We start from the raw sequence: 57,276 nt of genomic DNA on the forward strand, positions 1-57,276 counted from the left end.
GGTTAGCGGCAGCATTGGGTGACGCGATACCCTATGGCCGTTTTTTCTTGGAGCGTTTCGCGCGTGGCTTTTTTACGACAGAAATCCCGTAGTCAGTGCTAAGTTTTTCGACAATGGCTTCGAAGAACGCGGCTTTCATGCGGGTATCCTCAAGTTCGGCTTCGAGTGCTTTTATCTTTTGTTCAGGGGTCAGTGTGGTGGGCTCAGTCATCAACTGTCCTCGCATTGATGTAGACGGTGTCCCTTGGGASCAATCCAGTTTTCCATGTTTGCGAAGCCAAACTAACACGGTGGAACAACCTKGAATACCGTACTTGTCTTGGGCCTGCTTATAGGTCAGCTCGCCTTTTTCAACTTGGTCGACAACGGCCAATTTAAAAGCGGGGAATAATCACGTTGAGTTCGTTTAATTGTTGAAGTCATTACACTCTCCAAAATGAGTTTGAAAAGTGTCAACGCTATTTAGGACGGGTCAAACTTAATCATAAAAGCAACTTTTAAAAGTTGGTTTTTTGAGAGCTGGTTCTCTGGTGTGATGGGTTTATTGTGGTCGAAAAATCCTATCACGTGGTGCCCCTAGTTCTAATGTTCTTACATCGAGTTCAAGTTAAGTAAATTTTATCAGGAGAATATGAGTAAAGAACATCTACTTGAGTTGCTTTCATGTTAAGAAATGTTAATTTTACAAACAGGGTTCACAAGTATTACTCTGGTTTATCTTTATGATTTTATAGGGTTTAAATTAGTTTATTATTTTTTGGAACAAAAAGTAATAACCCGAAAGATTCATTTTTGTCTAAAAAAACACCTTTCGTAAAAAATTTCATTATTAACGCTTCTTTACACTAGTTTTTAGTCGCCTGAAATGTTGACACAGGTCAACATTTTGTGAAATGATGCCAGCGGGTCTATGCCTGTAAGGGCGTAGGAAAGGGAAGAAAAAACTAAGAATCACAAGAGAAAGACGAACTTACAGAAATTTTTTCGGCAAGTATTTATCCCTTGTCGTTATGTTGCTGGTAAGTTAAACCTTTTTATTCACTTCAAATTGGTTGGGAACTATGTCCAAGGTAAGCAATAGAACAAAAATCGCTACTGCACTTGTTGGCGTGCTGGCATTAGCGAGCAGCAACTTAGTAGTTGCAGATCCTCTTACCGACGTGCAGAAAGCGGATAGTATGATCCATGCTGATGCTGCTGCGTCGCAAAAGAACGTTGATAAGTATTTCGATCAAGCACAAGACATGCTTTTTGAGTATGGTTCTGTCGCAGATGAACGCGAATCACTGAAATCATATAACGATTACGTTGCAAGCTTAGTCGCTGATCAACAAAAGACAATGGATTCAGTGCAAGGTGACATCAATGGTGTTGATAAACTTCGCCAAGGTGTTGTGCCATTAATGTTTAAAATGGTTGAGTCATTAGAACAGTTTGTTCAATTAGATTTACCTTTCAATTCTGAAATACGTACTAATCGTGTTAATGAACTGAAAAAACTTCTTAATACTGCCGAAGTAACACTAGCAGAAAAATACCGTCTAATTCTTGATGCTTATAGTATTGAGCGTGAATACGGTAGTGCTGTTGCCGTTAACCAAGGTAAGTTAAACCTCGATGGTAAAGAAGTGTTGGTTGACTTCTTTAACTTAGGTCGTGTTGCTCTTTATGCACAGAGTTTAGATCAAAAGACTGGCTGGATGTACAACCCAGAATCTAAGGGTTGGGATAAGTTAGATGACAGCTATTTGCGTGAACTGACTAAAGGTATCCGCATTGCCCGTAAACAAGGCGCTCTAGATCTATTCGCGTTACCAATTCCTGCTGCGGAGACTGCACAATAATGAAGAAGTTAATTACTACAGCTGTGTTGGCTGCAAGTTTCTCTTTAACTGCTGGTATGGCGAGCGCTGCTGATGCGCCTAAGTCAATTGACCAATTATTGCAACAAGTTAAAGTTGAACGCGCTGCAGAAGGTAAAGTCAACAGCAAGCGTGAGCAAGAGTTCCAAGCAGAGCGTGGCGATAAGGCCGCTTTACTGCAAAAAGAAAAAAATGCGTTAGCTGCTGAAAAGCAACGTGGTAAAGATTTGAACCAAGCGTTCTTAGACAACGAGCGTAAAATTGCTCAGTTAGAAGAAGATCTAAAAACGGCTCAAGGTGACTTGGGTGAAATGTTTGGTGTAGTTAAAGGTGAAGCCGGTGATTTCGCTGGTAAACTGGCAAGCTCTAACATCAGTGCTCAATTCCCAAATCGCGATAAATTTATCGCTGATTTAGGTGCCCGTAAGCAATTGCCAAAAATTGAAGAGTTAGAACAATTTTGGCAAGAGCAGCTATTTGAAATGGCGCAATCTGGCAAAGTGGTTAAGTTTGAAGGTTCTGTTACCGAAATTGATGGTAACGTGAAAACGACGACTATTCATCGTATTGGTGCTTATAACTTAACGGCTGACGGTAAATACGTTGTATATAACCCTGAATTAGGTTTAATTCAGCAGTTATCTCAACAACCTGAAGGCTATCAAGTTAGCGCTGTTGCTAAATGGGAAGAAACGGCCTCTGGTACAGCACCTTTCTATATTGACCCTGCACGTGGCGTACTGTTAAACATCTTTACGAACAAAGCTAGTATGGAAGATCGTATCGAGTCAGGCGGTACCATTGGTTATATTATTCTGATATTACTTGCTATTGGTTTATTAATTGCGGTTGAGCGTTTCATTGTGCTGGCAGCTATCGGTGCAAAAGTTAAACGCCAAGCTAAGAATGTTGATAACCCAGGTAACAATGCACTTGGTCGTATCTTGAAGGTTTACCATGAAAACAAAGATGTTGATGTTGAAACATTAGAGTTGAAGCTGGATGAAGCTATTCTGAAAGAAACGCCTGCATTAGAAGCTCGAATTTCAATTTTGAAAGTCATTGCAGCTATCGGCCCAATGTTAGGTCTGCTAGGTACAGTAACTGGTATGATTGCGACCTTCCAAAGTATCCAACTGTTCGGTACTGGCGATCCTAAATTGATGGCGGGTGGTATCTCTATGGCTCTGGTTACTACAGTACAAGGTCTGGTTGCGGCTCTGCCACTGATGTTACTACATGCAATACTCGTTGCGCGTAGTAAATCAATCACCCAAATTTTGGAAGAGCAAAGTGCGGGCATTATTGCAGCACATGCTGAGAAGAGGGCTAACTAATGATGCTATACCTGATGGACATATGGGATTCCGTCAGGGGCTTCATGGCCGCTGGAGGAAACGTCCTTTGGTTGGTTGCGTTTGTATTGTTCTTCATGTGGGTATTGATGCTTGAGCGTTATTGGTATCTTAATTGGATATCACCAAAGCAACATAAAGCTATCATATCTGCGTGGGATGCTAGAGAGGAAACAACCTCTTGGTACGCACACCGTATCCGTGAAGCTTGGCTGTCCCAAGCGAAGCAAGATTTGAATGCACGTATGCTGATGATTAAAACCTTAGTAGCTATTTGTCCTATGATAGGTTTGTTAGGTACCGTAACCGGTATGATTTCAGTGTTTGATGTGATGGCAGTTCAGGGGACGAGTAATGCTCGTTTAATGGCGGCTGGTATTTCAATGGCGACTATGCCCACGATGGCGGGGATGGTTGCAGCATTATCGGGAGTATTCTTTAGTACTCGTCTGGATGTAAAAATGAAAATCAGTTTAGAAAAGCTAAAAGACAGCATGCCGCACCACTAGAGAGAGATTGAACATGGCACGTAAAAAGCATTCCAGTGTAGACGAGGAAGCGCAAATTGATATGACACCGATGCTCGACATCGTGTTTATCATGTTGATCTTCTTCATTGTAACAACGTCATTTGTGAAACCTTCTGGTTTGGATTATAACAAACCAAAAGCTTCGCAAGCGACTTCAAAACCTTCGGCTAACATCTTTATCGGCGTCAGTAAAACAGGCGTGATCATGATGGAAAACCGTCAGGTTGATATCGAACGTGTAACGGCAAACGTTGAGCGCATGCTGGCTGAAGCTCCTGAAGCTGCGGTATTGATTCAGGCTGATAAAGACGCAATGCACGGCTTAGTTGTTAAAGTTCTAGACCAAGTCAAAGCGGCTGGTATAGATAAAATTTCGGTATCTGCGGGGAACGATTAATATGCTAAGAGCACTAGTATCGATCATTATTGGTGCTGCTGTGACTTTTGGTCTGTTCGCTTTTATGGCGTTCTTGGTCGGTGGCGGCGCACAGCGCGGCGAAACATCGGCCGAGACCCCTGTAATTGAAATCACTATGGATAGACAGGATTCAAAAGCACAGAATAAGCCAAGGGTAGTGCCTAAGCCGCCGCCACCGCCAGAACAGCCACAGAAGCCTGAGGCAACGCCGCCAGAATCTTCGAGCAATATTGACACAGCAATGTCGTTCAATATGGGTGGTGTAGAAGCTGGTGGTCCAAGTACCGGTTTTAAATTAGGCAATATGATGACTCGCGATGGTGATGCTACACCTATCGTTCGTATCGAACCTCAGTATCCAATTGCTGCGGCGCGTGATGGTAAAGAAGGTTGGGTACAACTTCGTTTTACCATTAACGAACTCGGTGGTATTGACGACGTTGAAGTTATTCAAGCAGAACCAAAACGCTTATTTGATAAAGAAGCTATTCGTGCACTCAAGAAGTGGAAGTACAAGCCTAAGATTGTTGATGGCAAGCCATTGAAACAACCTGGTATGACAGTACAACTAGACTTCACCTTAGATAAAGGAGGCAACCAATAATGCGTAATGTTAATAAAATCGCAGTTCTATTATTGCTTTCTGTTTGTGGAGGTTCATTAACTCTTTCATCTGCAGTCGCAGAAGAAAAGTGTGCTATCGACAAACGTCAATCTAAAGCCGTGGGCGAAGGTGCAGCGAAGAAAGTTCAGAAGTCATTTGAAGCTTATACCAATGGTCAGGTCGATGAAGCTATTGCTATTTTGCTAGAGGCAAATGCCAAGAACGACTTCGATAAAGCCTATGTTGCACGTATGTTGGGTAACTTTTATGCCGAGAAAGGCAAAATGGATACCGCGATCAAGTACCTAAAACAAGCTGTTGAAGCTGATATTTTAGGTGGTACAGATCATGCTGCAACTATGCGTCTTTATGCTGATTTGCTATTACAAGAGAAAAAGTTTAAGGAAGCGATTCCTTACTATTACAAGTGGATGGAATTTACTTGTAAATCCGATTCTCAAATGTATCGCCGTATTGGTATTGCGCATTCAGAACTTAAGCAGTGGGATAAAGTGATTGAAGTGGCCGACAAAGGTCTTTCATTAGCAGAAGCTCCCGACAAAGGTCTGTATCAAATGAAACTGACAGCTTACTTCAATCAGAAGAAGTATAAGAAAGCTGTTGGCGTGTTAGAAGTCATGGTGCCTTTATTCCCGGATGATGGCAGATTGTGGGTTCAATTAGCACAGTTTTATTTGATGGTTGAAGACTATGACAAGTCTCTTGCAACTTACGATTTGGCTTATAGAAATGGTTTCTTGGATAGCGCGGGCAACATTACGCGTTTAGCGCAGTTAATGGCACAAAAAGGTGCTCCTTATCAAGCCGCTAAAATTTATCAGAAACATATGAAATCAGGCATGATCGCTGAGGACGCTAAGTCTTTAGAGATTTTGGCGGGTTTCTATCAAAATGCGAAAGAGTTTAAGCAAGCTGCTGAGTATTACGGTAAAGCTGCAGCCATCAGCAATGATGGCAAGACTTACTTGAAACAAGGTCGCTTATTAAACTTGAATGAACAATATACAGCTGCGATCCCTGTGCTTGAAAAAGCCATATCAATGGGTATTGAGCATCCTGGTGAAGCAAACTTTGAATTAGCTTTGGCTCATTTAAGTTTGAAACAGTATAAGTCGGCTTATAACCGTGCAGTGTTAGCTGCTAATGATAAGAAGACACAGAAGAGTGCAAATAGCTATATCTCTTATATTAAAGAGAAAGCTCGTATGCATAATATCACGCTGTAATCAGTTCGCCATTTAGCGTTTGAATCGAAAGCCCCGCAAGGGGCTTTTTCTTTGGTATCAATAAACCTATTTACTGTAATCGGATTAAAGCTTGGGATTGATCATGATTTTTTTCAAGCTGTTGTGAAAGTTGGCTGACATTACTGAAGAGTGACTCTATTTTACTTTCCTGTGTAGGTAGGCAAATACAGGCAGCCAGTTTATAGTCGATTGTCAGTTTATGATGTTTACCAAAATCTTGGTTAAAGTCAGATATTTGCTGTTCTATTCGCTTTAACACTACTTCCGTTCCCACCTCATCTATATTGAACAAACCCAACGCAAAGTGATTGTGATCTAGCCTAGCAATCATATCTGTTGCTCTTAATAGCGCTTCTTGCACTTGTTTAGTAAAGAATTCGAGTAAATGGGGTTGTTTGACGGTTTCATGAATGTGAGGGCACAGATACAATAGTGCCAAGCTTTGGTGGTCTCTCATGTGACGATGCCATTCTCGGTTGAATACTTCCATGAAATAGGTTTGGTTATAGACTCCAGTTTCAGGATCCCTGAAACCTGAGTTGCGGAACGAGTAGATCATAGATTAACTCCGATAGCAGACCTTGAACTAAGTATAGAAACAGTTCTGCAATAGCGGGCCAAAAAGGAGAAATATTAAAATGAAATTGGGTTTATTGGCAGGTTCGATAGCGTTAATCTTCACCCTTCAAGGTTGTTCTAAACCTGAAGTCACTGCAGTTCAAGAAAATAGCTCGGCTAATATGACAGCTGTGCAGGGCGAAACTCAAACGGCAGAGCAGCGTTACTTAGCGCTTGTGGATGCTTATTTTAAAGATTACCTAAAGCTTGAGCCCATCTACGCTACTTTTGTCGGCGTTAATGACTATAACGCCGATTTCGGCGGAGATTTAACTGAGGATTACCTTAAGGCTCGTCATGATCTTAACACTCACTATTTAGCTCAGGTGCGTGCGATAGATCCAAAGCAACTGCCTGCGGATCTACAGTTGAGTTATGACCTGTTCGTCTATGACCGTGATATGGCGTTAGTGGACGAAACTTTCCCTTCACGCTTTATGCCGATAAGCCAGTTCTATAGCACTGTCATTACTATGGTGCAGCTGGGAAGTGGCGAAAGTGCACAACCTTTTAAGACTGTCCAAGATTATCGTAATTGGGAACAGAGAGTCGATGGTTTCATCAAGTGGGTCGCACTTGCTGAAAATCGTATGAATCAAGGTATTGAAAGTAAAGTGGTACTACCTCGAGTGTTGGTAGAGCGCATTATTCCTCAGTTAGATGCTATGTTAACGACGGATGCGACTCAGAGTATTTTTTACTCGCCAATCCAGCATTTCCCCGAGAGTTTTTCAGAGCAAGATAAAGCGGAATTGACCACCCGTTATCAAGCCATGATAGCCGAACGTATCGTGCCAGCGTTAACGAACTTACGCGATTATTTTAAGCAAACCTATTTACCTAAATCGCGGGCGACTGATGGTTGGTCAGGTTTGCCTAACGGTAAAGCTTGGTATCAGCATCTGGCGAACTCACATACGACCACCACTATGTCTGTGGATGAAATTCATCAAATTGGTTTAAGTGAAGTGGCGCGAATTTTATCTGAGATGGATAAGGTGCGTGAGCAGGTCGGTTTTAAGGGCGATTTGAAGGCGTTTTTTGCGTCTTTATCTTCAGAGCCGCAGTATTTCTATAGCGATCGCCAAGGTTTGATTGATGGTTATATGGTGTTGAAAGATAAAATCAATCATGTCTTACCTAACTACTTTAATGTGATGCCAAAGGCTGATTACGTGGTTAAGCCGGTTGAAAGTTTTAGAGAACAATCAGCAGCGGGAGCCTCTTATGAAGCGCCAGCGGTGGATGGCAGCCGTCCAGGGGTGTTTTATATCAACACTTATAACCTCAAAGCACAGCCTAAGTGGGGGATGACGACTTTATCTTTGCACGAGGCCGCTCCTGGGCATCACTTCCAAATCGCGATCAAACAAGAGCTGACCGGTGTGCCTGAGTTCCAGCGTTTTAGCGGTTATACCGCTTTCGAGGAAGGTTGGGCACTTTATGCTGAATACTTAGGTATTGAGATGGGGCTATTTACCGATCCTTACCAGTATTTTGGTAAGCTTTCCGATGAAATGCTGCGTGCTATGCGCTTAGTGGTTGATACTGGCCTTCATTCTAAAGGTTGGAGTCGTGAACAGGCGATTCAGTACATGAAAGACAACTCGCCTATGGCTGAGAGTGACATAGTCGCTGAAGTGGAGCGCTATATGGCGATCCCTGGTCAAGCTTTGTCTTACAAGGTCGGTCAGTTGAAGATTTTGGCACTGCGTGCCCGCGCAGAAAAAGCCTTGGGTGATAAATTTGATCTTAAAGCGTTCCACGATCAAATCCTCACCTCAGGTTCATTACCCATGGCGGTCATGGAAAACAAGATCGATCGTTGGATTGCGTCGAAACAAGCTTAGCCGTGTAAGATGCCGTTAATTGACTTTGTTGTCAGTGACGGCATTTTAAGACTTTTTTATTCAACAGAAAGTTTTTATACTGTTGATTCCAAACCTGTTAAAACGAATGTTTTAGTGGGAACTCAATGATATTTGGGGCAAATGTCTCATGATCCTTACAGGAGTTTTACTATGGTCCAGGCAACAGCAAGACATTTGTTAGTCAGCAGTGAAGAGCAGTGTCAAGCGCTGAAACAGCAAATAATGGAAGGCGCAGATTTTGCTCAAATTGCTCGTGCACACTCTTCTTGCCCATCAGGTGCCCAAGGCGGCGAATTGGGGTCATTTGGTCCTGGTATGATGGTCAGAGAGTTTGATGAAGTGGTTTTTAGTGCACCATTAAATGAAGTACAAGGACCCGTGAAAACGCAATTTGGCTTTCATTTACTTGAAGTGACCAGCCGCGCGTAAGTTTTGCCGCTTATCTAATACAGCTTGTTTGATACGGCAGCGTTTGCTGCCGTTTTGTTTTATATGCTCATCACGGAGTCACTATGCTGGAACTCTACACTGATAGATTGAAACTCAGGAGCTTACAAGATAGTGATTGGGAACATTTTTATGCACTGCATAACGATCCTGAGATTAATCGTTTTGTACGCGTTCCAGAGTCGCAAGAGGTGATCCGCAGTAAGTTTCAGCAGCGTTCTGATACTTGGTTCTACGGTTCTGGCGATTGGCTGACCTTAGTGATTGAGACCGTTGATACTGGGCAGTTTATCGGTTTAACGGGCCTTTATTGTCAAAGTTTCGAGGAACAGCGTGCCGAAGTGGGTTATTTACTGGCAGCCGAGGGGCACGGTAAAGGTTATGCGACTGAGAGCTTAATGGCGGTCATTGATTGGGCCTGTTTAAGTTTTAATGTACATAAATTTGTTGGGCATTGTGCTAAAGATAATCACGCATCGGCACGAGTACTCGAAAAGTGTGGTTTTCGGCTTGAAGGTTTACTCAGGCAGCAATTCAAAATAGGTGAAAACTGGCTCGATGAATCAGCCTTTGGCCTACTCGCCGATGAAAGACGTCTCTAGCCAAATTATCTTCAGCGAATTTTGTACTGTGCTGGTATAATGCCGCAGGTTTATTTTTAGAAGGCGTGTATTAAGTGGCGCAAATTAATCAATTGGCTTTGCATTCTGGCGAAGATTTCATTGAATTGTACAAAGTATTAAAAGTGCAAGGCATGAGCAATGCGGGTGGTGAAGCCAAACATTTTATCGACGAAGGTCAAGTCACTGTGAACGGTGAAGTTGAAACTCGTAAACGTAAAAAAATTATTGCGGGCGACATCGTCAGCTTTAATGGTGAATCAGTTCAAATCATTGCGGCAGAATAAGCCTGAAACAGTGGAGCAAGAAATGCAATTTCCAGATGATGACAATGGTAAAATGCTGGCCGCAATGGCTGAAGCGGGAATCGATTTAACTAAAGAGTTAGATGTTGATTTCTTTTTGGTTTTTGATGACCAACGCGATGCTGAAACTGCGTTAGAAGAATTAACAAATTCTGACTTGGAAGGCGAGCTTGAGCTGAATCTGAATGATGAGCTTGGTAAGTGGGAAATCATTGTTTGTCTCAATATGGTGCCTGAGTACGATACATTGGTTGAACAAGAAGTCATGCTAAATGATTTTGCTGCCGAATTCGGCGGCATGACCGACGGTTGGGGCGTAATGCAACATCAAGACGGTGACGATGAGTTTATGGACGATGATGACCATGTTCACGGTGAGCATTGCAATCACTAATTCTGATGCGCTTTAAGCCTTGAATCTAATAAACCACCTTTTGGGTGGTTTTTTATTGGTGTTTTTCTGCGCTCAGTTAGTGATCTCAATAGCCTCGTTTGGCATTTATAGCGTTATTGTGCCTCGCTTGAACTGAGATACGTTTAATGCAGATTAATGACGATAGGGCGCAAAAATCTCTAATAACCAGTCGATAAAAGCTTGAGCTTTTAACGGCAGGCTTGGGGATTTTGGGGTGAGTAAATAATATCGATAGGGACTGGTGAAGGGGGCGTCGAAGGGGATGACTAAGCTGCCGTTTGCCAGTTGTTCTTCGATGAAGAATCGCGGAATAAGTGCTGCGCCCATGCCACTCGCAGCCGCTTGACTCAACATATAAAAATGCTCGACACCAAAGGTTTGTGCTTGGGTGAGTGTTAAACCCACCTTTTCCGCCCAATACTCCCAAAGTTCGGGTCTTGTGGTGTGTTTCAGTAACGTGACGTGATTAATGTCCTCGATATTTTGCAGTTTAGGCGCTAACGAAGGCGCGCAAACTAAGCATAAATCCTCATCCATCAGCTTGATATAATTCGCGCCCTTAGGGATAACAGTGCTACTACGGATCGCAATATCATAACGACCTTGGCTAAAATCCACGGCAAAGTCGCCAATGGATAAGTCGACATACAAGTGTGGATGGCGGGATTTAAACTGCTCCATTCTTGGAATCAGCCAATTGATGGTTAAGCTTGGCAGCACATTGATGGCTAAGGTTTGCGGCTTAGTGGGCTGACGGCGCAAGTCACTGGTAGCACTAGATAATGTTTGCAGAGCGGCTTGAACATGGGGTAAATAGCGTTTGGCTTCATCGGTTAAACCAACTTTTTTGTGTAAACGTACAAAGAGCGCAAAACCTAAATAATCCTCCAATACTCTGATTTGTTTGCTGACTGCGCCATGGGTGACATGCAACTCCTTGCTGGCTAATGTCATGCTCTGTAAACGTGCTGCGGCTTCGAAGGCACGGAGAGAATTGAGGGGTGGTAGTTCGGCAAACATTTTATTTCCTACTGCTGGAAAATCAGAACAGGACTCGGGATTTTGTGTGAGTTTATCTCACGCTGTGGCGACAATAACTCCTTTGCGTTTATTTGGCAAACGCAGTCTAATGTTCGGCAATCACTCTCTTTTTTATCAGAAGAATAATAAATCATCATGGAATTTGAACTGACTCTACAAATCGCAGCGATACTTTTTGCCGTCGCTATGGTGGCTGGTTTTATTGACTCAATCGCTGGTGGCGGAGGCTTGCTGACCATTCCTGCACTTATGTGGGCAGGCTTGCCGCCTGCGGTTGCCTTAGGGACAAATAAGCTGCAGGCCTGTGGCGGCAGTTTTTTTGCGAGTTTGTACTTTGTCCGTAAAGGGCTGGTTGATCTTAAATCCGTTAAGTTAGCCTTGATTTGTGCATTTATCGGTGCGGCATTGGGTACGATTCTAGTTCAACTCGTCGATACTGAAGTGCTGGAGTTGATGTTACCTTTTTTGATTTTGGCTATTGGTTGTTACTTTTTATTTTCGAAAAAGATTTCTGAAGATGATAAACATCAAGTGCTGACTCCTACCGCATTTGCCTTTACTGCAGCATTGGGCGTGGGATTATACGATGGCTTTTTTGGCCCTGGAACTGGGAGCTTTTTTGCGCTGGCCTTTGTATCGTTAGCGGGGTTTGGTTTGGCGAAGGCAACTGCCCACGCAAAACTACTTAATTTCTCCACTAACATTGCTTCGCTGATCTTCTTTGCCTTGGGCGGAAAAGTGATTTGGTTATTAGGATTAGTCATGCTGGCAGGGCAAGCGATTGGCGCAACCTTGGGTTCTCGTCTCGTGGTCACTAAAGGTACAAAGATTATCAAGCCATTGGTGGTGACTATGTCCCTTGCTATGAGTTTTAAACTTTTGGCGAGCCAATATAATTTATTTTCGTAAACTATTTGATATTTAGCATTCTATAAAACTCACTCATCAATAGAAGCTCTTTAAGCTGCGCATGAGTGTATCTTAGTGGCGTCCATCTTGGCTCAAAAGTTAAGCCGAGGTGGATATCATCCAAAAGATCCGCCAAATGACGACTTAAAACGTCTCATCCTACTTTGAGTTAGGTGTACTCTTTCAAGTTTTTTGAATAGTATTACCTGTCATTTTTAATACACTTTTTAGGCTTCTTATTGTTTTGGTGTGTATTTTAAATATTGTGTACATATTTAATCCGATTGATTTAAGTGCAGTGTCTATCTTGCCAGTCTTATTTTGCATCGACGGGCGGCATGTGCGCTCGGGTTTAGCGCCACCACTTCTTTAAAAGAGCGATTATGAAATTTATCCACACCTCGGACTGGCACATAGGTCGTCAATTACACAATCAATCACTACTGGATGATCAAGCCTTTGTGCTCGAGCAAATTATTGCTCTAGCGGATGAACACAAGGTGGATGCCGTGATTGTGGCGGGGGATATTTATGACAGATCGATTCCGCCTGCGAATGCGGTCGCGCTGTTAGATGATGTGCTTAACCGCTTAGTACATGATTTAGGCCTGCAAGTCATTATGATTGCAGGTAATCACGATGGTCACGAGCGCTTAGGTTTTGCAGCAAAACAAATGGCGGCAAGTGGGTTACATATTATTGGGCCTTTGAGTGCTGACATTCATCCCATTACTTTATCGAGTTCAAGTGGTGATGTGGTGTTTTATCCCTTGCCCTATGCCGAACCTGCCACAGTGCGCCAAGTTTTTGAGTGTGAGGCGGCAAGCCATGAGGCCGCAATGACGCTATTGCTTGAACAAGTTCGCCAGCACGATAGCCAAGGTTTGCCGAAAGTGGTGATAAGCCATTGTTTTTTGGATGGTGGTAGCGAGTCAGAATCTGAGCGGCCACTGAGCATTGGTGGCGCCGATAAAATATCGCCAACGCTATTTACTGAGTTTGATTATGTCGCCCTTGGGCATTTGCACGGACCGCAATACAAAGGTGCAGAGCATGTGCGCTACTCAGGATCGATTTTGAAGTATTCCTTTAGTGAACAACATCAACATAAGTCGGTGACCTTAGTCGAACTTAGCGCGCAAACGCCGATTAAAATTAGTTTATTGCCATTAACGTCGATACGCGATGTCCGTATCTTAGAAGGGGAGTTAGCCACATTACTCGCCCAAGGTAAAACGGATATCAAGCGTGAGGACTACCTTATGGTCAGACTCCTTGATAAACATGCCATTTTAGATGCTATGGGAAAATTGAGAGCCGTTTACCCTAATGTGCTGCATTTAGAGCGGACTGGTCTGATGGCGGGGCAGCAACAAGTCACCTTGAGCCGAGATCATATCAAAAAAGGCGAGATGGACATGTTCCGTGACTTTTTCTCTCAAGTGTCCGGCGAGTCATTAACACAAGCACAGCAAGCTGTGATGGATGAACTCCTGACTAAGCTACACAATGAGGAGCGCCAAGCATGAGACCGCTTAGCCTTTCCATGTCAGCCTTTGGGCCCTTTGCATCGACTCAACAACTTGATTTTACGGCCTTAGGGACTAATCCGTTATTTTTGATTAATGGACCCACTGGTGCGGGTAAGACGACCTTGCTCGATGGTATTTGCTTTGCCCTCTATGGTAAAACCACAGGTAATGAGCGTGAAGGCAGCCAGATGCGCTGCGATATGGCCGATGATAGTCTGCTAACAGAAGTCACTTTTAGTTTTCAGTTGGGTAATAGCAGTTATCGTATTCGCCGTGTGCCAGAGCAAGACAGGGTTAAAAAAAGCGGTGACGGCTCAACGGTGCAGAAGCCCGAAGCTCAGTTATATAAGATAGACGCCGCGGGTAATGAAAGTTTGCTTGTAGCGAGCAAAGTCTCTGAGGCAACTGCTGAGATTGAAGCCTTAACTGGCCTCGATGTGGAGCAGTTTCGCCAAGTGATGGTGTTGCCGCAGGGAAAATTTCGCGAATTGTTAATGGCAGACTCTAAAGCCAGAGAACTGATATTTAGTCAGCTATTTCAAACGCATATATACCGACGTATTGAAGATTCCTTAAAAAGTAAGGCTGCAGATATCCGCGCCTTAGTGAAAGATCAACGCAGTCGCCGTGATGGCATTTTACAAAGTGCGGGTTTGGCATCCGATGACGAGCTTAGCTGTGAATTAGCCAAGCTCACTCCAGAACTTGAAACTGCCCAAAGTGCGAAAGAACAAGCATTACAGCAGCAACAATGGGTGATAAAAACCAGCGATGCCGCCCAGCATTTATTGGCCGAATTTGCGCAGTTTGATGCCTTAACTCAAACGGTTGCTGCGCTTGATGCACAGCAAGAAAACATGGCTGCGCAAACCTATAAACTGAATTTGGCTAAACAGGCGCAGCACTTGGCACCCATGCTTGAGGTGTTTGTGGCCCGTGAGCAGGAAGCCAAGGCGGCAAGTCTTGCCCTTGAACATGCGAAAACAGCATTAATCAATGCTAAAAAAGCCTTCGATAACGCAGAGCTTAAGGCTGCTGATTTGCCCGTGTTGGAAGCGTCGTTACTTGAACAGGAACAGGTTAAACAGCAACTGAATGCCTTAGGGCCGCAGCTCAGGGAATTGGATAGGCTTAATAAAACCCTTGAACAAGAGCAAACGCAGCTCATTAGCGCGAAAACACAACTTCAGAACAGCAAAAATGAGTTAACCACTTTAGTCCAAAAACGCCGTGAATTAGAGTCCGCTCTGCCGCAACTACAGGCCAACAGCGAAACTCGCCTCTCATTGCAACAAGCGCACCAGCAGCAACAGCAATTATTGTCGACTTATCAGCAATGGCAACAAGTGGTGGCAAGGATATCGTCGACACAGGCAAAACTTGTTGAGGCTAAAGTCAAAGGGCAACAACTCAGTGCTCAGTATCAGCAAGCACAGGTTGCATATAAAGCTTTATTGTTGACTTGGCATCAAGGACAGGCCGCTATTTTAGCGCGGCAATTACAGCAAGATGAACCTTGCCCCGTTTGTGGCAGCCAAACACATCCACAGCCAGCACAAAGCCAAGAGCCACTCCCAAGTGATGAAGCGCTGCAATTAGCACTTGAGGCTGAAACGAATGCTCAAGAAATCCTGAGCAAAGCCAGAGCGGAATATCGTGGGCTACAAACGCAGTTAGAAACCTTGCAACAGCAAGTACAAGATCTCGCGGTCCAATTGGGCACTGCGGTTGATATTTCTTTAGACGAACATACACATACCTTGTCGCAATACGCTTTCTCACTCACTCAAGCGGAGCAAGCCCATCAGCAGTTACAGCTGTTACAGCAAGAGATTGCATTGTTGCACGCACAGGAAACGCATCTACAACAAAAGTTAGAGCAAGGACAAACACACGACAGCGCACTGCAATCTAAAGTGGATATATTGCAGGGGCAGTTAGCGCAAATGCAGCAAAGTGTTCCATCTGCACTTGCAACGCTTGAGGCCTTAACCGCAGCAATCGCGCAAAATCAGCAAAGTATCAGCCAAATTAAGCAACAGATTGCTAGTGTTAGGGATCTCCAACAACAGACTGGCCAATCTTTTGTTGCGGCTAAAGCGGCACTTAATGGTGCTGAAAATGCTGCTGAGGCGGCATTAGCCCAGCAAACGCGTGCACAGCAGCAACTCAATCAGCAATTAGTCGCAGCAGGTTTTGCCGATCAACAGGCCTTATTTGAGTCCATGCTGGATGAAGAACAACAGCGTGCATTAGCCAGCGAAATTGAGGCTTACCAGCAGCGCAGTGCTTTGACCAAGGCACAGTGCGAGCAGTTAGCGCTTAAGCTTAAGGATAAAGTACTACCCGATAGCATTAAGCTGGCTGCTGAGCTTGAGTTCGCGCAGCAAGCATTACACGCTGCCGAGCAGGCATGGCAGTTGCTTCACACTCGCACAGTATTACTGATGCAAACCCAAACCCAGCTGAGTATTGCCGATGCAAAAGCTAAGGTTTTGGAAGATGAATATGCGGTTATTGGCACCCTTGCAGATGTCGCTAATGGAAATACAGGTAATAAGATCAGTCTGCAACGGTTTGTGTTAAGCGTACTGCTTGACGATGTGTTGTTAGAGGCAAGCCACAGGCTACACCTAATGAGCAAAGGGCGTTATCGTTTACTACGTAAGGAAGATAGGGCAAAGGGTAACAAAGCTTCTGGGCTCGAATTGGAAGTAGAAGATGCTTATACCTCCAAAGTGCGTCCTGTGGCCACCTTAAGCGGTGGTGAAAGTTTTATGGCAGCATTATCTATGGCGCTAGGCCTATCTGATGTAGTGCAAGCCTATGCAGGTGGTATTAAACTCGATACTTTATTTATCGATGAAGGCTTTGGCAGTTTAGATCAAGATTCTTTAGAACTGGCCATTCGGACCCTGATGGATTTGCAATCCTCTGGCCGCATGATAGGGGTGATCTCGCACGTGTCGGAAATGAAAGAGCAGATAAATACCCGCATCGACATCAATAAAACCTCACATGGGAGCGAAATGACGATAGTTTTGCCTTAGTTGCTCATTCTCACAGAGTACGATAAATAACAAATTGTTTTATAAGTGTTATTTATTGTATCTCCTGCGTGTTTAACATTCGGATAATACACACAAAGTGAGTTGGAAATGCCAACTAGCGCATGTTTTTCATTAATGGTGCAACAAAAGAGTGAAATAGCGTTTGTCATAATCGGTTTTTTGATATAAGTTGGAAAAAAATCGGGCTTCCCTCAAAGGGACTGGTCAAAAATAGAACGCAAAGTTAACGAAAGGTGAAAAGCGTTGCAAACAGGCAAACCCAACTTTATCAACTTATCGCAAACCCGTTTGCAGAACTTATCATCGACCCAAAAGAACATTCTATTAATGGGTAGTTTGTTGATGGGTGCTGCGATGTTGATGCCGAATAATAACCATGTTACGCCAACTGCTCAGCGTATCCCTGTTGTTCTCGATATTGAAAATATTCTCCCTCAAGTTTCTGAACCTGAAGTCCTAGATCAAGCTGCACTCATTAATAATGCTCCCCAGTTTGAGCGAATTATCGTTTCCGGTGATACCTTAAGTGGGTTATTTTCCAAGGCGGGTGTTGATCAGCAGACTATGTATAAGGTTTTAGAAGCTGATTTAAACATTTTGGCACTTGATACCTTGTTACCTGGTAACAGAATGCAATTTTGGCTTGATAGTGAAGGTCAGTTACAAAAATTAGAACTTTATTTTAACGCTGCCCGCCAAGTGGTTTTTACGCGTTATGAAGACGGTAGTTTTAATGTTGAAGAAGTGAACGTTGAAGGTGTTTGGCAAAATCGAATTTTGACTGGCGATATTAAAGGTTCTTTCTACGTTTCAGCCCAAAAAATGGGCTTAGCCGCTGCAGATATTCAGCGAATTGAAGATTTACTCAAAGAAAAATTGAATTTTGCCCGTGATTTACGAGCTGGTGACAAATTCTCAGTTTTGGTAAATGATCAATATGTTGAAGGTGAACCGACGGGAAGTAGCCAAATTTTAGGCGTCAGTATTAAAAGTGGTCGTTCTGAAATTAGTGCATATCAATATTCTGATGGTAGTTATTATGATGCTAAAGGCCAGAGTTTAGTTCGGGCATTCCAACGTTATCCGTTAGCTAAGCAACCGCGTATGAGTTCACGTTTTAACAGCCATCGCAAACACCCAATCACAGGGCGTATTTCTCCCCATAATGGAACAGATTTTTCCGTGCCAATCGGGACTAAAGTTATTGCACCTGGTGATGGAATTGTCAGTTTAGTGACGGACCATCAGTTTGCCGGTAAGTATATTGTGATTGAACATGGTGGTAAGTACCGTACCCGTTACCTACATTTGTCTAAGGCGTTAGTGCGTAAAGGTCAACGTGTAACTCGCGGTCAAGTGATTGCTTTATCTGGTAATACAGGTCGTTCGACTGGTCCACATTTGCATTATGAATTCCATATCAATGGTAAACCTGTTGATCCGTTGAAAGCCGATATTCCTATGTCGAGCAAGTTAGCAAATCAAGATTTACGCACATTCACTAATATGGTGAAGAGTCGTGAAGCTATAATGAACTTAGGTTAGCTAAACCTAAGCTAATAGAATTTATAGTATCAAAGTTTGAATAAACAATAGCACTGACTTTCTAGAAGAGTTTATCAATGCCGATGAAATGAAAATTTCATCGGCATTTTTGTTTCCAAAATGCTTATTGTGGTAGGCATTTTTTTGCTATCACGAGTACTGTTCGAGTTGTATGAAAGCTTAAAATTTATTCGATTCTAAGTCGTGGCGATAAAACATAAGGGGATAAAATAGATAGGATCTTCAGTTAGAAGTGGTATAGCGAGTCATTCAAAAGGTTGCGAAGAGGAAAATTGTGCGGCTGAAGAGCTTATAACGTTTTTTATTAAGGACTGAACAGAGAACCCAATATGCAGTGCTAAATCGTGCCTATCAGCTTGCGTGGCGCCTTTGCATCACTTTTAATGCGCACTTGCACAATTTACCTTTTAATGCGGGACAGCCACCACAGGGTGATTTTTTAAAGGGACGTAATGCAAAGCTGTGTTCCGTGGGTAAAGGAGAAAGTCGAGTAATAATAGTCGATGAAAATGTCGCATCATTTGCGGCAATAAACTTAGCTTTCGCGAGTTTTAATTGTTTTTTGAGTGTTGACTTATTGCTATGGGCAAATTCTTGCTGAGCAATATGCTTAGAGAGTAATTGGGTGAGGTGCTTTCGTTGAGCCTTTTTATTCGTCAAAGATTTATCAGTCAGGGTGTTCAGACGAGATAAGGATGGAATCACTTTTCCTGAACTTGAAACAGATTTCGCCTGTGTTTTGAGTAACTTTTTAGCTTGTTTTTTACACCATTTGCTCAAAAGTTTATCGATATTCTGTTTCGTCATTGTCATTACTGAGTTCTCCTGCGTGAGATACTTCAGTATTCTAAATGAAAACTATTATCAGTCAAGTTTTGGGCGAAAAATATACGAAGGTTAGGTGTCGACTTTATCTGTAGAATAAGGGGATATGTTAGCGTCGATGCAAGTCAATAATAAGCGCAAATCAAATTCAAACTGGTGATAATCCGGCTCCATGTGGGTACACAAATTATAGAAAGCTTTGTTGTGATCTTTTTCTTTTAAATGGGCTAATTCATGTACTACGACCATACGCAACAAAGGTTCTGGCACACGCTTTAAACGCGAAGAAATGCGAATTTCGTTCTTCGCTTTGATTTTATTGCCTTGAACTCGTGCTACGTAAGAATGCAAGCCAAGTGCATGATGGCTAATATTAATTTTGTCATCAAATATCACTTTTGAGAGCGGGGAGGACTGGCGTAAAAATTGATTTTTAATCGTCTGAGTATAGTCGTACAGCGCTTTATCGCTACGAACGCTATGTATGACAGGATGACGTTTCAGCAATAGCTTGGGTAATGTGCCAGCATCGAGATGTTGCTGTACCTGCTGTTGAATATCAAGGCTGTAACCGTTTAAGTACTTTAATGGATTCATAGAGGATTTAGCTCCGAATGACTTCGGAGCCTGAGTTCATCACATTACTTATACTTTGCCAAAAATTCGGCGATTTTGATGGGCATAAGCGGCTTCGAAGGCTAACTGCTGTACTTTTTTAAGATCTAAACTATCGAAATCAACTTGGGGTGGATTGCGCTTGTTTTGCTCTTTGATAGTGACAGGAGACAATAGACTGACGGGTAATTCCCCTAATTGAATGGCTGCTTCAAGTTTAAAGCTTGTCGCTGAACCCGCGAGTTTACCTTTTTGCTCACGTTCTATGATGACAACTTCATCAACGCGATAATCTTGCATAAGCTTATGAAAAGCGAAGTGAAACTCACGAATAGCTTCTGTGGTAGCAGATTGGGAAACGGTGAAAGACACCTTACGGCATTCTGGCACATTGAAGGTTTCACCTTCATAGCTCAATAAACTGATAATGGCTTCGCCACCTTTTAATTCAACACCACAAACTCTCATGTTACACCTTCAAAATATCGATAATAGCGCTATTGTAGCTGGAAATGACCTGAGGATCAGCGTTTACCATGCGCTTTGATTCGCTTGGCGACAGACTGATAATTTTAGTATGTCAATTTCCAGTATTAGATCATGCCTATGTGGTTTGTATCAGAGATAATATCTGATGTTAAATCCATCGGCATTTATGCATAAATTAGTTTTAAACTTCTTCAGTATCATTGTCTTGCAGTAATTGCGCCGCAGCAGGTTTTCTACGCATAGGAGCATCGCCGACATCCACGCCCGTGATGAAACGCTTATCCCGCGACGGTGCTGGTGTGGTTGCTTTGGTTCTTTTGCTCTTACCTTTAGCAAGCTCCGCTTTAGCAACACGTTTTACTGGCGTCTGTTTAGCTTTGCTTTTTAGACCACTAAATTTAGCTTCGAGGCCTGGAATTGTGCTGATCTCAAAGGTTTTTCTGAGGAAGACTTGGACTTTCTTAAAGTTGTCCCAATCTTTTGGCCCGACGAGCGATATCGCATCACCTTTTGCGCCTGCACGACCAGTACGGCCGATACGATGCACGTATTCTTCGGCAAATTTAGGCATGTCGAAGTTAACGACCAAGGACACATTGAGCAAATCCAGACCACGAGAGGCGACATCGGTTGTCACTAGTACTTGTTGTTGGCCACGGGCAAATTGGTCCATGATTTGGTTGCGTGCGGCTTGCTTTAAATCACCGCTGAGTGCTGCGGTTGCAAAACCTTGCGCGGTTAATTTAGCAGCTAAGCGCTCTGTATCTGGGCGCGTCGCAGTAAAGATGATCACTTGTTTATGGGTTTCATCTTTGAGCAAACGGGCTAATAACGCTTCTTTATGGTCTAAGTGGTCACATAAAAAGATACGTTGATGAATATCGTTATGCTCAGAGTGAGCTGCGCCAATCGCCACATGCGCTGGATTTTTTAGTAATGTTGCTGCGATATCATTGATTTCATCGTGATCTAACGTGGCCGAAAACATCAGCGTTTGACGACGTTTATGATCGGCTGCATCGTTGATGGCTTTTAACTGCGGGGCAAAGCCTAAATCCAACATGCGGTCGGCTTCATCGAGGACTAATAACTCTAAGCCATTGAGAAAAAGATGCTTCTGTTCTAAATGATCGGCGATACGGCCTGGAGTCGCGACAATAAAATGCGGTTCTTTCGCTAAGGCTTTGGCTTGGTCATTAAAGTTTTCACCGCCCAGTACGCTGATGGCCTTGTATTGGGTGTTGGCGACAAGTAGGCGAAGCTGACTATAAACCTGATGTGCTAGTTCGCGAGTCGGTAATAAAATCAAGACTCTAGGATCACGTTTCGACAGTGAGCGGGTAGAAATGACTCTTTGCAATGCGGGTAACAAAAACGCTAAGGTTTTACCTGAGCCCGTTTTTGATGACGCCATTAAATCTTTACCTGCCAATGCGATAGGCAGTGCTTGTTCCTGGATGGCGGTGGGTTCTGTGATCCCCATATGTTTTATGCTTTGAAGCAGACGCTGGTCCAGAGAAAAATCGGTAAATTGCAAAGGTATATCCCCTAAATCTTAGTAAGGGCAGATTATAGCCTTAATCGCCCTTGCTCAGCTATCCACATCGGTGATTATCTCTGCTTCATGCACGGATTGATGTAGAAAGTGTGCCATTTATGCTCTGTTGATTGTATTTATTTACATTGGTATTACAACCTCTTAATTGTGTCGTTTTTACCGATTGACAGTGGATATGGCAGGATTTTACGTTATCGTGTACTGCATTGAGTTACAGGAGAAATGATTTATGGCTAACGGAACAACCCCTTCGGTAGGTATTGCCTTGGGTAGTGGGGCGGCGAAAGGTTGGGCACATATAGGTGTATTGAATGGTTTAGCTGCCATGGGTATTAAGCCCGATAAAGTGGCTGGATGTTCGGTAGGGGCTTTAGTGGGGGCCGCTTACGCCCATGATCATTTACCCGAGTTAGAAAAATGGGTGCGCGGTTTTTCTAGTTGGGACGTGCTTGGCTTGATGGATATTCGATGGCGTAAGGGCGGGCTTATCGGCGGAGACAAGGTGTTCGATGTGCTGCATGCACGTATAGGAGATGTGAATATTGAGAATCTCAATCGTCCCTTTGCAGCCGTCGCGACTGACTTATACTCTGGTCAGGAAATTTGGTTTACTGAAGGGGATTTACGGCAAGCGGTACGGGCCTCTTGCTCCATGCCGGGGATTTTAGCCCCGGTCAGACAAGGAGAACGCTGGTTAGTCGATGGTGCTGTAGTGAATCCTGTTCCTGTTTCGGTCAGCCGCGCCATGGGCGTTGATGTGGTGATTGCAGTGGATTTATATGGCTATCATTCTGGGCGTATCCAAGTGTTACCCGTGAATATGACCAGCCAAAGGACTGTCCAAGCTGAAATGGATATGCCAGCGCGACAAGAAACGGGCTTTATGGATTTATTTGCCCGTGGCCGAGATTATGTCAGTAACCTAACCGATAAGTTTTCGCTCGGCACTAAATCGAATCCGGGGATGATTGCTGTGATGTCGCAATCTATGGGTATTTTAGAGCAAAGACATAAGCGGGCGCGGTTGATGGGCGATCCACCAGATATTTGTATTGTGCCAGAGGTGGGAAATATCGGCACTATGGAGTTTCACCGTGCTGATGAGGCGATTGCCGCCGGCGAAGCGGCGGTGGAGAAAGTCGCCCACTTGATTGAAGCTGCGCTCTGGAAAGGCTGATGATGCAAAATGTAGAGTCAAAAGCTTTCATATAGATAGCGTTTGATTGCAAGATAAACAAAAGTCGGTATCACTTTCGCGATACCGACTATTTGCTATCTCATATTGAGATGTTTATACCGCTTTGTTGGTGACTTAGGCTAGTTTTACCAACATTTTACCGCGATTCTTACCTTCAAATAGACCGATAAAAGCATCAGGTGCTTGTTCAAGCCCTTGATAAATTGTTTGTTCTGCTTTGACTTTGCCTTCCGCTAACCATTGAGCCATTTTTGCGGTGAACTCAGGATAATGCGCCCAATGTTCGGATACGATAAAACCTTCTAACTTGAGTTTTCGCATTACAATTAGGGCTAAGTTGTCAGGGCCAGGTGTTGGAGTTGTGTTGTTATATTGCGAAATCATACCACAAACAGCGATACGTCCATGATCTTTCATATTGCTTAGTGCTGCGGCTAAATGCTCGCCACCGACGTTCTCAAAATACACGTCAATTCCTTCTGGGGCGGCTTTTGTCAACGCTTGGGTGAGATTGCCACAAGTTTTGTAATTGATGACCGCATCAACACCATAACTTTTTAATAATTCAGCTTTTTCATCTGAACCGACAGAGGCTATTACACGAGCACCTATTAGTTTACCAATTTGGCAGGCTACGCTACCTACTGCGCCAGAGGCTGCGGAAACGAACAGTGTCTCACCCGCTTTTAAATCTGTAATGCGAGTCAGTCCTGTCCAAGCTGTCATGCCTGGCATTCCGAGTACGCCGAGGAAATGTGAATTATCAAGCGTAGTTAGTGGTAAAGCGGTCAGTCCTGCGGTATCTGTGACTGCGTGTTCACGCCAACCTAGCATGCTGCTGACTTTAGTACCAACCGGGAACTCGGTGTTTTTTGACGCGATAACTTCACCAATCGCACCGCCTTCTAAGACTTGATTTAAGGCGAAGGGCGGAACATAACTCTTGCGATCAACCATGCGCCCGCGCATGTAAGGGTCAACCGACATCCATAGATTTTTAATCAGCACTTGTCCATCAGCGAGTGGTGCTAACGCTTTATTTACTAAAGTAAAGTTCTGTGCTGTAGGCATGCCTTCTGGGCGACTAGCTAGATGGATCTCACGGGTTTCAGTCATACTCTTCATAAAAACTCACCTTTTGTTTGTGCGCAAACTAATGATGTTAACTCTACGTGGCTTTAAGATTGAATGCAAATAGTTTGCGCGCAAACTAGATGGGGTGGGACAGATCGGATAAGATAGCGTTATGTTTAAATGATAGGCGCTTAAACGTGCAAAATTGCTTACCTCAACCTGAGTTAGACGCTACAAAACAGACTCATAGCCAAGCTTCTAGCGATCCACTCTGTTTATCCGATAATGTTTGTTTCGCGTTATATTCTGCGAGCAATGCATTAGTGCGTGCTTATCGGCCTCTACTCGAGGCATACGAGTTAACTTTCCCTCAATATTTAGTGATGCAAACCCTGTGGCGTCAAAATGGCTGTAGCCAAACCCAGCTATCAATGGCGACTAAACTCGATATGGGAACCCTAACGCCAATCGTCAAGCGGTTAGAGTTGAAGGGGTTGATTACGCGATTAGCCTGCGTTGAAGATGAGCGGAAAAAGCTGATCACTCTGACAAGTCAAGGAGAGGGTATCAGGCACGAAGCTCTTGCCTTGAAGCAAACCTTGCTTGATAAAGTGCAGATGGACGCTGAGGCACTCGATTTACTAAGGCGGCAATGTCTTGCCTTGATCGAAGATATACAGTCCTAGATATAAGTTGGTTTATGCATAGTGATGCTATTAACTCAGGATCTGCACAGATTAATACTTGATTGGCTTAGTTTTTGCTTTAAAACCGTCATTGAGTCTTAGACGCCGAATTTTTGACGATGAATTCTATTTTAAATGCCTTTAATCTTAATCGCAGCAGTGCCAGTATCGCCGATGCCTATGGTGCCAATAGCCAAAAGACGAGCACGGCTAAAACCGATACTACGATAGAAACAAATAAAACGCAGACGGATGCTACCAAACCCGATAACGGTAAAACCGATGAGATAGCGCTGTCGCCAAGGGCGCAACGCGCACAGAAAATTCAATCGATGGCGAAGGATTTTTTTGCCGATGGTCAATTTGGCGTCGCCGATATTCCCGCATTGGTGTCGCGCTTACAAAAAGATGGCATTTTATCGGATGTGCAACTCGAGCGTTTATCGAAAAACGGTATTACAGTGCCGAGCACAACGACGCCGACTAAACAATCGTTGCAAGATTTTTTAGATGATGAAATCAAATCATTAGCTAAAAAATCACCCAATAATCCTCTTATCAATACCTTAGTTGATGCTAAGAGCGTCTTAACCAATATGGATGATGCTCAGTCGCCGGTGCTAGCCCAGAAGGCCACGAAAGTCCTTAGCCAATTGACGGATTATTTGAATTCCGAACCTCCGCTTACGGATGCTCAAAAGCAGCAGTGGCAGGGGCTAAAATCTATGATGCAACTCGCTTCATCTATGGGGGCGCATCAATCTGCATCGGGCCAACTCAGTAGTTATCTTGCGCTTGCTAAACGTTAATTCACATCCATAGTGCGTGATAAACACAAATTGTCACGCATTCAACTAGCTGGGTTTAATCAGCAGGTCAAGGCGCAATTTTCAGATAATTGGGCCTAGCTGCAGTTCTTGTTTGTTCTTTTATTTCATCCTAAAAACTATGATCTGGATCATGGACTCCTTACCGTCATTGTAGCCTAATGCTCTACATATTGTGTTTTATGCTTTTAAAATCACTAGATGTAGTGTTAATTTTTAGGCGAGATGGAGAGGAACTGAACAATGCCAGTCGTAATTAAGCGTGATGGTTGCCGCACACCTTTTGATGAAACAAGGATAAGGGATGCAGTGAATGCCGCTGCAAACTCAGTTGGAATAGAGGATGGCGACTATGCAGCGACAGTGGCAGCGTGTATCAGTCAGAGCGTCGCGCCATTAGCTGAAGTCGATATCCACCATCTACAAGATGCGGTTGAGAATTTACTGATGGAAGGGCCGTACAAGTCCCTGGCGCGGGTGTATATCGAATACCGTCACGACAGAGATGTGTGCCGTGAAGCGACCAGTAAACTCAACCTCGAAATCCGTGGTTTAGTTGAGCAAAGCAATGCGGCTTTACTCAATGAAAATGCTAATAAAGATTCAAAAGTCATTCCTACTCAGCGGGATTTACTCGCGGGCATAGTCGCCAAACATTACGCCAAGAGTCATATTTTGCCAAAGGATGTGGTCGCTGCCCATGAAGCGGGCGAGATCCATTACCACGACCTAGATTACTCTCCGTTTTTCCCGATGTTTAACTGCATGTTGATTGATTTAGCTGGCATGTTGACCCACGGCTTTAAAATGGGTAATGCCGAAATTGAAACCCCTAAGTCTATTTCAACAGCGACAGCGGTGACCGCGCAGATTATTGCCCAAGTGGCGAGTCATATCTATGGCGGAACTACTATCAACCGTATCGATGAAGTGTTAGCGCCATTTGTCGCTAAGAGCTACGACAAGCATTACCAAATTGCCCTGAATTGGAAGATTACCGACGCCAAAGCCTTTGCCACGGCGCAAACTGAAAAAGAATGTCACGATGCATTCCAGTCTTTGGAATATGAGGTCAATACTTTACACACCGCCAATGGCCAAACACCGTTCGTGACCTTTGGGTTTGGTTTAGGTACGTCGTGGGAATCACGCTTAATTCAGCAATCTATGCTCAAAGTGCGGATGGCGGGATTGGGTAAAAATCGCAAGACGGCAGTATTCCCTAAGCTAGTGTTTGCGATTCGCGATGGTATTAATCATAAAGCGGGCGATTGCAATTACGATGTAAAACAGATGGCGCTCAAATGCGCGACAATGCGCATGTATCCCGACATTCTCAACTACGAGCAAGTCGAGAAAGTGACCGGTTCATTTAAAACCCCAATGGGCTGCCGTAGCTTTTTAGGCACCTATGAAGAAAATGGCGAGCTTGTGCATGAAGGGCGCAATAATTTGGGAGTGGTCAGTTTAAACCTGCCGCGGATTGCCTTAGAAGCCAATGGCGATGAAGCTGAATTTTATCGCATTTTAGATGACAGATTAGTATTAGCTCGTAAAGCACTGGATACCCGTATTGAGCGACTGAACGGTGTTAAAGCCCGCGTGGCACCTATCCTCTATATGGAAGGCGCCTGTGGTGTACGCTTGCGCGCTGATGATGATGTGGCGCAAATCTTTAAAAATGGCCGTGCGTCGATTTCACTCGGTTACATTGGACTGCATGAAACCATGAATGCACTCTATGGCCCCCAAACCCATGTATTTGATGATACACAATTGAGGGAAAAAGCCGTCGCTATTGTAGCCTATCTTAAAGCGGCCACGGATGCGTGGAAGGCCGAAACAGGTTATGGCTTTAGTCTGTATAGCACGCCAAGTGAGAGTCTCTGCAGCCGTTTTTGTAAACTGGATGCGAAGCAATTTGGGCTAGTCACAGGGGTGACGGACAAGGGCTATTACACTAATAGTTTCCACCTCGATGTGGAAAAAAGTGTTAACCCTTACGATAAAATTGATTTTGAACAGCCATATCCCGCTATCGCGAACGGCGGCTTTATTTGTTATGGCGAATATCCCAATATGCAGCATAACCTCGAAGCGCTGGAAAACGTCTGGGATTATAGCTACAGCCGCGTGCCTTACTATGGCACTAACACGCCAATTGATGAATGCTACGACTGTGGCTTTACCGGTGAATTTAGTTGTACCAGTAAAGGGTTCACTTGCCCTAAGTGTGGCAATCATGAGCCTAGTCGGGTTTCTGTGACGCGCCGTGTGTGCGGTTACTTAGGCAGTCCTGATGCGCGGCCCTTTAATTATGGCAAGCAAGAAGAAGTAAAACGCAGGATCAAACACTTGTAACACTATTACCTTATTCTGCCTGTTAGACTTATTCCGTGGCATCAAATAGTGCCACGGGATGAGTGTCAGTGTTAAAAGATGAAATGCACTATGAGTGACCATCAATGAATTACCATCAATATTTCCCTATCGATGTGGTCAATGGCCCAGGTACCCGTGCGACCTTGTTTGTCTCTGGCTGTGAGCACCAGTGCCGCGGTTGTTACAACCAAAGCACGTGGGATCCCCGTTCTGGGCATGTGTTTGATAGGACGATGGAAGATAGGATTATTGCCGATCTCAATGATCAGCGGATTGTGCGCCGTGGTTTATCGCTTTCGGGCGGAGATCCTTTATTGCCTGTCAATCTCAGTGCCATTTTGACGCTCGTCAAACGAGTCAAGGCTGAGTGTAAGGGGAAGGATATTTGGCTGTGGACAGGTTATGTGCTCGATGAGTTGAGTGATGAACAGCGCGCCGTGTTGGCTTATATTGATGTGCTGGTGGACGGAAAATTTGAACAAAGTCTTGCCGATCCGAGTCTTGTCTTTCGCGGTAGCAGCAATCAGATCATTCGTTTGTTATAAAAGCGGTAACGAGGATCTGTAACTTGCTGCTATAATCTCAGGCCTTGACACAGACGCTAGCATAATCAGGCTAAGATTTTACTGTGGCTAACTTAGGTAATTTAAGGTAACAGAATGAATTTAAAGCAAGAACTGCAGCAGCTTAACGATAAATTAGATAAATTTCGTCGTAAACTTGCTGCGGCTGAACAAAGAGGCGATGACGTCATTATTGCCCAGTTCAAACGCGAAATCGCTGCGGTCACTAAGCAAATCGGCAGTGTGAAAGGGCAACAAACCCGCTTATTGAATAAGCAAGGGTCAGATATTAAAGGTTTGCCTTTCCATCGTGCTTTGACAAAAGCGGAACAAGCAGACATGGGCAAACTGAAAAAGTCTGTCAAAGGGCTTGTGGTAATCCACCCTATGACGGCTATCGGCCGTGAAATGGGGCTAACGGAAGTTACTGGATACGCTCCCGCAAAATTTTAATGTGGGATAGGATGTCACTGGCACGGGATCGAGTGTCGATCACGTGTTTGTGCTCCTTGTATTTAATGCACTGCTTCGTTTTAATCCATTCCTTCGTGCTGCCCATCGAAAAGACATTCATGTTTGGTTTAGTTGATTAAAACACTAAAGTATTTCTGGATTGTTCGAAAACACTTTAGAATGGTGCGCTTAGTTGGCTAAGTGCCTAATCCTCGTTTTGTTTCTAGGGATCTTATTCGTCTCATGGAATGAGAGTTGTCGTTAAGGTTAAGTATGTCGATAAAATATGTCGCGACGTCAAAGTTACCCACTCCTTGGGGCGTGTTTGCCATGCATGGTTTTGAAGATACCGAATCAGGTAAAGAGCATGTTGCGCTCACATTCGGTACGCTCAGTGCGGATGAACCTGTGTTGGGCCGTATTCATTCCGAGTGTTTAACCGGCGATGCTTTATTTAGCTTGCGTTGTGACTGTGGTTTTCAGTTACAAGCTGCCATGCAAAATATTGCGGAAACGGGCAGTGGCTTTATCCTCTATTTACGCCAAGAAGGCCGTGGCATTGGTTTGCTGAATAAAATTCGCGCCTATGAGCTGCAAGATAAAGGCGCCAACACGGTTGAAGCCAACGAGCAACTCGGTTTCGAAGCGGATATGCGTAAATACGACATGATCAAGCCTATGCTGGAACAGATAGGGGTGAAGCATGTGCGTTTGATGACCAATAATCCGCGTAAAGTGAAAGCGATGAAGGAGTTTGGCATCGAAGTGGTTGAGCGCGTACCGCTGCAAGTTGGTAAAAATCGTTATAACGAAGCGTACTTAAAAACTAAATCCACTGAGCTTGGACACATGATGTCTGAATATCATTTTATGGATGAAAATAAGTAGTTTTGTCATCATGATGAGTCGACCGATTGAGTTAAAAATGAGGAAGGTTTAAGTCAATTGAGCCATTGTTTCAGTCGGTTGCTATTAAGCTTGTCGCTAATGTGCTTGGCATTACTGAGCGTTATTCCTACCACCTTTGCCGATAGTGTCTCTGCTACAAATACATTTATATCTGCATCTCAAGCGGATTATTCCGACTTTTCTATCAATCATGCACCTAATAATGCTAATGGTAGTAATCCGATAGAAACTAGCACTAATCCAAATTCTGTTTACGCCTTTGGTAGTTATCTTGGCACTGGCGTTTACCGCGCTGCAAACCAAAATGCCACCGTCGTTAGTATTCCGTTAACTTTTGATTTGAAGAAAGATAGCGGTAGCCAAACTTGGTTACGGTTACCTATCTCCTTTGGCTTTTTTGATTATTTAGCCAAAGATATCACTGAAGGCGAGTTACCGTCGTCGATAGGCACTATGACAGTTACCCCAGGTTTTGAGCATCATTGGCAGGCGAGCGAAAATACTCGAATGGAAGGGTATTTAGATATCGGTTTTGGCACTAACTTCGATAAAAACGATAACGTTGCTATTATCGCCTCAGGGATCAGTAGCTTGTATGACTTTACCTTAGCAGGGCAGGATGCTGTGTGGGTATCGAGATTACGCTTTGCTGGGTACAGTGAGCACTATGGTAAGTTTTCGGATCAATTTGCAGTACTACAAACAGGTGTTGATTTAGGGTTAGCACCACGCTGGCAATGGTGGGATCTGCAGGTGCAACCAAGGATCTTTGCCGTGGGTTATTGGTATTTCAATGAACTCAGATTTATCAGCGAGATAGAGCAAGATACTATTGTTTCTGGCAGCTATGAGGCAGGCTTCTCCCTTGCCTTTTCTAAGCCGTTAGGCGGTGAATTATTGAGTGTTGATCGCATCGGATTTAGTTATCGTCGTGGCGATGGGCTCAATGTTTGGCGTTTAATGTTTAGCTTTCCTATCTAGGTTATCATCCATTACGGGCTGTATTACAAAGACTATTGGTAAGTTATCTTGTCTAAGCTGACTTTTGCGCGTCGCGCATCTTCTTATCAGTCAAGGTTGCTATTTGACTACTTAGCTGCATTATCTGTTCTTGGATTAACTTACGTTGTTGCTCCGCAACCTCAGAGTCATCTCCTTTAAGTTTGGCCAGCATTTTTTGTAGTGCTTTGATCTGCTCTTTTATTTTCTGGATCTGTTGGTCGATTAACGTCATGGGCTCTTCTGACGCATCATTTTCTATTCCATCTTTTTTGGCTGCAGCATTGTCTCTTAAAGGGGCACCTACATCTGCGGACAATGCGGCGCGGCCGGCTGAAGAAATGGAGACTGTGTCTTGAGTATCCTGCGCATCTGCTGTCGATTCATTAGTCGCCGTTTTTGTTGTGGCAGGAGTTGCTGCGATATATGCGCTCGATACCGGAGTGAAAGTTGAGCCGATTGTGGCACTGTTTATTCCATTAATGCTCATTCCATACTCCATTAGATGCAAACTGTGTTGATACTCAAATCGCTATCGGCCATTAATTGGAAAACTGAAGCTAATTTTTGGCTTATTTGGCAAAAAGCGCGATAGAGCTGATGATAATACAGCCCTTAAGTGAGGGCTGTTCACGTTTTATGGCTGCAGAGGGCGAAGATTAACTGTTACCCCAAATATGGCTATTTACTTTGTCATCTGTGTTAGGTTTATCGCTTTTAGCTGACTTGTCAGGGGGAGTTTGATTGGTTTTCTTCGTCGCAATTTTTGCCGCAGGCTTCTTAGCCGTTTGACTAGAGTCTACTTTGGGTGGCGGCAAGGGTAATTTATTGGCTCTTAAATAAAGATATTCGACTTTATCCCGCGCCCACTCTGTTTTTCTCAAAAAACGTAAACTGGATTTGATGCTGGGATCGTGGGTAAAACAACGGATATTAATTCTTTCACCTAATTCTTCCCAGCCGTATTTCTCGACTAAATAAGTGATGATCGTTTCCAGTTTAATGCCGTGGAGCGGGTTATTCGATTGATTCATATTATGCATGTTGCAATGTGCTATGGCGGGAGTATAGCAGTTTTGTATGCCTGATACAGTGTGGAATGGTATCGAGTCAAGCTTGAATTCCTTGCTAGCTCAAACCTGTGATAGCTGTTATTGGTGGAGCAGTATGATCAAAACAGGCGCAATAAAGCGCCTGTTTTAGTTTGGTCATTTGGACTGTTTGACTAGTCTTTGACTGTCTCTTTAAGCTCAGTTTCAACCGGTAAATCAATTTCGCCTTTACCTTTGGTTTTCACAATCAAGAGTGCTGTAATCACTAAGGTTGTGACTATGCCCGCTATGGTTGATACCGTCATAGGTAAACCGGCACCTAAGGTTGACGAGTTCAGTAGGAAGGTGATAACCACAGTGGTCATAAACATCGCTGGAATTGTCGCAATCCAATGTAGTTTGTTATGTCGTAGCAGGTAAGCCGAAGCCGTCCACAGCATTAATACTGCAGTGGCTTGGTTTGCTACACCGAAGTAGCGCCAAATCACACCAAAGTCCACTTGGGTCAATATGCCGCCGATAACAAACAGTGGGAGAGCTAACACTAAGCGCTTTGGTAGTGAGATTTGTGGCATATTGAAAAATTCAGCCAGAATCAAACGCGCAGAGCGGAAAGCCGTATCGCCTGAGGTAATCGGCAGAATAATCACCCCTAGGATAGCCATAAAGCCACCGATAGCGCCTAACAGACCGGTAGATGCCTCATAGACGACGTTGGCAGGGTTACCTGACATACCCGCACTCAACCCTTCTACTCCGCCAAAGTAAGACAACGCGATGGCACACCAAAGCAATGCGATTATGCCTTCGCCAATCATGGCGCCAAAGAAGACGAAGCGACCATTTGTCTCGTTTTCAACGCAGCGGGCCATTAACGGTGATTGAGTAGCATGGAAACCCGATACTGCGCCACAGGCAATAGTGATGAATAGTGCAGGCCAAAGTGGCATGTCGTTCGGATTTAAGTTTTGGAAGAAATCGCCCGCTTGTACGTTAGGCAGTAAGGTATGCTCGCTTGATAGCATAATTGCGAAAGCTAAACCAAACGACATGAAGAACAATAAAGCGCCAAAGAAGGGGTACAGACGACCGATAATTTTATCGACAGGTACCACAGTTGCAATCAGGTAATAGACGAAGATTATACCAACGAAGATACTGACATCCCAACCAGTAAGCTTGCCAAGTAAGCCTGCAGGCGCAGAGATAAAGACCACACCGACAAGCAGTAACAGCACAATAGCAAACACGTTCATGAAGTGTTTGGCGCTCTTACCTAAATACTTACCCGCAAGGTTTGGCACGGATTGACCGCCATTGCGCACTGACAACATACCGGAGAAGTAGTCATGTACTGCACCTGCAAAGATACAGCCAACCACAATCCACAACATGGCTGCAGGACCATAGAGTGCACCTAAGATAGGACCAAAAATTGGGCCTACGCCTGCAATGTTTAATAATTGAATTAGATAGACTTTGCCTTTAGACATAGGTACAAAGTCGACGCCATCAGTTTGACTGAAAGCGGGTGTTTGACGATTAGCGTTAATGCCGAAGACTTTCTCGACAAAGGCGCCGTAGATAAAGTAGCCGCCGATCAGTAGACCGACACAGAGTAGGAACCACATCATTTTTGTTATCTCCCCATTTGAGTTCTGGCGAGTGTAAACAAGTTGTTGATATAAAACTTTGTAATCTCAATGAGTGGTCGAAAATGCAGTGTGAGCGGCAATAGGCGAGCTTAAGTGGTTACCATTTTATGTTAACTGTGAGTGTTGTTGGCCATCTTATGGCTAAAAATACGTCGCTAAGATGACTTTTGGATTGTGTTTATTGAAAGCCAAATAGCTGTTTAAGGCTTTTAAGATAGCGGCGTGATACGGGTACTTTATCGCCTAAATGAGTGGTGACTTCAGCCCCTGTATCTAACAGCTCAATTTCAGCAATCGCCTTAGGTGAAATCAAATACTGCCGATGGCAGCGCACCAGTGGGGTTTTTTCTTCGAACACTTTCAAGGTCAACTGGGTATGGACTTTGCCTTTCGTGCTGGCCACATGGATGCCGCTTAAGTCACTGAACACATATTCCACATCTTGGATTGCAATGACTTTGAGTTTATTGCCGCTGTAGCAGGGAATATGTTCAAGACTCTTTGGGGTAATGGAGTCCATAGCCTGAGGCGTTAGATTTTTACGCACGCGAGTGAGGGTTTTACTGAGTCTGTCGGCATCTATGGGTTTGAGTAAATAATCGAAGGCATGATTGTCGAAGGCTTTGACGGCAAACTCGTCGTAGGCGGTGACAAACACGATTTTCGGCATGTCATCGGGGTCGAGCATTGCAATAAGTTCCATGCCCGAAATGCGTGGCATTTGGATATCAAGAAAGATTAACTGAGGTTTTTCTTTGGTTATGCTCTGTAATGCCTCAATAGCATTGGCGCATTGACCGACGATTTGGATGTCGTGTTCTTGCCCCAAAAGGTCAGCTAATTCTTCACGAGCAAACAGCTCATCATCGACAATTAAACAAGTGATCACGTGCGGGTATCCATATTTGATGTTTCAGGGCTTTCTATGGGCAATCTTATGGTGACACGAGTCAATTGATCGGGCTCGCACTCCACTGTCACGCCGTATTGTTCGCCAAAAATATTTTGAATTCGCTTATGCACTAAGTTCATCCCTAGGCCTTCTGATCCCTCAATGGGCTGATACAACCCGGCATTGTCTGTGACTTCTAGCTCCAGCACATCATTTTCGAGCTTGCCAGTCACTTTAATCTGCCCTTGCTCAATCATGTGCGAAGTGCCGTGCTTTACGGCATTCTCAATAATTGGCTGCAGGGTAAAGGCGGGGACTTTACAGTGGTAGAGTGATTCAGGTATCGCGATACTGACTTGTAATTTATCAATAAAACGCGCTTTTTCAATGGTGAGATAGGACGCTATGTGATCTAGCTCATCCCCAAGCGTCACTAAGCCTGTCGTTCGCTTTAAATTGATCCGTAAAAATTGCGATAACTGCTGCAGTAGCTGTTTAGACATATCAGGATCACGTTTGATAATCGCGCTAATGGTATTCAGTGCATTAAATAAAAAGTGCGGATTGACCTGAGCCTGCAGCAATTTAAGTTCGGCTTGAGTCAGTAGATTTTGCTGTTGCTCAAACCGGCCATAAAGAATTTGGTTTGATAATAGGCGGGCAATACCTTCACCTAAAGTACGGTTGATATTCAAAAAAAGTTTATTCTTAGGCTCATAGAGTTTAATCGTGCCAATGACTTCAGTATCACTGCGCAGCGGGATCACTAGACTTGACCCTAGACGGCAATGAGAAGAAATAGAGCATGCATAGGGCGTTTCAACGCCATCGGCGAACATGACCTTATTTTGATTGATGGCTTCTAAGGTGATTTTGGACGAAATCGGTGTACCAGGGAGATGGTGATCGGCGCCTATGCCAATAAAGGCTAACAGTTTTTCCCTGTCCGTGATGGCCACTGCACCCACATTGGTTTCTTCGATGACGATTTGGGCGACATGACTACTGCTTTCTTCGTTAAATCCTTTGGATAGTAATCCGACACTGCGTTCGGCAATTTTTAATGCCTTAGTCGAAAAGCTCGATGAGAGTTTATCAAACATGGTTTTTTGGTCACGGATCATGCTCATAAAGAGTGCCGCTCCCACGGAATTGACTAATAACATGGGCGGCGCGATTTGACGTACTAATTCCCATGCATCATCGAAGGGGCGTGCAACCAAAAGTATGATGCTCATTTGCATCATTTCAGCATAAAAAGTCACTAGGCAAACGAGTAATGGATTGTAGATGAGCTCACTTTTATCTGCGCGTCTTAAGTAGAAGCTTATCATCCCTGCGGATAAGCCTTCTAAGGTGGTGGAGATGGCGCAGGCTATATCAGTAAAACCGCCCATACTGTAGCGGTGTAGCCCACCAGTCAGCCCCACCAGAAAACCAGTAACCGGTCCTCCTAATAATCCGCCTAAAACTGCGCCCATAGCACGAGTGTTGGCAATCGCTCCCGAGGTTTGCTCACCAAAATAAGTGGCCATGATGCAGAAACTCGAAAAAATCAGATACATAAAAATCTTATGTGGCAGACGAGGAGACGTTTCAGCAAACAGTTTAAACAGCGGTGTTTTACTGACTAAGTAAACGATCACTAAGTACAGCGACATCTGTTGGGTCAGTAATAGGATCAAAGACATAATGGCTCACATTATCGTCACAGATGTCGGCGCAGTCGTCCCCATTTGAAAGTTTGTGCGCGAGATCAGGGTTCGAATTTAACCGTTAGGATATAAAGAACAATAATATTGCATCTTTAGGAGGACATATGTCCAATTCTGTTCACGGTCATGATGTTATGGCGCTGATGGTAGCTCAAGGGGCCGCTATTATAAAGCCTGAATTAATTTCCATGATGGAGCAAAAGTTTGGCTCGGCGGTTCGATACCATACTTGTAGTGCAACTGATTTGAGTGCCGAAGCATTAATTGAGTTACTCATAGGTAAAGGTAAGTTTTACGAAACGTCCCAAGGTATTCAACTTGTAGCTGGGCGAAAGTGTGAGCATTAATACCAATCGTATTAAATATCTGTTCATTCAGCGGAAATTTAATGCGCTTTAGACAAGGCGAAGGCTTGAAGGCATAGTGGTGCTCTGTCGAAAGTATTAAACGGAGTATAAAGCGCGATGCCATTAACATCAGCCGCCCTTCGGGAGCCACAGGCATTCCACTCCGGTGTTGCATTACTTAAAAGTGAATGATCATTTCTGCGTCAATGCGCCTTGGATTGAGATGCCAGTGAGGCTCTGAACTGACTAACTATTTAATATGATTGGTATAATACACAGTGACAATAGCGTGTACTCATTTTATTTCGTTGATTAGTTTTAGTCACATAGACGTGTAATCGTTTTGTTGAAGCTCAGGTTTCATCGTGGCGCTTATTTGCAATTTGCTCCTGCTGTGCGGGGGTGAGTTGGGTAAATTCATTGATCAAAATACGCAGTAATCGAGATTTTGCAATATTGGTGGATTTCGATAGGGCGTCAAGCTGGGAAATGCTGTTTTCAGTGAGGGTAAAGGTCGCGTGGCGATAAATCTTAGTCGATTTTTTATCTAAGCCCTTAACTATGGTGTGTGTTGTGGGCGCAGCTAATAAACTCGCCTTACCTAAGGCGTAGTTATTGGCATCTTCAATGAAATCATCGACAGAAACCGGCTTGATGATTTGCTTAGGTTTCTTACGTTTAAGATCAGTTAAGCTCATAGCTATTTTCTGGTGGCATTGCGAATAACTCATCCGCTATGGCGCGGATCTCATCGGCTGCTTTCCCATCGGGTTCTATTTCGACGACTGAAGAGCCTCTTTCTTCACTGTCATCATAAATATTTCGGCAAAATGTAACTGAATTTAGCACTCTTAGTCCAAAGGATTGCACCACATCTTTGGCTTCTAAAATGCGTTTAAACTGTGTAGGAAGCGCTGGACATTGGGTTAGCACTATAGTCGCGATCATTTTAGGATTCACCATCTTACACGTACTTAGCATGTCTTCCATGTGGGGTAATGTTTTGAGATCGCGTCTTTTGGGTCTGAGGGGGATCACAACATAAGTCGCTACCGACATAGCTGCGCGCATGGCTAAGTTATCTTGGCCACCACAATCTACAATTACGTAGTCAAAACGCTCATTGAGGCTGAGTAAATCATTACGAATCTTGCCGTAAAGTTGGATGCAATTAATACTTGGGAGGCTTGGATCATTATTTCTTGCTTGGATCCAATCTGAAGTCGTGCGTTGGGGATCACAATCGACCATGAGGACGTTTGCCTGAAATTTTTGCTTAATATAAACGGCAAGATTTTGAGCGAGACAACTTTTTCCGCTACCACCTTTTTCACCACCTACCAGCAAGATCATACTGACGCCCCTTAATGAATTGTTCAATTCATTGAGTGTAGAACAGAGCCATTAAAGCTGCGAAATTTAAGTTAAATTAAAGCAGTTGCATAGCAATATGGTAGCTTTGGTCATGGCATCTCGCGCAACGGCAGACTTGTCCTTTAACTGTATTTTGTTGGGATGAATTGGGATTAAAGGTCACTTCGATGAGTTCGCCCAGTGCAAACGGATTTTTATAATCGAATAAAATGCCGCGTCTTGCTAAGTCGATACACACACCTTCATCTGTTTGCTTCATGCCTTGAGTGTCGATCCAATTCAAGACCACGCGCTCTGCTTCCATGTCGACTCGCAGCGATGTGCGTTTTTCTTCAAAACCACTAGTATGGTCACCCATAACTCAATTGCCCCGTAAATTATTGATCTCAGTAAAACTAGCATAATTGCTTTTTGGCAGAATACCAATGTGAAAGCTAGGTCTTTGATAATAGTTTTAAAACGAGAAAAGCAGGTGCCATTGATTTAGGTTTCAATAGCACCAACTCAGGTATTTGATTAATTGTCGTATTCTTGATTTTTTGGATAAGGCATTTTTAATTGGCCCCAACGAATCACAATCACGGTTGCTGCTAAAATTAGCGTCGATAATGATATTGCTGCGATACGCCAGTCTTCCATGCTCTTCATATCTAAGATTAGGTAACGGGCCAAGGCGACAATCGCAATATAAAGCGGCATACGTACTGGTAACTTACCGGATTCATAGTAGTTAGCCACCATGGCTAACACTTCTAAGAAAATAAATAACAAGAGTAAATCGGCCAGTGCGACCATACGTACAGAGATGATATGCACAATTTCTTGGCCTATTGCGACAACGGTGGCAATGGCAATAATAAATAGGACTAAGTGTTCAACGGCTTTAAGGCTTTTAGAACCATATTGATGATAAAAAGGCATGGATATTCCCTACTTGATGTTTTTATAAATAGTAACAGCAAAAATCTGTTTTTAGGGAAAAGCTAGGCGCCGCTGTGTGATTTAATTCACAGATATGTACGATCTTAAATTCGGCGCAAAGTGGAGTTAACGTGCTTGTATGTAGAAGGTGATTTATATGATGAACAAAAGGGAAGCGAGAGCGAATGTGTTAATCCGCTTATGCTGTTACCTCGACTAAATCGTTGTACCAACATAAGCGGTTTGAATATAAAAGATTATTTATTCTTGCGTTTCTGCCACTTAAACATAATTGAATATTTCCACAGATTATTAATCAGCAAATAACCGACAGCGGAAAAAACCACTCCTAGCACTAGACACCCGAGTAAGAATGCCGGACCTATGGTCGCAAGCGATGCTTCAATCCATTGCCAACTTGCTTCGAAGGCAAAATCTTGCGGAGCATGGCCGAGTATTTTAGCACCGAGTAAATACGCCCCATAAAACATCACTGGCATAGTTAAGGGATTGGTTATCCATACTAATGCAACTGAAACAGGAATATTAACGTTAAATAGAATGGCAAAAGCCGCTGCAACAACCATCTGAAATGGCATTGGGATCCAAGCGACAAATAACCCTACGGCAAATGCGCCTGGGGCGGATTTTCGATTAAGTGCCCATAGATTGGGATTGTGTAACAAGCGTCCGAACATGCGTAAGTGTTTATGCTCACGCAAGGTTTCAGGCTTAGGCATAAATCTTTTAATTAATTTTTTTGGCATATGCTGAAATTGCTGTCTTAACTTAATTCACTATGAATCGATTCATGTTTGGCTTTAGTGCCATCTTATTATCAGCGATGTTATGGCCTTCGCTGCCGCCAGTCAGTTACATACCCTACTTTGTTGTTGGGGCGTTAATCTTACACCGAAAAATCCCTGTCTGTGCAGGTGGGCTCTTTGCGGTAGCATGGCTAACTGGTTTTTGCTTAGGATTATCTAGGCAGGATTTGCCAGTGTTACAACAACCTATACAGGTAAGGGGCGAAATCATATCACTAGTTAGTCGAAACAGCGACTGGCTAAGTTTGGATATATCGCTCATTAAACCAAATTTAATCTTAGGGCCAAACGCAAAATTGCGACTCACGTGGAAAGATCCGCCAGAAGTCGATGTGGGTCAGGTTTGGCTGTTTACGTTGACACCTAAGAGCATTGCTAGCGTGCTAAATCAAGGCGGCTACAACGAACAAAAACAATTAATCAGTCAACATGTTGTCGGTAAAGGACGAGTGATTGAGGCGCAGTTACTTGCGGTTTCGCCTTCATTGCGTAATGACCTCATAAGCGCATTGACACCTGAATTAGCCTCTTTACCTCAAGGTGACATTTTACTTGCCTTGCTTTTGGGGGATAAGCATTTGATCTCACAAGCTCGTTGGCAAGCACTAAGGCAGACTGGCACTGGCCATTTAGTGGCGATTTCCGGTTTGCACCTCTCCGTTGTCGCGGCATGGGTATACGCTTGCCTTTTGTTTGGATTGAGTCGTTTTGTGTCACATCAGAGTCGACGTAATATGACTTTTGCGTTAGTCGCGGCAGGTATAGGCGCAGCATTTTATGCCTATCTTGCAGGTTTTGGTGTATCGACTCAGCGTGCACTCGTGATGATTTTACTGTTAATGCTACTGAGTTTATTAAAGCGATTTTCTACTGCGTGGGAGCGCTTGCTGTTTGCATTGTTTGTCGTATTGTTACTCGACCCGCTTGCTTGTTTAAGTGCGGGATTTTGGCTGTCGTTTTGTGCTTTAGGGGTGATTTTATATACCTTAGTCATCCAGCCCAAAGAGTTTACGGCTGTGTCGACTCGAAGGACGCGTGTAGGCGCGGGGCTTTTACAATTTTGGGCCATCCAGTGGCGCTTGAGCCTTGGGCTTGGATTACTGCAAGGAGCACTCTTTGGTGGTGTGAGTTTACACAGCTTGTGGATGAATATCCTAGCTGTGCCATGGTTTAGTTTTGTTGTTATCCCATTAGCTATGGCGGGATTTATATGCTGGTGGGTTGGTACTGCGTTTGGGTTCTCTTGGTTAGGACTGCTTCGCCTAAGTGATTGGAGTTTATCACCCTATGCGCAGTTGCTAGACATAAGCCAGCAATTGCCAGCCCATTGGTTAGCGCTTTCAGATACGATATTAGCCTTGGGGTTATCTGCGTTCATCGGTGGTGTGTTATGGCGCTATGTGCCTAAAAATAAAAATTATTCTTCTTGGTTAAGCCTGCTGAGTTTACTGTTTATTCCCGCTTTGCTTTTCTGTATTACGCTGTGGTCACCCGTTCAAAATAATCGATGGGCTATGCATTTACTGGATGTAGGCCAAGGTTTAGCTGTGGTTATTGAAAAGAATGGTAGAGGGCTGGTTTACGACACTGGTGCCGCCTTTGGTGATGACTTCAGTTATGCGGAGCGGGTGATATTGCCTTTCCTAAAAGCCAAAGGCATTCAAGAGATTGATTATATTGTTATCAGCCATAGCGATAACGATCATGCAGGTGGTGCCCCTGTTTTGATTGAGGCTTACCCTAAGGCTTTAGTGATCACAGACGTGGCAGGCTTTAGCGGCCAAGATTGCCGCCCAAGGCAGATTCAATGGCAAGGGCTGAGCTTGAATTTGCTTTCTCCGCCTCAAGCGTTAGCGGGTAATAATGGTTCCTGTGTTATACGCATTGATGATGACAGGCAGAGTCTACTGCTTACGGGTGATATCGAAAAGCAAATCGAAACTTCGCTATTAAGTCGTGCCCTAAGTGGTGAGTATGAGTTACAAAGTGAAGTGCTCGTTGCGCCCCACCACGGCAGTAAAACCTCGTCAACTGAAGCCTTTATTGATGCTGTTGCCCCCAAGTTAGTCTTGTTTCCTGCTGGTTTTGCTAATCGCTGGGGATTTCCAAAATCCACAGTGGTTGAACGGTATCAGCAACGGGAGATTATGGGCCTAACTACAGGTATAGAAGGGCAGATTAGTGTGATTTTTCAGCAGTCTGAGCGAGAGGTTAAGACCTATCGTGGTGATTTAGCGCCATTTTGGTACAACTCTCTGTTTAGATTTGGTGACTTGATTAATCCAGAGTAGAATGCCTACTTTGCCATAATTTAGTGTTATCAATGACAACATCTCCTAAAGACGAAATGTGGACAGTTTTCAAACGATTACTGGGCTATATAAAACAGATGAAAGGCATGTTTATGCTTTCAGTTGCGGGATTAATTATTTATGGTCTCGTCGATGCCGCCTTTATCGCTTTCATCGGCCCCTTTATTGATAAGGGTTTCTCCGGCGGCGCACCTGCTGCGGTGACCAACGGCATCGCATTGCCAACCAGTGAAGGTTTCCACGCAAACAACGACGTGCTTATGATGGCGCCGCTTGTGGTTATCGTTATGTTTTCCCTACGTGGCTTTGCTAACTTTGTTTCGACTTACGGCATTTCATATATGAGTGCACGTTTGATCATGGACATGCGTCAGCAAGTGTTTGAGCATTATCTGAGCCTGCCTGTCAGTTATATGGATAAGGAAAATACCGGTAACTTGATCTCAAAAGTGACTTTTGATACTGAGCAAATCGCTCGAGCATCGGGAAGTGCTTTGATTTCCATCGTCCGCGATAGTGTGACTGTGTTTGGTATGCTGGTGCTGATGTTCTATAACTCTTGGAAACTATCCCTCTGTATTCTTGTGATTGGTCCTATCATGGGCATGGTCATTGCGGTGGTTAGTCGTCGTTTCCGCAAGGTCTCTAAGCAAATTCAAACAGCCATGGGCGGGGTGAGTGCGACTACGGAGCAAATGATTAAAGGCCATAAAAACGTATTGGCCTTTGGTGGACAGGAAACCGAAGCCACCCGTTTTGCTAAAGTAAACGATCAAAACCGCCATCAAAATATGAAGTTAGCTGTGGCACAAGCCATTAGTCAGCCTCTGATCATGATTATCGGCTCATTCGCCTTAGCCTTTGTACTTTATGCGGCAAGCTTAGACAGCATGAAAGCTGATCTTACCGCGGGTACCTTCGCGACGATTCTTGGCGCTATGATGGCCATGTTACAGCCAATCAAAAACTTAACCCGAGTGAATGCCGAATTTCAACGGGGTATTGCGGCTTGTACCACAGTGTTTGAATTACTGGATACGCTGCCTGAGTCCGATACGGGAACTTATACTGTCGAGCGTGCTAAGGGTCATCTACGTTTTGATAATGTGTGTTTTACCTATGACAGCCAAGATCGTCGTGCACTTGAGAATGTCGATTTTGAAGTCAAACCTGGACAAACCTTAGCCTTAGTTGGACGTTCTGGCTCAGGTAAGTCGACTATTGCGAGTTTAGTGACCCGTTTTTATACGGGCCTTGAATCCGGCGATATTCTGCTTGATGACGTCAGTATCTACGATTACTCGCTAAAATCGCTGCGTAATCAAGTGGCACTAGTATCGCAACAGGTGACCTTGTTCAATGACACGATAGCCAATAACATCGCTTACGCCTACCCAGGTGAAGCCACTCGTGAGCAGATCATCGAAGCTGCGACCTTGGCCTATGCGATGGAGTTTATTGATCAGCTGCCCCAAGGCCTTGATACCCAAGTGGGTGAGAATGGTGTGTTATTGTCCGGTGGTCAAAGGCAGCGGATTGCGATTGCGCGTGCTATGTTGCGTGATGCGCCCGTGTTGATCCTCGATGAAGCGACCTCAGCACTGGATACTGAGTCAGAAAAAGCCATTCAAAAAGGGTTAGATAACCTCAGACAAAACCGCACATCTGTAGTGATCGCCCACAGGTTGTCGACCATCGAGAGTGCCGATCAGATTTTAGTAGTCGATCAGGGGCGGATTGTCGAGCGGGGGACGCACCAATCACTATTGGAATTAGATGGCATGTACGCCAAATTATACCAAATGCAATTTGGTAGTTAGATGCAGGCCTTAGTGAATAAAATCTGGTATCAGGGCCATCCACTGCGATGGCTATTGTTACCTTTATCTGGCTTATTCGCGGTTATCACTTATGTGCGCCGCGCTTTGTTTCACCTCGGGATGACATCACAAACGGCAATGCCTGTACCTGTCATCGTCGTCGGTAATATTACCGTCGGTGGCAGCGGTAAGACGCCAACTGTGATTTATCTGATTGAATTACTGCGCCAACATGGATTTCACCCTGGTGTGATCAGTCGTGGTTACGGTGTTGATATTCAAGGCGTTAAATCGGTTTGCTTAGGTGCAAGTGCGGCAGAGGTGGGTGATGAACCTGCCATGATAGTGGCGCGTACTCAAGTGCCTATGGTGGTTGGCGCTAAACGGGTCGATGCGGCTAATGCGCTTATTGCTGAGTTTGGTGTTGATGTCATCATCTGTGACGATGGCCTACAGCATTATGCTCTGGGACGCGATATTGAGCTGGTGGTAATTGATGGTCAGCGCGGTTTAGGCAATGGCTTGCTATTGCCAGCAGGTCCATTGCGTGAAGGCGCGTGGCGTCTCGATACCGTGGATTTTATCGTCAGTAATGGCGGCCCAGCGGCAAAAGGGCAGTTCGAAATGCAACTGACACCTACAGCAGTGAAGCCTGTTAAATGTGATGCGATGTCTGGTGAATATACTTTCGATAAGTCTCTGCCGCTCGTTGCGATGGCAGGCATAGGTAATCCAGCACGTTTCTTTGAATCGTTGCGCGCACAAGACTATCAACTGGCCTTCTGCCACGGTTTTGATGACCATCAGGCTTACGATAAAACCCAGTTAGGTGATTTAGCCCAAGGCTTGCCACTGTTGATGACAGAAAAAGATGCGGTTAAATGTCGCGATTTTGCACAAGAAAACTGGTGGTATTTGGCGGTCGATGCCAAGCTATCCCCACAATTTGATGAACAGCTGCTCACACGTCTTCGTGAAGTGGCTGCAGCTAAATAAGGAAACTTCCATGGCATTCGATAAAAAATTGTTAGATATAGTGGCTTGCCCTGTGTGTAAGGGAAAACTTGAGTACGATAAAACGACGCAGCAGTTGATTTGTAAGGCAGATAAACTTGCTTATCCGATCACTGAAGGTATCCCTGTGTTATTGGAAAATCGTGCTGTGCCACTGACCGAATCAGTCTAGTGTGATGTGAATGCGCGTATTGTCTCATACGCGCATGCTTACTTTTTATTCTGCTTATTATCGTTTTCGCTATTTTTAGCCGATTTAAGTTTTTTGTATTGGTAACTGTGCACGTTTCTTCATTACTTTGAGTTTAGTTAATAGCTCATAAATTTTTGTTTATCAGCATTGGTTGCACCCTCTTGGCACTCACCGCGGATTTCTCCTCGACCAGGCTCGATAATTCGGCTTAATTCAATATAACCTTCGCGGCAATAACCCGTCATTTCAAGGGTTTTGATTAAACCCAAATCAACCTGTCTCCCCCAAATTTCTAATGAGTCCTGTAGATCTTGCATCGCGCGACGTTGCTCACGGGGATCTTGCATATTACGTATGCGTGCCTCGTGTGGAAAAGGGCGATCTGTATCATTCATTGTCGACTTTTCATCGACCAGACGCGCTTTGTAGCTGAAGAGTTTAAGGCCATCACTTTTAATATCCGTCGTTAACTTATCCCGTAATTTTCCGGCGAGTTCACTCGGGTCAATTGGCGCACTGCTGCAGGCGATGAGCGAGAAACAACTTAAGATGGCAAGGCTGAGATATCGAAACGGCATAATCAAATTTAACTCTTAGTTATTAACTGACAGAAGAATACCTTAATATGGCCCTAAAGTTCATGGATTTATGGCATTCTCATTGGCTGAGTACGCGCCGATAGGTGTAATGGATTAAGGATGGGCGAGTAATGTTGGCGTTTTGGTCGAATAAATGGGCGCAAATCGAATGGGATATGAGCCTGACTCAAGGTATATGCCTTATGTTCTTGGCGTTATGGATCTACGCCATATGGCCAAAAGAAGAGTTAGTGCAGCTCCGGCGGGATAAACATCTCCAATTACGTTTGTTGCTGACGTTGGTGGGGATCAATGCACTGTGGTCGTTAAATGCCAGTATTCAAACTGGGTTGCATCTGCATTTTCTGGGAATTGTCACTTGTATGCTGATGTTCGGCTGGCGTCTTGCGACTCTAATGTTGCTGTTGCCGAGCGCTTTTTTTAGTCTTTTTGTATTAAAGCAGCCCGCTGATTTTGGTGCTTTTAGTTTGTTCGCTATGGCCGTGCCGCTGTTTCTGTGTTTTATCCTATACAGTCGCAGTTACCATTTATTTCCTAAGCATATTTTTGTATTCATCTTCGTCGGTGGTTTTATCAATGCGGGCCTCTCAACTGTGTTTCATCAATTGAGTTGGGCGATGTGGTTGTGGTCTGCAGCGGATTACGATTGGAATGTGTTAGTGGACGACTACCTGATGATGATCCCTTTGCTGGCATTCCCTGAGGCATTGCTTAATGGCATGGCAGTGACGCTATTGGTGGTGTATCAGCCCCAGTGGTTGTTTGATTATTCTGACCGTGAATATTTGTGGCGTAAGTAAATGTAATAAAAGAATGTGGTAAAACAACGCAATAAAAGAACTGCGCCCGAAACCTCGTCATTCCAACGTAAAGCCCTTTGTAAGGAGCCCATTGAACAGACGATTGAAAAGGTTATTGGACGCACTTATTTGTATATTTGCGCTGACCGTTGCGCCGTGATTTAGGCGAAGCGTTGGTCTAAGTAGTTAATGATTTCTTTTGATTCATATAACCACTGTACTTGACCGTTTTCTTCAATCCGCAGACAAGGCACTTGCTGTTTGCCGCCTTGAGCGATGAGTTCATCTTTATGCGGCGCTTTTTTAGCGTCGTGGGTCACTATGTTGAGTCCTTGGCGACGCATTGCACGGCGGACTTTTACACAAAATGGGCATGCAGGATATTGATACAGCGCTAATGCTTGAGTTTGAGCATCAATTTTTTGTTGCTCAGCCAGTGGACGTTGGCGCTTCTTAGGGCTAAATACGAAGTTTAAAAACAGAATAATCCTGCCTAAAATCCAGCGAATGATAAACATGTTATTGACCTTAATGATAATTTTTGTGGAAGAACATTTGTGCGTTATGCCGCCACAGAAAGCGTGCGGCGAGTCTGAGATCCAGTCGTTTAAAAACTGTGATCTCAGCTGTATAAAGGCCGCAGAGTGTAACCTATGGCACCAAGCACGGCCAACATTTTAGAGTGAATTAACAGATAGATGATTTGATTGTAGAAGAATGGTTTTTTAATTGGTTATGACGCTTAGCCATAAGGTAAAAGCCCGCTAAAGTCGAACTTTAGCGGGCTTAGTTTTATATAAAAAGCAGTTAATTGGCTGAGTTATTGAGCATCAATAGTGAGACTCACTTGGGCTGCATTCTGGGTTAAACTCACTCGGCTTTCGAGCAAGAAGATCCGCTCTGGAGCAATTTCTTTCACGTCCACAAGGTAAGCTTTAACGGCTTTTGCTCTTTCTTGGGCCAAATTACCCAACATGCCATCGTTAACATTCTGCGCTTTTACCGACAGATTATATAAAGCGATATGCCAGCGGGTGGTGATTTCGTCATCTGAAAGCTGCGCGTCTTTGGCCTCTGCGATAACAGTGTCTCTGATTTGGGTAGGATCGGCTTTAACTTCTTGTTCATAAAGCTTTACTAACGCATCAGCAAGCGGCCCTTGGGTCGGGAATTGACTCGGACTTAAATCATCAGGTAACGCACTAAATTCAATATTGGCTAATTTAGCCAATTTACGCTTCATGATGCGCTCAGCAATGGCTTGGCTGTCATTGATGGCATCGACTTCCCCTTCAACGCTGAGCTTGAGCATAGGTCTGTCGAGTAAGGCGCTAGCGAGTTTGTCTAAACTTTTTTGCTCATCTTCACTTAGGCTGAATTTGCCTGCGGCAAAGCTGATCTTATCTAAGGTTTCGTCAGAGCCTATGAGTCCTGCTAAGAAAGTGAAGGGCGCTGTGACGGCTTTAGTGATCACATTGGTAATCGCCGTCATTATGATGCTGCCGACACTAAAGCTAGGTGAGTCTAAATCGCCAGAGACTTCCATGCCTAAATCAATCACGCCGTTACGGTCCTGCAGCAGGGCAATCGCGAGCGTGATGGGTAAGCTAGTGGCAAGGTCACTGTCACTGGGTTTACCAAGTTTCAGTTGGTCTATGATCAGATGGTTACTGCCCTTGAGCTTGTTCTTATCGAGTTGATAGTTCAACGATAACGATAGCTGCCCTTTATCTATGTAGTAACCCGCATAGGTGCCTGAGTAAGGATTGACTGAGGTTAACTCAACGCTCTTAAAGACTAAGTCGAGATCTAAATATGGCATATCTAGCAAAGGGTTAATATCGCCTTTTAGAGTTACAGGCGCATACTTGTCTATCTTACCTTTGATATCGACCGAGGCCTTAGTCCCTGGCGTTGACGACAAGTGAGTGATATTACCTTCAAGTAACTCAATCCCTGAGGCAAAGTTTGGTGTCAGTGAGTTATCGGCAAAGTAAGCTGAGCCTTGGCTAAAGCTAATTTTTTGAATATCGAGGCTTAACTCAGGCGTTGTCTTGCTTGCCGTTTGCAGCTCGGTTTGCTTAGCACTGGCTGTGGTTGTGTTTTTAGTTGTCTTGCTATTTGCAGCCGGAGCCTCAACGATAAGATCGCTGATATTAGTGGTTCTATCTTTGGCTATCACCACTTTGGCGTAGGGTTGATTAAAGGCTAAGTGATCAATTTTGATTTGATTTTTCTGTTGGTCAAAATCCAGTTGATTGATATTCATCTTTTGCCATTTGACCAGTGGAGCATTACGCAATTTGTCATGAATAGCTAAATCATCGAGCTCAACACTACCACCGTAAATGGCTTTGCCTTTAGCATCGGCGGTCAGCTTGCCTGCTGAGTTTAATAGACCGCTCTTGAGCTGGATATTCACGTAGGGCGCTAAATAGGGCTGAAATTGGGTTAACGCCAGCTTATCGAGTTGGATATTGGCATCTATGGTTTCGCCCGTCACATCGACTTGGCCTTGAGAGCTCAAAGTACCTTGACCATTGAGGCTGAGTTGTAGCTCATATTCAATCGGAGCGGTTAAGGTACTCGTTATGACCTTAGTTGAAAAATTAAGCGGATACACTCGCCATTGCTGCGGCGTTGCCGTTAGCTTTTGTTCCGATAGATTAAGGTCATAGTTTTCAATATTGAGCGCATCAAGTTGCACGAACCAAGTGTCAGTTGACGTCGTTACTGGTGTTTGCTTGATTGGCTGTAGAGGATCTGCCTCAGAAGCGACTTCTACAGTGGCTTCATTAGTGGCATCAGTGGTGACATTTGCGGTCGCTTCTGTCTTTTGTTCTGTTTTATCACTCTCGTTAGTTGCGGTTAATTCGCTTTCCGTTGTTTTGTCTGCGCTATCGCTTGCATCTGTGACAGTCTCTGCTATTTGACGTTTTTCTTCCACTTGCGTAACTTGTACGCGTTCTAGCGATTGAGCATCTGCAGGCTTAGCATCGATTGGTTTAGCAACTGGCTGCGTAGTCGTTGTGGAGGCGCTTAACGATTTAGGCATGAATAAGCCAACAAGATCGAGCCCGTCTTGGTTCAAAATGGCACTCATTGTTAGGCCATCGCTGTGGAGTTTGTTGATATGCACTTTCTGCTGCTTCAAGTTGGCTGAAATGCCGTCGAGGGCAAACATGGGGAGCTTTACCACTGAGCGATCTTTGTCGTTAACGTTAAGTTTTTCAACAATAAACTGGCCATTGTTGCTGGTGACTTGTAACTCGCCATTCTCGGCAAGATCCACTTGATACTGAGTTTTAATACTGAGCTCGCCATTCGTGAGGACGGGATTAAATTGATCGTCGATAAATCGCCATAGTGGTGTCAGTTTGAGTTTGGCGACTTGGATGTCACCCGCAACTTTTAGCGGGAACAATTGGAATTGCCCCTGCAAACTGATTTCACCAGCATGATCATCACTGAGTTGTATCGCATAGTGATTGTGCTTGATAGGCACAATGGGTGAGTCAGACGTTGATTGGGCGTTTGGTGTTGTATTATCAACTTTGTTTACTTTTATGGCTGGTGTTATCGATGCCGATGATGCCGCCATCAAATATTCAGTATCAAGGTAACTGAGTTTTAGATTGATATTGGGGTAGTTCACTTGAGCGTGGGTAATTTTGTCATCGAAGTTAAATTGTCCTGCATCCAACACAAATTGGCTGAGCAGGACACGAACGGGTGAGCTGGCTTCAGCGGGTGTCGTTTCTGTATCGGTGGATGAATGCTCGTTCAAGGTCTGCAGAATATCGTCGAAGTTGAATCCAGCTTTCCCTTTTTTTTCCCCGCGAATGATATGTGCGTAGGGCGCTTGTATGTGTATGTTTTCGATAACGGCGGCGCGATTAAAAACAGATCGCCAAAAGTGTATTTCGAATTGGACTTGTGCAATGCCAGCAAAAGGTTTGTCGTCTTTTTCTTTAATGGCCAGTTGGTCGATTTCGACTTTGAAATTAAAAGGGTTAATGCGTATATCACCGAGGGTGACGGGACGAGCGAGCAGAGTTGAGAGTTTTTCTGGTGCCAGCGTGGTTATCGCATAGGGGAGGATTAAACCTAATGTGCAGACATAGCTAAGGTAGACTGCTGTGAGGTAAATAATCACTCGCAGGTATCTTGGGAGGGCAAAAAAAGAGTGTCTGAATTGCGATAACTGGGTCAGCATTAATATCAAGGCTCCAATGCATAAGACAGGGAAAAACTTCCATAAGTACGGACATTCTAGCGAATAATGCTAATGTTTCCAGAAATTATTTATATTTTTACCAATGAAATCTTGGTATTACACAGACAATAACGTCTTCTGATCTAAGACATTCCTGAGTGGTAACCTATCATCTACATTGATAACTACATGTGTTTCAGCCTATGGCTAATGTTTTGAGTCGTCAATACTCGCTATGTTGGACGCTATTTTTGATCAGCGATTTAAATAACTAATCGCTGCAATAATGGCGCCTTGTGGATCTTTTATCCAACAAAAACGGCCTACTTCGGGTATATCTTCAGGACCAAACAGAATATCCCCGCCAAGTTTTTTTGCGCTGATAGCGACTTGATCGACATCGTTAACGGTAATGTAGCCAGTCCAATGTGAGGGAAGCATTGGGAGCAAACTATCGGTGATCCCCCCAATGCTGACGCCCTGATTTTCAATAATATGATAATTGCCGTGGGGCATTTTGACGGTTTTAAAGTGCCAGCCAAAAATCTCAGCATAGAAGTGCATAGCTTCTTCGGTATTATTGGTTGTCAATTCATGCCAACTTAACGCCCCTGCAGTGTTAAAAGCCGATTCCATAAGCGCATCCTTTATTCTATTTTGGGTAAATTTTGTGTATTGAGCCGAGGTTAACTGTCAGTGTTCAGTACCGTCTGTATTTTGAGCCATATTTTTTGTACGTTATCTTGATTGAGTGTAGTTGAGGCAAGTTGATAATTCACAGACGGTAAATTAAAATTTTTGCGTTTTTTAGGTCGGCAAACATTAAATTAACTTAATGTTCTACAAGGAGATTCACTTTATTTGGTGCTGGCTAATCAGCTTCTTGTGGCTCAGTGGCGCTGCGGCTTAGTTGATGGGCTTCATCTTGCCCCTCGCGCCAAGACTTAGCACTGAAAACAGATTTTAAAACGGGTTTGTTTACTGTGGTTTGAGTGTTAGACCTGACTCCCGTTAACTTGTTAATATAGGCGAGTTTTGCATCTTATCGATGCCACCTTAGGGGATATGAGATTGAATAAGAGTTTAGTGACGAATTTATTGGCGGCTGCTTTGGTCGTTGTGGGTTACCTGATGAATTCGGCAATTGTCCTGAATGTCGGATTATTTGCTTTATCGGGTGCAATTACCAACTGGGTTGCAGTTTATATGTTGTTTGAGAAAGTCCCCGGACTCTATGGTTCGGGAGTTGTGCCTTCTCGTTTTGAAGAGTTTAAGGCGGGTATTGCTCATTTGATGATGAAACAGTTTTTTACCACTGAAAATATCGACCGATTCCTATCTGAAAAAGAAGGGCTGAGTAAAATAGACTTGGCGCCAGTGATTGAAAAGGTTGATTTAGCGCCTTCTTTTGATGCGTTAATTAGCACAGTCGCCCAATCTTCCTTTGGCGGCATGTTGTCTATGTTTGGTGGCACAGATGCCTTATTGCCGTTAAAAGAGCCGTTTATTGTGAAGATGAAAGCTTCTTTAGTTGAAATGGCACAAAGCGATGCATTTCACGAGTTGCTGAAACAAGAAATTGAACAGCCAAATGTGATGGCCGATCTGCAAACTAAAATTGCTAACATAGTGGAGCAAAGATTAAACGAGTTAACACCGCAAATGGTGAAACAAATCGTTCAGGACATGATCCAAACGCACTTAGGTTGGTTAGTGATTTGGGGCGGCGTGTTTGGCGGTCTGATTGGACTTGCCGCAGCCTTAATCCAAGGTTAACCTGAGTTAAAGCCGCGAATAGAATGGGAGCTTTGGCTCCCATTTTTAATGACGCATTTTATGTCCATCATTTTGTGTCCTGATTAAATAGCAAGGAAGTCTATGAACCGTCACCACAGTATCAATTATTTGGAAATCCCAAGTCGCGACATTGCGAGTTCTAAGGCTTTTTTTAGCCAAGTTTTTGGATGGACCTATGTCGATTATGGCCCTGAATACAGTTGCTTTATGGATGTCGGCATTACTGGGGGATTCTATCAAGCCGATGTGAATTTCACCCTCGCAAAAGGTTGCCCGCTGATTGTGATCTACAGCCAGAACTTAGAATTGACTCTGACGGCTGTCGTAACAGCTGGTGGCATTATCACAGCTGACATCTTTAGTTTTCCGGGAGGCCGTCGATTCCATTTTGTTGAACCTTGTGGCAATGAATATGCCGTCTGGTCAGAATGATCCTAATGTCACTCCTTGTATTCGAAATTGTTGTTTAGATCAGCAAGATATTTGTTTAGGTTGTTTCAGGCATCTTGATGAAATTTTAGCGTGGCGCGTTATGTCGGAAGTGGAGCGGCAAGCTTGTTTTATCAGGATGGAGGAGCGTAAGGGGGAGTATCTGGCTAAGTTCAATGACGCGGTTAGTAGAAGACAGAATGGAGCATGATTAGTCGTCAGCATTAGCGCGTTATAGATTGATTTTGAAGTGTTAATTGAATAATCCAACGGCGAAATACGCATTAACGTATTTCGCCGTTGGCATTTTGAAGCACCTTGGCATCTTGAAGCAGACGTTACACTGGATCTACCACTATGTGCTCAAGTTCGATGGCGGCAACGGTATGGAGCGCATCCATAGTCGCGCCAACTAAGCTGATTTTTCCTTGAGATGACTCAATTAAAACCGCACGGCTGATATCGCTAAACTCACGATTGTGGCGCGCCAGATTTGATAAGGCCATCTGCATGGGCAGCATAGAAGGATTGAATGCCGCATTTTCTGCGTAGCGACCACAATAGGTTGCGCCATCATGGGTTTCTAATACCACGGCGGCAAAACTTTGGGTGTAAGGTGCATAGCTTAAACCTGCATGATCTAAACCTTCGATGATCATAGGATCGGCACTGTCTAGTGCAAATTCAGTTTGTTGCTTGGCCATTAAGGGCGAAGTGACATTTAAGTCTTTTGGCCCAAAAGCATAGGGTAAATAATAGGCCAGAGGATGGCTTTCCTGTGCGGGTAGATGAATGCTGATCTTGCTCCCTTCAACCAGTTCATTCATAAACTGACGACAATGACCGCAAGGACTGGCATTAACTATGATATCAACAATTTGGCTTTCACCACTGAGCCATGCGTGGCTGATAGCGCTTTGTTCTGCATGGACAGAATGAAATAACGCTTCACCGGGTAATTCTAAGTTGGCACCCATGTAGATATCGCCACTTTTACCTTTGGCTATCGCGCCGACATAAAACTCACTGATAGGCGGTTTGGCCAATGCCGCTGCTATCGGCAGTAATGCTAATAACACTTCTGCTTCGGTCATTTTGCTTGCACTTGTTAGCGTAGCAAGTTGCTGCGCATCAATGTGTCCAGCAAAATTCTGGTGTAACATTGGGATAAGTGCATCGGCTAACGGCGTTGGCAGTTGGGTTATGCTACGAATGAATCTATCTTGCATTTCCCTATTCCTTATTTGTTAAGTTCATGGAAGAACATTCTAGTAATTTTGTTACAGCATAAATGCGAGTTAGCTCGCGTTTATACGCTGTCAATGTCAGTGCTATCGAGAGTGATAAACTTATGTTACTCACGTATAGATTGAGTCTATTGGTGCACACAAATAAGCTTAAGACTATAAAACAAAAGACTTAAGCTTGAATTTACACAACTTAAAGTTCACGCAAATAATGACAAAGGGCAGCAAGTAGCTTTTGCTTAGTCTCATCCGCTTGTGTTTCTTGTAGCAAATTTTCTAATTTAAGTACGTAGTCTTGATCGGCTAAGCGATTTTGACAGAATTCACGCCAGCGCTGCGATTCTGTATCATCGAGTAGTTCAGGGTAATTACGGGCGCGGTAACGAAACAGCATCTCAGGAATACGTGGATCATCAAACTGCAAATCTAACGCCGCTAGATTTTGCGGTAGGGTATGACGGATGATTTCCATTTTTGCTTTATCAGCTTGGCTAAAGAACCCACCAGAATACAGCATCAAATCGGGATCTGTGGTTACTCTGCTGTCATCATGCTCAAATAATAGCGCCAGTTTTTCGCGTAATTCTGGGTGACGTTTTAGGCGTTTATACTGCTCTCTGGCAAATTCTTTATCTATGCCTAAACGAGCGGCATGCTCATCACTGAGGATTTTTGCCGAGGTGATAAAAGGGCACTTATTAAGATGAATTTGTTTTACTGCGATAGGTAATTCATCTTCGGCAAGATCAGCCCTTGACGTATACATGCGCGTTTTAATTTGTTCGACATCTAGCTCGAATAGCGGCGTTAAATCCATGGCTAAATTAACGCAAATAACGGCATTTTTGTTAGTAGGATGGTGCGCTACGGGTGAGATCAACGTTGCACAACCATTGCGCGCACTAATTTTAGAGCTCACGTGAACCAAAGGCTGCATATTGAGCACATCGATTTGATCGCTAACCGCTTGCTTACGGCGCAGGTCAAAATAGTACTGATATAACTTAGGCTGTTTCTCGCGAATGAGTTTTGCCATAGCGATGGTCGCATACACATCAGACATAGCATCATGGGCTTTCTCATGGCTTAAACCATTCGCTTGTGTCAGATGTTCTAGCTTAAAACTCGGAGAGCCATCTTCCTTTGTCGGCCAGTTAATGCCTTCGGGCCTAAATGCGTAACAAGCGCGCACTAAATCAATGATATCCCAACGAGAGTTGCCATTTTTCCATTCACGGGCATAGGGATCGATAAAGTTCCGATAAAAGCCATAACGGGTCACTTCATCGTCAAAACGCAGTGAGTTATAACCTGCAACACAAGTGTTTGGTTGGCTAAATAGCGCTTGAATTCGTCCCATAAACTCAGTTTCAGGGATGCCTTTTAAATTAGCTAACTGTGGAGTGATCCCTGTGATTAGTATTGCTTCCGGAGACGGCAAATAATCAGTGGCTTGCTTACAATAGAATGTCTCAGGCTCGCCAATGATATTGAGATCTAAATCCGTGCGAATGCCAGCAAATTGCGAGGGTCTGTCTTTCGCTGGGTTCGCTCCAAATGTTTCGTAGTCGTGCCAAAAAATCGACCCTGCTTTATCGTCTTTCATCTTCATTTATTTTCGTTCTCTAAAGCATTTAACATGATGTTATTGAAAGTTAAATAGCTTTATTGGGATTCGTTGTCATTCACATCAATTTAGTTTGTTACAACTTAGATGTGAGTGCATATCTGTATATACTGGGTTCTGCGTCAGATTAGCTAAAATCACATGTACACAGGGTAATTAAAATATCTTTATCTGACAATTGGTTACGTGCAATAAACGGCAATCCATATTTAGAGAAACCAGAGCTTGCAGACCGCGACGGCTTAAGCGTTCGTATTACCCCTGCAGGGACTATAACATGGCAGTATCGATTTAGGATTGATAATCAACATGGACGCTTAACCCTTGGTCGTTATCCTGATTTGAAACTAGCTGACGCACGGAAACTGATCCCTGAGTTACGGAACTCAGTGGCAAATAATATAGATCCACGTGTGTTTTGGAAACAGTGCAACACATTTGTGGACCAGACAACACTGAGGGATTGTTGTGAACAGTTTTTATCGGCGCGAAGTGCAGCACTTAAGCTGGGAACTGTTACTCCTTACCAATCCTGCTTTAGAGCACATCTCTATGATGCTTTGCTGATCGCAAAGTCGAAAGTATCACACTCGGCGAGTGGATAGATTTTCTCGATAAAAGGCAATTTATAGTCGAGTTACCGCAGGCGCGATACTCAAACAATTAAAGACGGTGCTTAGCTGGTCCGTTCGCCGGCAAATGATATCGCTTGTTGATGTCCTTCAACTACGAGTCAGTGATGTGGGCTCCGCGCCCAAAGTCGGTTCGCGAGTACTCACCATTCTAGAGTGTGGCAAAATCATCCGTGAGCTTGATAAATGCCGCGCGCCCAAAGCAGTAACCAATGCCATCAAGGCATGTTTACTAACGGGGGCGTATATCAGAAATATTAAAATCCAAACGGGCTGATTTTGACCTTGAGTCGATGGTCTGGACCTTCCGATAAATAATAGCAAAACTAATTTGTCAATCCGAAGGCCAATCAGTCCCGCCTTATTCGACATATTACAAGAACAGTGGAACCTCTATCACTCGCCATGGAGTTTTCCCGCTGCAAACGATCTTAAGCGCCCGGGCAACATCGCTTCAGTAAATAAGCTGGTCCGCGAGATCAAACTAAGACTAGAAATCCCTGACTGGCGTATTCACGATTTTAGACGCACATTATCGACCAGAATGTTAGAAGCTGGGGTGTTGCCCATGTGGCAGAGAAGATGCTAGGCCATCTATTAGGCGGGGTGATGGCGGTGTACAACAAACATGATTGGTTAGATGATCAAGCTGAGGCCTATGAAAAATGGACAAATAAGCTGAGATTGGCAGCTCTGGGTGATAGCAAAATAGTCGTGTTAGAAAAATTGTCGTGTTAGAAAGAAGGGTAGGCATGTTTGTCGCTGACAGCAGAAAATGGTGAGCTGATTCAGTATGT

The 57,276-nt window shown here is 44.0% G+C and carries 57 protein-coding genes and 1 pseudogene; 33 read left to right on the top strand and 25 right to left on the bottom strand.

All coding sequences use genetic code 11. From position 1 onward, the window contains the following. Window positions 1-5 precede the first annotated feature (5 nt). Window positions 6-423: pseudogene (locus L5M11_RS17780) on the bottom strand (IS3 family transposase); the annotation flags it as partial. A 638-nt stretch (window positions 424-1,061) separates the two neighbouring features. Between L5M11_RS17780 and L5M11_RS17785 the strand changes: the two are divergent. From L5M11_RS17785 to L5M11_RS17810, 6 genes are read left to right on the top strand one after another with little or no spacing between them, the layout of a single operon-like run. Beyond that, entirely contained in the window at window positions 1,062-1,844 is a 783-nt protein-coding gene (locus tag L5M11_RS17785; RefSeq protein ID WP_113938838.1) for a DUF3450 domain-containing protein, read from the top strand. Further along, entirely contained in the window at window positions 1,844-3,199 is a 1,356-nt protein-coding gene (locus tag L5M11_RS17790; protein ID WP_113938837.1) for a MotA/TolQ/ExbB proton channel family protein, read from the top strand. Before L5M11_RS17785 ends, L5M11_RS17790 begins: the two co-directional genes overlap by 1 nt. Then, window positions 3,199-3,726, top strand: a complete 528-nt coding sequence (locus L5M11_RS17795; RefSeq protein ID WP_113938836.1) for a MotA/TolQ/ExbB proton channel family protein — start codon at window positions 3,199-3,201, stop codon at window positions 3,724-3,726. The genes L5M11_RS17790 and L5M11_RS17795 overlap by 1 nt, the downstream gene beginning before the upstream one ends. Before the next feature lie 13 nt (window positions 3,727-3,739). Then, window positions 3,740-4,144 (top strand): ExbD/TolR family protein, encoded by a 405-nt coding sequence (locus tag L5M11_RS17800; protein WP_037428129.1) that lies wholly within the window; start codon window positions 3,740-3,742, stop codon window positions 4,142-4,144. Between the two features lies 1 nt (window position 4,145). After that, the gene (locus L5M11_RS17805; RefSeq protein ID WP_131524316.1) at window positions 4,146-4,769 is read left to right on the top strand and encodes an energy transducer TonB; all 624 of its coding nucleotides are present in this window, start codon (window positions 4,146-4,148) and stop codon (window positions 4,767-4,769) included. After that, window positions 4,769-6,016 carry a tetratricopeptide repeat protein gene (locus tag L5M11_RS17810; protein WP_263186251.1) on the top strand — a complete coding sequence of 416 codons (1,248 nt, stop codon included), beginning with the start codon at window positions 4,769-4,771 and terminating at the stop codon, window positions 6,014-6,016. Before L5M11_RS17805 ends, L5M11_RS17810 begins: the two co-directional genes overlap by 1 nt. 70 nt (window positions 6,017-6,086) lie before the next feature. On the opposite strand, the gene L5M11_RS17815 is transcribed toward L5M11_RS17810, so the two are convergent. Then, entirely contained in the window at window positions 6,087-6,596 is a 510-nt protein-coding gene (locus L5M11_RS17815; RefSeq protein WP_028760435.1) for a diguanylate cyclase domain-containing protein, read from the bottom strand. 79 nt (window positions 6,597-6,675) lie between these two features. Here L5M11_RS17815 and L5M11_RS17820 point away from each other — a divergent pair, with 79 nt between their 5' ends. The 5 genes from L5M11_RS17820 to L5M11_RS17840 all read left to right on the top strand — a co-directional run bounded on the left by L5M11_RS17820 (window position 6,676) and on the right by L5M11_RS17840 (window position 10,292). Next, window positions 6,676-8,505 (top strand): DUF885 domain-containing protein, encoded by a 1,830-nt coding sequence (locus L5M11_RS17820; protein ID WP_173496515.1) that lies wholly within the window; start codon window positions 6,676-6,678, stop codon window positions 8,503-8,505. A 171-nt stretch (window positions 8,506-8,676) separates the two neighbouring features. After that, window positions 8,677-8,955 carry a peptidylprolyl isomerase gene (locus L5M11_RS17825; RefSeq protein WP_028760433.1) on the top strand — a complete coding sequence of 93 codons (279 nt, stop codon included), beginning with the start codon at window positions 8,677-8,679 and terminating at the stop codon, window positions 8,953-8,955. An 83-nt stretch (window positions 8,956-9,038) separates the two neighbouring features. Beyond that, entirely contained in the window at window positions 9,039-9,575 is a 537-nt protein-coding gene (locus tag L5M11_RS17830) for a GNAT family N-acetyltransferase (RefSeq protein ID WP_028760432.1), read from the top strand. A gap of 74 nt (window positions 9,576-9,649) precedes the next feature. After that, on the top strand, window positions 9,650-9,880 hold the full coding sequence (locus L5M11_RS17835; RefSeq protein ID WP_028760431.1) for an RNA-binding S4 domain-containing protein: 231 nt from the start codon (window positions 9,650-9,652) through the stop codon (window positions 9,878-9,880). Between the two features lie 22 nt (window positions 9,881-9,902). Then, the gene (locus L5M11_RS17840; RefSeq protein ID WP_113938831.1) at window positions 9,903-10,292 is read left to right on the top strand and encodes a ribonuclease E inhibitor RraB; all 390 of its coding nucleotides are present in this window, start codon (window positions 9,903-9,905) and stop codon (window positions 10,290-10,292) included. A gap of 153 nt (window positions 10,293-10,445) precedes the next feature. Here L5M11_RS17840 and L5M11_RS17845 read toward each other — a convergent pair whose 3' ends face one another. Then, window positions 10,446-11,333: a LysR family transcriptional regulator gene (locus L5M11_RS17845; RefSeq protein WP_168823676.1), complete on the bottom strand. Its 888-nt coding sequence runs from the start codon at window positions 11,331-11,333 to the stop codon at window positions 10,446-10,448. A 156-nt stretch (window positions 11,334-11,489) separates the two neighbouring features. Between L5M11_RS17845 and L5M11_RS17850 the strand changes: the two genes are divergently transcribed. From L5M11_RS17850 to L5M11_RS17865, 4 genes are all read left to right on the top strand, one after another. Continuing rightward, window positions 11,490-12,263, top strand: coding sequence for a TSUP family transporter (locus tag L5M11_RS17850; RefSeq protein ID WP_028760428.1), 774 nt, complete (start codon window positions 11,490-11,492; stop codon window positions 12,261-12,263). 383 nt (window positions 12,264-12,646) lie between these two features. After that, the gene (locus L5M11_RS17855) at window positions 12,647-13,792 is read left to right on the top strand and encodes an exonuclease SbcCD subunit D (protein ID WP_014610311.1); all 1,146 of its coding nucleotides are present in this window, start codon (window positions 12,647-12,649) and stop codon (window positions 13,790-13,792) included. Then, on the top strand, window positions 13,789-16,845 hold the full coding sequence (locus L5M11_RS17860) for an AAA family ATPase (protein WP_263192882.1): 3,057 nt from the start codon (window positions 13,789-13,791) through the stop codon (window positions 16,843-16,845). Before L5M11_RS17855 ends, L5M11_RS17860 begins: the two co-directional genes overlap by 4 nt. A gap of 264 nt (window positions 16,846-17,109) precedes the next feature. Continuing rightward, window positions 17,110-18,411 (top strand): peptidoglycan DD-metalloendopeptidase family protein, encoded by a 1,302-nt coding sequence (locus tag L5M11_RS17865; RefSeq protein WP_113938827.1) that lies wholly within the window; start codon window positions 17,110-17,112, stop codon window positions 18,409-18,411. A 372-nt stretch (window positions 18,412-18,783) separates the two neighbouring features. On the opposite strand, the gene L5M11_RS17870 is transcribed toward L5M11_RS17865, so the two are convergent. The 4 genes from L5M11_RS17870 to L5M11_RS17885 form a co-directional block, all read right to left on the bottom strand. After that, a complete protein-coding gene (locus L5M11_RS17870) occupies window positions 18,784-19,239 on the bottom strand; it encodes a hypothetical protein (protein WP_105253145.1) in 456 nt (151 codons plus the stop codon). Between the two features lie 90 nt (window positions 19,240-19,329). Next, window positions 19,330-19,854 (bottom strand): M48 family metallopeptidase, encoded by a 525-nt coding sequence (locus L5M11_RS17875; RefSeq protein WP_105252910.1) that lies wholly within the window; start codon window positions 19,852-19,854, stop codon window positions 19,330-19,332. Window positions 19,855-19,902: 48 nt separating this feature from the next. Further along, on the bottom strand, window positions 19,903-20,340 hold the full coding sequence (locus L5M11_RS17880) for a DUF3010 family protein (RefSeq protein WP_028760422.1): 438 nt from the start codon (window positions 20,338-20,340) through the stop codon (window positions 19,903-19,905). A 202-nt stretch (window positions 20,341-20,542) separates the two neighbouring features. Then, entirely contained in the window at window positions 20,543-21,898 is a 1,356-nt protein-coding gene (locus L5M11_RS17885) for a DEAD/DEAH box helicase (protein WP_113938824.1), read from the bottom strand. A 250-nt stretch (window positions 21,899-22,148) separates the two neighbouring features. Between L5M11_RS17885 and rssA the strand changes: the two genes are divergently transcribed. Beyond that, window positions 22,149-23,096: a patatin-like phospholipase RssA gene (gene rssA, locus L5M11_RS17890; protein WP_105252908.1), complete on the top strand. Its 948-nt coding sequence runs from the start codon at window positions 22,149-22,151 to the stop codon at window positions 23,094-23,096. Window positions 23,097-23,231: 135 nt separating this feature from the next. On the opposite strand, the gene L5M11_RS17895 is transcribed toward rssA, so the two are convergent. Further along, window positions 23,232-24,242: an NADP-dependent oxidoreductase gene (locus tag L5M11_RS17895; protein ID WP_263144477.1), complete on the bottom strand. Its 1,011-nt coding sequence runs from the start codon at window positions 24,240-24,242 to the stop codon at window positions 23,232-23,234. Window positions 24,243-24,388: 146 nt separating this feature from the next. On the opposite strand from L5M11_RS17895, the gene L5M11_RS17900 reads away from it, so the two are divergent. The 7 genes from L5M11_RS17900 to L5M11_RS17930 all read left to right on the top strand — a co-directional run bounded on the left by L5M11_RS17900 (window position 24,389) and on the right by L5M11_RS17930 (window position 30,992). Beyond that, window positions 24,389-24,877 (top strand): MarR family winged helix-turn-helix transcriptional regulator, encoded by a 489-nt coding sequence (locus L5M11_RS17900; RefSeq protein ID WP_105252906.1) that lies wholly within the window; start codon window positions 24,389-24,391, stop codon window positions 24,875-24,877. 119 nt (window positions 24,878-24,996) lie between these two features. Then, window positions 24,997-25,686, top strand: coding sequence for a hypothetical protein (locus L5M11_RS17905; protein ID WP_131524327.1), 690 nt, complete (start codon window positions 24,997-24,999; stop codon window positions 25,684-25,686). A gap of 261 nt (window positions 25,687-25,947) precedes the next feature. Beyond that, the gene (nrdD, locus tag L5M11_RS17910) at window positions 25,948-28,065 is read left to right on the top strand and encodes an anaerobic ribonucleoside-triphosphate reductase (RefSeq protein WP_263163218.1); all 2,118 of its coding nucleotides are present in this window, start codon (window positions 25,948-25,950) and stop codon (window positions 28,063-28,065) included. Between the two features lie 104 nt (window positions 28,066-28,169). Continuing rightward, window positions 28,170-28,631 (top strand): anaerobic ribonucleoside-triphosphate reductase-activating protein, encoded by a 462-nt coding sequence (gene nrdG / locus L5M11_RS17915; RefSeq protein ID WP_105252903.1) that lies wholly within the window; start codon window positions 28,170-28,172, stop codon window positions 28,629-28,631. Window positions 28,632-28,745: 114 nt separating this feature from the next. Next, a complete protein-coding gene (locus L5M11_RS17920) occupies window positions 28,746-29,102 on the top strand; it encodes a YibL family ribosome-associated protein (RefSeq protein ID WP_028760414.1) in 357 nt (118 codons plus the stop codon). Window positions 29,103-29,375: 273 nt separating this feature from the next. After that, window positions 29,376-29,990 (top strand): GTP cyclohydrolase II, encoded by a 615-nt coding sequence (gene ribA, locus L5M11_RS17925; protein WP_006087423.1) that lies wholly within the window; start codon window positions 29,376-29,378, stop codon window positions 29,988-29,990. Window positions 29,991-30,047: 57 nt separating this feature from the next. After that, window positions 30,048-30,992 (top strand): hypothetical protein, encoded by a 945-nt coding sequence (locus L5M11_RS17930; protein ID WP_263163216.1) that lies wholly within the window; start codon window positions 30,048-30,050, stop codon window positions 30,990-30,992. A 52-nt stretch (window positions 30,993-31,044) separates the two neighbouring features. On the opposite strand, the gene L5M11_RS17935 is transcribed toward L5M11_RS17930, so the two are convergent. From L5M11_RS17935 to L5M11_RS17955, 5 genes are all read right to left on the bottom strand, one after another. Continuing rightward, window positions 31,045-31,500 carry a FlxA-like family protein gene (locus L5M11_RS17935; RefSeq protein WP_263163214.1) on the bottom strand — a complete coding sequence of 152 codons (456 nt, stop codon included), beginning with the start codon at window positions 31,498-31,500 and terminating at the stop codon, window positions 31,045-31,047. Between the two features lie 169 nt (window positions 31,501-31,669). Beyond that, window positions 31,670-32,053, bottom strand: coding sequence for a VF530 family DNA-binding protein (locus L5M11_RS17940; protein ID WP_198572217.1), 384 nt, complete (start codon window positions 32,051-32,053; stop codon window positions 31,670-31,672). 182 nt (window positions 32,054-32,235) lie between these two features. Further along, entirely contained in the window at window positions 32,236-33,696 is a 1,461-nt protein-coding gene (locus tag L5M11_RS17945; RefSeq protein ID WP_219252149.1) for a carbon starvation protein A, read from the bottom strand. Window positions 33,697-33,895: 199 nt separating this feature from the next. Further along, window positions 33,896-34,606, bottom strand: a complete 711-nt coding sequence (gene btsR, locus L5M11_RS17950; RefSeq protein ID WP_028760409.1) for a two-component system response regulator BtsR — start codon at window positions 34,604-34,606, stop codon at window positions 33,896-33,898. Beyond that, the gene (locus L5M11_RS17955) at window positions 34,603-36,300 is read right to left on the bottom strand and encodes a sensor histidine kinase (RefSeq protein WP_263186264.1); all 1,698 of its coding nucleotides are present in this window, start codon (window positions 36,298-36,300) and stop codon (window positions 34,603-34,605) included. Before L5M11_RS17955 ends, btsR begins: the two co-directional genes overlap by 4 nt. A gap of 128 nt (window positions 36,301-36,428) precedes the next feature. Between L5M11_RS17955 and L5M11_RS17960 the strand changes: the two genes are divergently transcribed. Further along, a complete protein-coding gene (locus L5M11_RS17960) occupies window positions 36,429-36,671 on the top strand; it encodes a YecH family metal-binding protein (RefSeq protein WP_263192885.1) in 243 nt (80 codons plus the stop codon). On the opposite strand, the gene L5M11_RS17965 is transcribed toward L5M11_RS17960, so the two are convergent. The 6 genes from L5M11_RS17965 to L5M11_RS17990 form a co-directional block, all read right to left on the bottom strand. Further along, a complete protein-coding gene (locus L5M11_RS17965; RefSeq protein ID WP_263192899.1) occupies window positions 36,598-36,795 on the bottom strand; it encodes a hypothetical protein in 198 nt (65 codons plus the stop codon). The two genes, L5M11_RS17960 and L5M11_RS17965, sit on opposite strands and share 74 nt — an antisense overlap. A gap of 229 nt (window positions 36,796-37,024) precedes the next feature. After that, on the bottom strand, window positions 37,025-37,369 hold the full coding sequence (locus tag L5M11_RS17970; protein WP_105252895.1) for a replication protein RepA: 345 nt from the start codon (window positions 37,367-37,369) through the stop codon (window positions 37,025-37,027). Next, window positions 37,356-38,024 (bottom strand): AAA family ATPase, encoded by a 669-nt coding sequence (locus L5M11_RS17975; protein WP_028760405.1) that lies wholly within the window; start codon window positions 38,022-38,024, stop codon window positions 37,356-37,358. Before L5M11_RS17975 ends, L5M11_RS17970 begins: the two co-directional genes overlap by 14 nt. A 76-nt stretch (window positions 38,025-38,100) precedes the next feature. Then, entirely contained in the window at window positions 38,101-38,403 is a 303-nt protein-coding gene (locus tag L5M11_RS17980) for a PilZ domain-containing protein (RefSeq protein WP_263192887.1), read from the bottom strand. A 158-nt stretch (window positions 38,404-38,561) separates the two neighbouring features. After that, on the bottom strand, window positions 38,562-38,966 hold the full coding sequence (locus L5M11_RS17985; RefSeq protein WP_028760403.1) for a phosphate-starvation-inducible protein PsiE: 405 nt from the start codon (window positions 38,964-38,966) through the stop codon (window positions 38,562-38,564). A gap of 257 nt (window positions 38,967-39,223) precedes the next feature. Then, complete coding sequence (locus tag L5M11_RS17990; protein ID WP_028760402.1) at window positions 39,224-39,733, bottom strand: DUF2062 domain-containing protein; 510 nt, start codon at window positions 39,731-39,733, stop codon at window positions 39,224-39,226. A gap of 32 nt (window positions 39,734-39,765) precedes the next feature. Here L5M11_RS17990 and L5M11_RS17995 point away from each other — a divergent pair, with 32 nt between their 5' ends. From L5M11_RS17995 to L5M11_RS18010, 4 genes are read left to right on the top strand one after another with little or no spacing between them, the layout of a single operon-like run. Then, window positions 39,766-42,084: a DNA internalization-related competence protein ComEC/Rec2 gene (locus L5M11_RS17995; protein ID WP_263192889.1), complete on the top strand. Its 2,319-nt coding sequence runs from the start codon at window positions 39,766-39,768 to the stop codon at window positions 42,082-42,084. Between the two features lie 32 nt (window positions 42,085-42,116). Beyond that, the gene (msbA, locus tag L5M11_RS18000) at window positions 42,117-43,925 is read left to right on the top strand and encodes a lipid A export permease/ATP-binding protein MsbA (RefSeq protein WP_105252892.1); all 1,809 of its coding nucleotides are present in this window, start codon (window positions 42,117-42,119) and stop codon (window positions 43,923-43,925) included. Next, window positions 43,926-44,921 (top strand): tetraacyldisaccharide 4'-kinase, encoded by a 996-nt coding sequence (lpxK, locus tag L5M11_RS18005; RefSeq protein ID WP_263186269.1) that lies wholly within the window; start codon window positions 43,926-43,928, stop codon window positions 44,919-44,921. It begins immediately after the preceding gene. A gap of 10 nt (window positions 44,922-44,931) precedes the next feature. Beyond that, window positions 44,932-45,111 (top strand): Trm112 family protein, encoded by a 180-nt coding sequence (locus L5M11_RS18010; RefSeq protein ID WP_006081200.1) that lies wholly within the window; start codon window positions 44,932-44,934, stop codon window positions 45,109-45,111. Window positions 45,112-45,248: 137 nt separating this feature from the next. Here the strand turns inward: L5M11_RS18010 and L5M11_RS18015 are convergent, their stop codons facing one another. After that, window positions 45,249-45,710 (bottom strand): hypothetical protein, encoded by a 462-nt coding sequence (locus L5M11_RS18015; protein WP_263186270.1) that lies wholly within the window; start codon window positions 45,708-45,710, stop codon window positions 45,249-45,251. Between the two features lie 131 nt (window positions 45,711-45,841). On the opposite strand from L5M11_RS18015, the gene L5M11_RS18020 reads away from it, so the two are divergent. Next, the gene (locus tag L5M11_RS18020) at window positions 45,842-46,531 is read left to right on the top strand and encodes an energy-coupling factor ABC transporter permease (protein WP_263186271.1); all 690 of its coding nucleotides are present in this window, start codon (window positions 45,842-45,844) and stop codon (window positions 46,529-46,531) included. 161 nt (window positions 46,532-46,692) lie between these two features. Here L5M11_RS18020 and L5M11_RS18025 read toward each other — a convergent pair whose 3' ends face one another. The 3 genes from L5M11_RS18025 to L5M11_RS18035 form a co-directional block, all read right to left on the bottom strand. Continuing rightward, a complete protein-coding gene (locus L5M11_RS18025) occupies window positions 46,693-47,049 on the bottom strand; it encodes a glutathione S-transferase N-terminal domain-containing protein (protein ID WP_028760396.1) in 357 nt (118 codons plus the stop codon). Between the two features lie 302 nt (window positions 47,050-47,351). Beyond that, window positions 47,352-50,747 carry a DUF748 domain-containing protein gene (locus L5M11_RS18030; RefSeq protein WP_263192891.1) on the bottom strand — a complete coding sequence of 1,132 codons (3,396 nt, stop codon included), beginning with the start codon at window positions 50,745-50,747 and terminating at the stop codon, window positions 47,352-47,354. 255 nt (window positions 50,748-51,002) lie between these two features. After that, window positions 51,003-51,383 (bottom strand): VOC family protein, encoded by a 381-nt coding sequence (locus tag L5M11_RS18035; protein ID WP_028760394.1) that lies wholly within the window; start codon window positions 51,381-51,383, stop codon window positions 51,003-51,005. Between the two features lie 435 nt (window positions 51,384-51,818). Here L5M11_RS18035 and L5M11_RS18040 point away from each other — a divergent pair, with 435 nt between their 5' ends. The 3 genes from L5M11_RS18040 to L5M11_RS18050 all read left to right on the top strand — a co-directional run bounded on the left by L5M11_RS18040 (window position 51,819) and on the right by L5M11_RS18050 (window position 53,184). Continuing rightward, entirely contained in the window at window positions 51,819-52,523 is a 705-nt protein-coding gene (locus L5M11_RS18040; RefSeq protein WP_105253144.1) for a DUF445 domain-containing protein, read from the top strand. A 102-nt stretch (window positions 52,524-52,625) separates the two neighbouring features. Further along, window positions 52,626-52,976, top strand: a complete 351-nt coding sequence (locus L5M11_RS18045) for a VOC family protein (protein ID WP_105252887.1) — start codon at window positions 52,626-52,628, stop codon at window positions 52,974-52,976. Beyond that, window positions 52,951-53,184 (top strand): DUF1289 domain-containing protein, encoded by a 234-nt coding sequence (locus tag L5M11_RS18050; protein ID WP_113938807.1) that lies wholly within the window; start codon window positions 52,951-52,953, stop codon window positions 53,182-53,184. Before L5M11_RS18045 ends, L5M11_RS18050 begins: the two co-directional genes overlap by 26 nt. Before the next feature lie 127 nt (window positions 53,185-53,311). On the opposite strand, the gene cdd is transcribed toward L5M11_RS18050, so the two are convergent. After that, a complete protein-coding gene (gene cdd / locus L5M11_RS18055) occupies window positions 53,312-54,202 on the bottom strand; it encodes a cytidine deaminase (protein ID WP_212599913.1) in 891 nt (296 codons plus the stop codon). 211 nt (window positions 54,203-54,413) lie between these two features. Further along, window positions 54,414-55,832, bottom strand: coding sequence for an exodeoxyribonuclease I (gene sbcB / locus L5M11_RS18060; RefSeq protein WP_263192893.1), 1,419 nt, complete (start codon window positions 55,830-55,832; stop codon window positions 54,414-54,416). 206 nt (window positions 55,833-56,038) lie between these two features. On the opposite strand from sbcB, the gene L5M11_RS18065 reads away from it, so the two are divergent. Then, entirely contained in the window at window positions 56,039-56,452 is a 414-nt protein-coding gene (locus L5M11_RS18065; RefSeq protein WP_263192901.1) for an Arm DNA-binding domain-containing protein, read from the top strand. Window positions 56,453-57,276 lie beyond the last annotated feature (824 nt).

Origin of the sequence: Shewanella sp. SM87, from assembly GCF_025653705.1 — a bacterium.
GTDB classification, from domain to species: domain Bacteria; phylum Pseudomonadota; class Gammaproteobacteria; order Enterobacterales; family Shewanellaceae; genus Shewanella; species Shewanella oncorhynchi.

What these genes read in the sequence shown, in the direction of transcription:
- L5M11_RS17785 (WP_113938838.1), top strand. Translation starts at nt 1,062, where the DNA reads ATGTCCAAGGTAAGCAATAGAACAAAAATCGCTACTGCACTTGTTGGC.
- L5M11_RS17790 (WP_113938837.1), top strand. Translation starts at nt 1,844, where the DNA reads ATGAAGAAGTTAATTACTACAGCTGTGTTGGCTGCAAGTTTCTCTTTA.
- L5M11_RS17795 (WP_113938836.1), top strand. Translation starts at nt 3,199, where the DNA reads ATGATGCTATACCTGATGGACATATGGGATTCCGTCAGGGGCTTCATG.
- L5M11_RS17800 (WP_037428129.1), top strand. Translation starts at nt 3,740, where the DNA reads ATGGCACGTAAAAAGCATTCCAGTGTAGACGAGGAAGCGCAAATTGAT.
- L5M11_RS17805 (WP_131524316.1), top strand. Translation starts at nt 4,146, where the DNA reads ATGCTAAGAGCACTAGTATCGATCATTATTGGTGCTGCTGTGACTTTT.
- L5M11_RS17810 (WP_263186251.1), top strand. Translation starts at nt 4,769, where the DNA reads ATGCGTAATGTTAATAAAATCGCAGTTCTATTATTGCTTTCTGTTTGT.
- L5M11_RS17815 (WP_028760435.1), bottom strand. Translation starts at nt 6,596, where the DNA reads ATGATCTACTCGTTCCGCAACTCAGGTTTCAGGGATCCTGAAACTGGA.
- L5M11_RS17820 (WP_173496515.1), top strand. Translation starts at nt 6,676, where the DNA reads ATGAAATTGGGTTTATTGGCAGGTTCGATAGCGTTAATCTTCACCCTT.
- L5M11_RS17825 (WP_028760433.1), top strand. Translation starts at nt 8,677, where the DNA reads ATGGTCCAGGCAACAGCAAGACATTTGTTAGTCAGCAGTGAAGAGCAG.
- L5M11_RS17830 (WP_028760432.1), top strand. Translation starts at nt 9,039, where the DNA reads ATGCTGGAACTCTACACTGATAGATTGAAACTCAGGAGCTTACAAGAT.
- L5M11_RS17840 (WP_113938831.1), top strand. Translation starts at nt 9,903, where the DNA reads ATGCAATTTCCAGATGATGACAATGGTAAAATGCTGGCCGCAATGGCT.
- L5M11_RS17845 (WP_168823676.1), bottom strand. Translation starts at nt 11,333, where the DNA reads ATGTTTGCCGAACTACCACCCCTCAATTCTCTCCGTGCCTTCGAAGCC.
- L5M11_RS17850 (WP_028760428.1), top strand. Translation starts at nt 11,490, where the DNA reads ATGGAATTTGAACTGACTCTACAAATCGCAGCGATACTTTTTGCCGTC.
- L5M11_RS17855 (WP_014610311.1), top strand. Translation starts at nt 12,647, where the DNA reads ATGAAATTTATCCACACCTCGGACTGGCACATAGGTCGTCAATTACAC.
- L5M11_RS17860 (WP_263192882.1), top strand. Translation starts at nt 13,789, where the DNA reads ATGAGACCGCTTAGCCTTTCCATGTCAGCCTTTGGGCCCTTTGCATCG.
- L5M11_RS17870 (WP_105253145.1), bottom strand. Translation starts at nt 19,239, where the DNA reads ATGACGAAACAGAATATCGATAAACTTTTGAGCAAATGGTGTAAAAAA.
- L5M11_RS17875 (WP_105252910.1), bottom strand. Translation starts at nt 19,854, where the DNA reads ATGAATCCATTAAAGTACTTAAACGGTTACAGCCTTGATATTCAACAG.
- L5M11_RS17880 (WP_028760422.1), bottom strand. Translation starts at nt 20,340, where the DNA reads ATGAGAGTTTGTGGTGTTGAATTAAAAGGTGGCGAAGCCATTATCAGT.
- rssA (WP_105252908.1), top strand. Translation starts at nt 22,149, where the DNA reads ATGGCTAACGGAACAACCCCTTCGGTAGGTATTGCCTTGGGTAGTGGG.
- L5M11_RS17895 (WP_263144477.1), bottom strand. Translation starts at nt 24,242, where the DNA reads ATGAAGAGTATGACTGAAACCCGTGAGATCCATCTAGCTAGTCGCCCA.
- L5M11_RS17905 (WP_131524327.1), top strand. Translation starts at nt 24,997, where the DNA reads ATGAATTCTATTTTAAATGCCTTTAATCTTAATCGCAGCAGTGCCAGT.
- nrdD (WP_263163218.1), top strand. Translation starts at nt 25,948, where the DNA reads ATGCCAGTCGTAATTAAGCGTGATGGTTGCCGCACACCTTTTGATGAA.
- nrdG (WP_105252903.1), top strand. Translation starts at nt 28,170, where the DNA reads ATGAATTACCATCAATATTTCCCTATCGATGTGGTCAATGGCCCAGGT.
- L5M11_RS17920 (WP_028760414.1), top strand. Translation starts at nt 28,746, where the DNA reads ATGAATTTAAAGCAAGAACTGCAGCAGCTTAACGATAAATTAGATAAA.
- ribA (WP_006087423.1), top strand. Translation starts at nt 29,376, where the DNA reads ATGTCGATAAAATATGTCGCGACGTCAAAGTTACCCACTCCTTGGGGC.
- L5M11_RS17935 (WP_263163214.1), bottom strand. Translation starts at nt 31,500, where the DNA reads ATGAGCATTAATGGAATAAACAGTGCCACAATCGGCTCAACTTTCACT.
- L5M11_RS17940 (WP_198572217.1), bottom strand. Translation starts at nt 32,053, where the DNA reads ATGCATAATATGAATCAATCGAATAACCCGCTCCACGGCATTAAACTG.
- L5M11_RS17945 (WP_219252149.1), bottom strand. Translation starts at nt 33,696, where the DNA reads ATGATGTGGTTCCTACTCTGTGTCGGTCTACTGATCGGCGGCTACTTT.
- L5M11_RS17955 (WP_263186264.1), bottom strand. Translation starts at nt 36,300, where the DNA reads ATGTCTTTGATCCTATTACTGACCCAACAGATGTCGCTGTACTTAGTG.
- L5M11_RS17960 (WP_263192885.1), top strand. Translation starts at nt 36,429, where the DNA reads ATGTCCAATTCTGTTCACGGTCATGATGTTATGGCGCTGATGGTAGCT.
- L5M11_RS17965 (WP_263192899.1), bottom strand. Translation starts at nt 36,795, where the DNA reads ATGGCATCGCGCTTTATACTCCGTTTAATACTTTCGACAGAGCACCAC.
- L5M11_RS17970 (WP_105252895.1), bottom strand. Translation starts at nt 37,369, where the DNA reads ATGAGCTTAACTGATCTTAAACGTAAGAAACCTAAGCAAATCATCAAG.
- L5M11_RS17975 (WP_028760405.1), bottom strand. Translation starts at nt 38,024, where the DNA reads ATGATCTTGCTGGTAGGTGGTGAAAAAGGTGGTAGCGGAAAAAGTTGT.
- L5M11_RS17980 (WP_263192887.1), bottom strand. Translation starts at nt 38,403, where the DNA reads ATGGGTGACCATACTAGTGGTTTTGAAGAAAAACGCACATCGCTGCGA.
- L5M11_RS17985 (WP_028760403.1), bottom strand. Translation starts at nt 38,966, where the DNA reads ATGCCTTTTTATCATCAATATGGTTCTAAAAGCCTTAAAGCCGTTGAA.
- L5M11_RS17990 (WP_028760402.1), bottom strand. Translation starts at nt 39,733, where the DNA reads ATGCCAAAAAAATTAATTAAAAGATTTATGCCTAAGCCTGAAACCTTG.
- L5M11_RS17995 (WP_263192889.1), top strand. Translation starts at nt 39,766, where the DNA reads ATGAATCGATTCATGTTTGGCTTTAGTGCCATCTTATTATCAGCGATG.
- msbA (WP_105252892.1), top strand. Translation starts at nt 42,117, where the DNA reads ATGACAACATCTCCTAAAGACGAAATGTGGACAGTTTTCAAACGATTA.
- lpxK (WP_263186269.1), top strand. Translation starts at nt 43,926, where the DNA reads ATGCAGGCCTTAGTGAATAAAATCTGGTATCAGGGCCATCCACTGCGA.
- L5M11_RS18010 (WP_006081200.1), top strand. Translation starts at nt 44,932, where the DNA reads ATGGCATTCGATAAAAAATTGTTAGATATAGTGGCTTGCCCTGTGTGT.
- L5M11_RS18015 (WP_263186270.1), bottom strand. Translation starts at nt 45,710, where the DNA reads ATGCCGTTTCGATATCTCAGCCTTGCCATCTTAAGTTGTTTCTCGCTC.
- L5M11_RS18020 (WP_263186271.1), top strand. Translation starts at nt 45,842, where the DNA reads ATGTTGGCGTTTTGGTCGAATAAATGGGCGCAAATCGAATGGGATATG.
- L5M11_RS18025 (WP_028760396.1), bottom strand. Translation starts at nt 47,049, where the DNA reads ATGTTTATCATTCGCTGGATTTTAGGCAGGATTATTCTGTTTTTAAAC.
- L5M11_RS18030 (WP_263192891.1), bottom strand. Translation starts at nt 50,747, where the DNA reads ATGCTGACCCAGTTATCGCAATTCAGACACTCTTTTTTTGCCCTCCCA.
- L5M11_RS18035 (WP_028760394.1), bottom strand. Translation starts at nt 51,383, where the DNA reads ATGGAATCGGCTTTTAACACTGCAGGGGCGTTAAGTTGGCATGAATTG.
- L5M11_RS18045 (WP_105252887.1), top strand. Translation starts at nt 52,626, where the DNA reads ATGAACCGTCACCACAGTATCAATTATTTGGAAATCCCAAGTCGCGAC.
- L5M11_RS18050 (WP_113938807.1), top strand. Translation starts at nt 52,951, where the DNA reads ATGAATATGCCGTCTGGTCAGAATGATCCTAATGTCACTCCTTGTATT.
- cdd (WP_212599913.1), bottom strand. Translation starts at nt 54,202, where the DNA reads ATGCAAGATAGATTCATTCGTAGCATAACCCAACTGCCAACGCCGTTA.
- sbcB (WP_263192893.1), bottom strand. Translation starts at nt 55,832, where the DNA reads ATGAAGATGAAAGACGATAAAGCAGGGTCGATTTTTTGGCACGACTAC.